At 39.3% G+C, this 56,696-nt stretch carries 50 protein-coding genes and 2 pseudogenes; 19 read left to right on the forward strand and 33 right to left on the reverse strand.

Annotation, left to right across the window (positions count from 1 at the left end; translation table 11 throughout):
• The first annotated feature begins 501 nt into the window (after positions 1 to 501).
• Positions 502 to 1,117, forward strand: a pseudogene (locus CSV73_RS06800) (recombinase family protein).
• Positions 1,118 to 1,243: 126 nt separating this feature from the next.
• Here CSV73_RS06800 and CSV73_RS06805 read toward each other — a convergent pair.
• The 3 genes from CSV73_RS06805 to CSV73_RS06815 all read right to left on the reverse strand — a co-directional run bounded on the left by CSV73_RS06805 (position 1,244) and on the right by CSV73_RS06815 (position 4,989).
• Positions 1,244 to 2,332 (reverse strand): UvrD-helicase domain-containing protein, encoded by a 1,089-nt coding sequence (locus CSV73_RS06805; protein ID WP_099626979.1) that lies wholly within the window; start codon positions 2,330 to 2,332, stop codon positions 1,244 to 1,246.
• The gene (locus tag CSV73_RS06810) at positions 2,319 to 3,923 is read right to left on the reverse strand and encodes an ATP-dependent nuclease (RefSeq protein WP_099626980.1); all 1,605 of its coding nucleotides are present in this window, start codon (positions 3,921 to 3,923) and stop codon (positions 2,319 to 2,321) included. Before CSV73_RS06810 ends, CSV73_RS06805 begins: the two co-directional genes overlap by 14 nt.
• 421 nt (positions 3,924 to 4,344) lie before the next feature.
• The gene (locus CSV73_RS06815; RefSeq protein ID WP_099626981.1) at positions 4,345 to 4,989 is read right to left on the reverse strand and encodes a PBECR4 domain-containing protein; all 645 of its coding nucleotides are present in this window, start codon (positions 4,987 to 4,989) and stop codon (positions 4,345 to 4,347) included.
• 837 nt (positions 4,990 to 5,826) lie between these two features.
• On the opposite strand from CSV73_RS06815, the gene CSV73_RS06820 reads away from it, so the two are divergent.
• Complete coding sequence (locus CSV73_RS06820; protein WP_199092981.1) at positions 5,827 to 6,105, forward strand: DUF3892 domain-containing protein; 279 nt, start codon at positions 5,827 to 5,829, stop codon at positions 6,103 to 6,105.
• 563 nt (positions 6,106 to 6,668) lie between these two features.
• Positions 6,669 to 7,295 (forward strand): annotated as a pseudogene (locus tag CSV73_RS06825) (isocitrate/isopropylmalate family dehydrogenase); the annotation flags it as partial.
• Positions 7,296 to 7,380: 85 nt separating this feature from the next.
• Here the strand turns inward: CSV73_RS06825 and CSV73_RS06830 are convergent.
• From CSV73_RS06830 to CSV73_RS06870, 9 genes are all read right to left on the reverse strand, one after another.
• On the reverse strand, positions 7,381 to 8,313 hold the full coding sequence (locus CSV73_RS06830) for a magnesium transporter CorA family protein (RefSeq protein WP_099626982.1): 933 nt from the start codon (positions 8,311 to 8,313) through the stop codon (positions 7,381 to 7,383).
• Between the two features lie 361 nt (positions 8,314 to 8,674).
• Positions 8,675 to 9,469 carry a DUF7225 domain-containing protein gene (locus CSV73_RS06835; protein WP_099626983.1) on the reverse strand — a complete coding sequence of 265 codons (795 nt, stop codon included), beginning with the start codon at positions 9,467 to 9,469 and terminating at the stop codon, positions 8,675 to 8,677.
• A 285-nt stretch (positions 9,470 to 9,754) separates the two neighbouring features.
• A complete protein-coding gene (locus CSV73_RS06840) occupies positions 9,755 to 9,985 on the reverse strand; it encodes a hypothetical protein (protein ID WP_099626984.1) in 231 nt (76 codons plus the stop codon).
• A gap of 429 nt (positions 9,986 to 10,414) precedes the next feature.
• Positions 10,415 to 10,531 carry a sporulation histidine kinase inhibitor Sda gene (gene sda, locus CSV73_RS06845; protein WP_099626985.1) on the reverse strand — a complete coding sequence of 39 codons (117 nt, stop codon included), beginning with the start codon at positions 10,529 to 10,531 and terminating at the stop codon, positions 10,415 to 10,417.
• A gap of 96 nt (positions 10,532 to 10,627) precedes the next feature.
• Entirely contained in the window at positions 10,628 to 11,491 is an 864-nt protein-coding gene (locus CSV73_RS06850; RefSeq protein ID WP_099626986.1) for a YitT family protein, read from the reverse strand.
• A 255-nt stretch (positions 11,492 to 11,746) separates the two neighbouring features.
• A complete protein-coding gene (locus tag CSV73_RS06855) occupies positions 11,747 to 12,916 on the reverse strand; it encodes a M20 family metallopeptidase (RefSeq protein ID WP_099626987.1) in 1,170 nt (389 codons plus the stop codon).
• The gene (locus tag CSV73_RS06860) at positions 12,917 to 14,422 is read right to left on the reverse strand and encodes a tripartite tricarboxylate transporter permease (RefSeq protein WP_099626988.1); all 1,506 of its coding nucleotides are present in this window, start codon (positions 14,420 to 14,422) and stop codon (positions 12,917 to 12,919) included. It abuts the gene before it with no gap.
• A gap of 22 nt (positions 14,423 to 14,444) precedes the next feature.
• Positions 14,445 to 14,888, reverse strand: a complete 444-nt coding sequence (locus tag CSV73_RS06865) for a tripartite tricarboxylate transporter TctB family protein (RefSeq protein ID WP_158232299.1) — start codon at positions 14,886 to 14,888, stop codon at positions 14,445 to 14,447.
• 29 nt (positions 14,889 to 14,917) lie between these two features.
• Positions 14,918 to 15,916, reverse strand: a complete 999-nt coding sequence (locus CSV73_RS06870; RefSeq protein WP_158232300.1) for a Bug family tripartite tricarboxylate transporter substrate binding protein — start codon at positions 15,914 to 15,916, stop codon at positions 14,918 to 14,920.
• Between the two features lie 184 nt (positions 15,917 to 16,100).
• Between CSV73_RS06870 and CSV73_RS06875 the strand changes: the two genes are divergently transcribed.
• On the forward strand, positions 16,101 to 17,003 hold the full coding sequence (locus CSV73_RS06875; protein WP_099626991.1) for a LysR family transcriptional regulator: 903 nt from the start codon (positions 16,101 to 16,103) through the stop codon (positions 17,001 to 17,003).
• 320 nt (positions 17,004 to 17,323) lie between these two features.
• Entirely contained in the window at positions 17,324 to 17,707 is a 384-nt protein-coding gene (locus tag CSV73_RS06880) for a VOC family protein (RefSeq protein ID WP_099626992.1), read from the forward strand.
• Positions 17,708 to 17,899: 192 nt separating this feature from the next.
• Here the strand turns inward: CSV73_RS06880 and sda (CSV73_RS06885) are convergent, their stop codons facing one another.
• The gene (sda, locus tag CSV73_RS06885; RefSeq protein ID WP_099626993.1) at positions 17,900 to 18,016 is read right to left on the reverse strand and encodes a sporulation histidine kinase inhibitor Sda; all 117 of its coding nucleotides are present in this window, start codon (positions 18,014 to 18,016) and stop codon (positions 17,900 to 17,902) included.
• 250 nt (positions 18,017 to 18,266) lie between these two features.
• On the opposite strand from sda (CSV73_RS06885), the gene CSV73_RS06890 reads away from it, so the two are divergent.
• On the forward strand, positions 18,267 to 19,601 hold the full coding sequence (locus CSV73_RS06890) for an ATP-binding protein (protein ID WP_099626994.1): 1,335 nt from the start codon (positions 18,267 to 18,269) through the stop codon (positions 19,599 to 19,601).
• 148 nt (positions 19,602 to 19,749) lie between these two features.
• Here the strand turns inward: CSV73_RS06890 and CSV73_RS06895 are convergent, their stop codons facing one another.
• The 14 genes from CSV73_RS06895 to CSV73_RS06960 all read right to left on the reverse strand — a co-directional run bounded on the left by CSV73_RS06895 (position 19,750) and on the right by CSV73_RS06960 (position 34,796).
• Positions 19,750 to 20,646, reverse strand: coding sequence for an AEC family transporter (locus CSV73_RS06895; protein WP_099626995.1), 897 nt, complete (start codon positions 20,644 to 20,646; stop codon positions 19,750 to 19,752).
• Between the two features lie 254 nt (positions 20,647 to 20,900).
• Positions 20,901 to 21,371 carry a hypothetical protein gene (locus tag CSV73_RS06900; RefSeq protein ID WP_099626996.1) on the reverse strand — a complete coding sequence of 157 codons (471 nt, stop codon included), beginning with the start codon at positions 21,369 to 21,371 and terminating at the stop codon, positions 20,901 to 20,903.
• Positions 21,368 to 22,648: a replicative DNA helicase gene (locus CSV73_RS06905; protein WP_158232301.1), complete on the reverse strand. Its 1,281-nt coding sequence runs from the start codon at positions 22,646 to 22,648 to the stop codon at positions 21,368 to 21,370. Before CSV73_RS06905 ends, CSV73_RS06900 begins: the two co-directional genes overlap by 4 nt.
• Entirely contained in the window at positions 22,629 to 23,435 is an 807-nt protein-coding gene (locus tag CSV73_RS06910) for a conserved phage C-terminal domain-containing protein (RefSeq protein ID WP_158232302.1), read from the reverse strand. The genes CSV73_RS06905 and CSV73_RS06910 overlap by 20 nt, the downstream gene beginning before the upstream one ends.
• Positions 23,436 to 23,644: 209 nt before the next feature.
• Complete coding sequence (locus tag CSV73_RS06915) at positions 23,645 to 24,556, reverse strand: aminopeptidase (RefSeq protein WP_233202847.1); 912 nt, start codon at positions 24,554 to 24,556, stop codon at positions 23,645 to 23,647.
• Positions 24,553 to 25,422 (reverse strand): DMT family transporter, encoded by an 870-nt coding sequence (locus tag CSV73_RS06920; protein ID WP_158232303.1) that lies wholly within the window; start codon positions 25,420 to 25,422, stop codon positions 24,553 to 24,555. The genes CSV73_RS06915 and CSV73_RS06920 overlap by 4 nt, the downstream gene beginning before the upstream one ends.
• 40 nt (positions 25,423 to 25,462) lie before the next feature.
• Positions 25,463 to 26,134: an AroM family protein gene (locus CSV73_RS06925; RefSeq protein WP_099627000.1), complete on the reverse strand. Its 672-nt coding sequence runs from the start codon at positions 26,132 to 26,134 to the stop codon at positions 25,463 to 25,465.
• Positions 26,131 to 27,072, reverse strand: a complete 942-nt coding sequence (locus tag CSV73_RS06930; protein WP_099627001.1) for a DUF1177 domain-containing protein — start codon at positions 27,070 to 27,072, stop codon at positions 26,131 to 26,133. Before CSV73_RS06930 ends, CSV73_RS06925 begins: the two co-directional genes overlap by 4 nt.
• 15 nt (positions 27,073 to 27,087) lie before the next feature.
• Positions 27,088 to 28,134, reverse strand: a complete 1,047-nt coding sequence (locus CSV73_RS06935; protein WP_099627002.1) for an S-methyl thiohydantoin desulfurase family protein — start codon at positions 28,132 to 28,134, stop codon at positions 27,088 to 27,090.
• Between the two features lie 13 nt (positions 28,135 to 28,147).
• Entirely contained in the window at positions 28,148 to 29,722 is a 1,575-nt protein-coding gene (locus CSV73_RS06940) for an OPT/YSL family transporter (RefSeq protein ID WP_099627003.1), read from the reverse strand.
• A gap of 3 nt (positions 29,723 to 29,725) precedes the next feature.
• The gene (locus tag CSV73_RS06945) at positions 29,726 to 30,367 is read right to left on the reverse strand and encodes an aspartate/glutamate racemase family protein (protein ID WP_099627004.1); all 642 of its coding nucleotides are present in this window, start codon (positions 30,365 to 30,367) and stop codon (positions 29,726 to 29,728) included.
• A 124-nt stretch (positions 30,368 to 30,491) separates the two neighbouring features.
• Positions 30,492 to 32,072 (reverse strand): PucR family transcriptional regulator, encoded by a 1,581-nt coding sequence (locus tag CSV73_RS06950; RefSeq protein ID WP_099627005.1) that lies wholly within the window; start codon positions 32,070 to 32,072, stop codon positions 30,492 to 30,494.
• 282 nt (positions 32,073 to 32,354) lie between these two features.
• Positions 32,355 to 33,689 (reverse strand): alkaline phosphatase, encoded by a 1,335-nt coding sequence (locus CSV73_RS06955; RefSeq protein WP_099627036.1) that lies wholly within the window; start codon positions 33,687 to 33,689, stop codon positions 32,355 to 32,357.
• 186 nt (positions 33,690 to 33,875) lie between these two features.
• Complete coding sequence (locus CSV73_RS06960; RefSeq protein ID WP_099627006.1) at positions 33,876 to 34,796, reverse strand: DMT family transporter; 921 nt, start codon at positions 34,794 to 34,796, stop codon at positions 33,876 to 33,878.
• A 167-nt stretch (positions 34,797 to 34,963) separates the two neighbouring features.
• Between CSV73_RS06960 and CSV73_RS06965 the strand changes: the two genes are divergently transcribed.
• Complete coding sequence (locus tag CSV73_RS06965) at positions 34,964 to 35,389, forward strand: DUF1284 domain-containing protein (protein ID WP_099627007.1); 426 nt, start codon at positions 34,964 to 34,966, stop codon at positions 35,387 to 35,389.
• A 112-nt stretch (positions 35,390 to 35,501) separates the two neighbouring features.
• Positions 35,502 to 36,782, forward strand: a complete 1,281-nt coding sequence (rpoN, locus tag CSV73_RS06970) for an RNA polymerase factor sigma-54 (RefSeq protein WP_099627008.1) — start codon at positions 35,502 to 35,504, stop codon at positions 36,780 to 36,782.
• Between the two features lie 172 nt (positions 36,783 to 36,954).
• Here rpoN and CSV73_RS06975 read toward each other — a convergent pair whose 3' ends face one another.
• A complete protein-coding gene (locus CSV73_RS06975; RefSeq protein ID WP_099627009.1) occupies positions 36,955 to 38,199 on the reverse strand; it encodes an S-layer homology domain-containing protein in 1,245 nt (414 codons plus the stop codon).
• A gap of 195 nt (positions 38,200 to 38,394) precedes the next feature.
• On the opposite strand from CSV73_RS06975, the gene CSV73_RS06980 reads away from it, so the two are divergent.
• From CSV73_RS06980 to CSV73_RS07005, 6 genes are all read left to right on the forward strand, one after another.
• Entirely contained in the window at positions 38,395 to 38,679 is a 285-nt protein-coding gene (locus CSV73_RS06980; protein ID WP_099627010.1) for an SEA domain-containing protein, read from the forward strand.
• Between the two features lie 45 nt (positions 38,680 to 38,724).
• Positions 38,725 to 38,949 (forward strand): twin-arginine translocase TatA/TatE family subunit, encoded by a 225-nt coding sequence (gene tatA, locus CSV73_RS06985; protein ID WP_158232304.1) that lies wholly within the window; start codon positions 38,725 to 38,727, stop codon positions 38,947 to 38,949.
• Between the two features lie 12 nt (positions 38,950 to 38,961).
• Positions 38,962 to 39,870, forward strand: a complete 909-nt coding sequence (gene tatC / locus CSV73_RS06990; protein ID WP_099627011.1) for a twin-arginine translocase subunit TatC — start codon at positions 38,962 to 38,964, stop codon at positions 39,868 to 39,870.
• A gap of 300 nt (positions 39,871 to 40,170) precedes the next feature.
• Positions 40,171 to 41,124: an agmatinase family protein gene (locus CSV73_RS06995; RefSeq protein ID WP_099627012.1), complete on the forward strand. Its 954-nt coding sequence runs from the start codon at positions 40,171 to 40,173 to the stop codon at positions 41,122 to 41,124.
• A gap of 107 nt (positions 41,125 to 41,231) precedes the next feature.
• Positions 41,232 to 41,867 carry a helix-turn-helix transcriptional regulator gene (locus tag CSV73_RS07000; protein WP_099627013.1) on the forward strand — a complete coding sequence of 212 codons (636 nt, stop codon included), beginning with the start codon at positions 41,232 to 41,234 and terminating at the stop codon, positions 41,865 to 41,867.
• 51 nt (positions 41,868 to 41,918) lie between these two features.
• Complete coding sequence (locus CSV73_RS07005) at positions 41,919 to 43,169, forward strand: Nramp family divalent metal transporter (protein ID WP_099627014.1); 1,251 nt, start codon at positions 41,919 to 41,921, stop codon at positions 43,167 to 43,169.
• A gap of 62 nt (positions 43,170 to 43,231) precedes the next feature.
• Here CSV73_RS07005 and CSV73_RS07010 read toward each other — a convergent pair whose 3' ends face one another.
• Positions 43,232 to 44,467, reverse strand: coding sequence for an S-layer homology domain-containing protein (locus tag CSV73_RS07010; RefSeq protein WP_099627015.1), 1,236 nt, complete (start codon positions 44,465 to 44,467; stop codon positions 43,232 to 43,234).
• Positions 44,468 to 44,783: 316 nt separating this feature from the next.
• Here CSV73_RS07010 and CSV73_RS07015 point away from each other — a divergent pair, with 316 nt between their 5' ends.
• Positions 44,784 to 45,563 carry a gluconate 2-dehydrogenase subunit 3 family protein gene (locus tag CSV73_RS07015; RefSeq protein ID WP_233202848.1) on the forward strand — a complete coding sequence of 260 codons (780 nt, stop codon included), beginning with the start codon at positions 44,784 to 44,786 and terminating at the stop codon, positions 45,561 to 45,563.
• 17 nt (positions 45,564 to 45,580) lie between these two features.
• Positions 45,581 to 47,341, forward strand: coding sequence for a GMC family oxidoreductase (locus tag CSV73_RS07020; protein WP_099627016.1), 1,761 nt, complete (start codon positions 45,581 to 45,583; stop codon positions 47,339 to 47,341).
• Positions 47,342 to 47,434: 93 nt separating this feature from the next.
• On the opposite strand, the gene CSV73_RS07025 is transcribed toward CSV73_RS07020, so the two are convergent.
• The 4 genes from CSV73_RS07025 to CSV73_RS07040 all read right to left on the reverse strand — a co-directional run bounded on the left by CSV73_RS07025 (position 47,435) and on the right by CSV73_RS07040 (position 52,883).
• On the reverse strand, positions 47,435 to 49,015 hold the full coding sequence (locus CSV73_RS07025; protein ID WP_099627017.1) for an ABC transporter permease: 1,581 nt from the start codon (positions 49,013 to 49,015) through the stop codon (positions 47,435 to 47,437).
• Complete coding sequence (locus CSV73_RS07030) at positions 49,015 to 49,914, reverse strand: ABC transporter ATP-binding protein (protein WP_099627018.1); 900 nt, start codon at positions 49,912 to 49,914, stop codon at positions 49,015 to 49,017. The genes CSV73_RS07025 and CSV73_RS07030 overlap by 1 nt, the downstream gene beginning before the upstream one ends.
• Before the next feature lie 139 nt (positions 49,915 to 50,053).
• Positions 50,054 to 51,535, reverse strand: a complete 1,482-nt coding sequence (locus CSV73_RS07035; protein WP_099627019.1) for an S-layer homology domain-containing protein — start codon at positions 51,533 to 51,535, stop codon at positions 50,054 to 50,056.
• 256 nt (positions 51,536 to 51,791) lie between these two features.
• Positions 51,792 to 52,883: an NAD/NADP octopine/nopaline dehydrogenase family protein gene (locus CSV73_RS07040; protein ID WP_099627020.1), complete on the reverse strand. Its 1,092-nt coding sequence runs from the start codon at positions 52,881 to 52,883 to the stop codon at positions 51,792 to 51,794.
• A gap of 582 nt (positions 52,884 to 53,465) precedes the next feature.
• On the opposite strand from CSV73_RS07040, the gene CSV73_RS07045 reads away from it, so the two are divergent.
• The 3 genes from CSV73_RS07045 to CSV73_RS07070 all read left to right on the forward strand — a co-directional run bounded on the left by CSV73_RS07045 (position 53,466) and on the right by CSV73_RS07070 (position 55,927).
• Positions 53,466 to 53,738, forward strand: a complete 273-nt coding sequence (locus CSV73_RS07045) for a hypothetical protein (protein WP_099627021.1) — start codon at positions 53,466 to 53,468, stop codon at positions 53,736 to 53,738.
• 747 nt (positions 53,739 to 54,485) lie between these two features.
• Entirely contained in the window at positions 54,486 to 54,917 is a 432-nt protein-coding gene (locus CSV73_RS07060) for a hypothetical protein (protein ID WP_099627024.1), read from the forward strand.
• A 431-nt stretch (positions 54,918 to 55,348) separates the two neighbouring features.
• Entirely contained in the window at positions 55,349 to 55,927 is a 579-nt protein-coding gene (locus CSV73_RS07070) for a Fic/DOC family protein (RefSeq protein WP_099627025.1), read from the forward strand.
• Positions 55,928 to 56,696: the final 769 nt, after the last annotated feature.

Raw genomic sequence — 56,696 nt, forward strand, 5'->3', positions numbered from 1 at the left:
TCCACCCTTTCACTAATGTCGGGGGATAAAAAGAGGGACTGACTTACCTCCATCTTTATATGGCAGTATGCGGAGAAGTAAATCACGGTCTTGATTCATTTGCATTTAAAACTCCCGAAGACGCTCGAGAATTCGTGGAGAACATACACGAAATGTTTGCGCTTGATTTTATGTTTATGTCATTAGGTGTTAGACCAGGATATTTTTAAATAGTGAAAAGTATCCTTACTCTATAAATGAACCGAACCCTAAATGATAGACACTTTAAAAAAGTGACCCCATTTCCTTGGATTTCAATTCATTTCTACTAGTTCAATAATTTTGTCATTATCATGTTCGTAAAACTACACTTTTACGAACATATTGAAATGGACTCAAAAGCAGCGTTAAGAATGTTCATAAACGTATCAAAAATATTTATGAACGTTCAATAATTTACACACACTTTTACGAACAACTTTTAGGTATAATGAAAGAAAAGAATCTTTTTCGAGGTGAATTATGGAACAACGCAAATTTGGTTACATACGCGTCAGCAGCAAAGATCAAAATGAAGGTCGGCAATTGGAAGCTATGAAAAAATTAGACATTAATGAACGCGATATCTATTTGGATAAGCAAAGCGGAAAAAACTTTGAACGTGTAAACTATCAATTGCTCAAACGGATTATCCGAAAAGGCGACATTTTGTATATACATTCGCTGGATCGGTTTGGTCGGAACAAAGAAGATATCCTACAGGAATGGAATGACCTCACGAAAAATATTGAAGCGGATATTGTAGTGTTAGATATGCCATTGCTCGATACGACACAATACAAAGATAGTATGGGGACATTTATTGCAGATCTGGTCCTGCAGATTCTTTCATGGATGGCTGAAGAGGAACGAGAACGCATCCGGAAACGGCAGCGTGAAGGAATCGATTTGGCCTTAAAAAAGGTGTTCGATTTGGCAGACCAACAGTTCTTGTTACAGAGGAATTCAAAGAAGTTTATAAAGGTGGAAATCCGGAGAACTAACAGCAGTGAAAGCCATGCAGGAAGCCCAAGTAAAAAAGACCAGCTTTTATAAATTGGTTAAAGTACTCGAAGAAGAGATAGCAAATACTTTATAATAGCAGAAACTCAATAAAAAGAAGGACTACCAAAGTCAGTGAGTAACTTTAATAGTCATTCTTTTTCATTTATACTCTTGTTATTTTTTTGATTATAGCTGAAAATCTTTAACTATTCTATACCAATTATTCAGGTGTGTAACTTTTAATATACTCATTCTTTATTTTCTTTTCATTGCTTACAAAACAAACACTGTGTCGCGCTCTTGTAAAAGCAACGTAATATGGGGCTCTCGATTTTAAATGTGTCTGAAAATCGCCTGATTTTAAAAATTTATTTAATGGACCATTACATAATATCAAAACTCGATCAAACGTAAGGCCTTTCGACTTTCTAAAATTCATTGGAAGACTTTCACCTTCAAATTTTGTTTTTCTATCATATCGTAATACTTGAGGCTTATATTTTGATATATAACTTTCAATTTCTTGGCTAGTAATAAGAAATACACCATCATGTCCTGTTGCTTCCTGATTTAAAGATTTTGTTTTAGGCATCTCTGGATAAAGTAAATCTGCTAAATCACAAATTTCTTGATTGCTTCTATAACAATCTGTTTTATAACTAATTATACAAAACCCTTTATCTTCCCACTCTTTAAACAGGTTAAAGATATGCTCACCTTTTTTGTTCTTATTTTTGGCTGAATGATTGGTGAAAAGTACCGCTTGTCGGTTATCGCCTACCACTACAATTTTAATTTCCGACTTAAATAGTTCAAATAGAAAATCTAAATCATACCCAGCTAAATCTTGCACTTCATCAATCATAATTACGTCATACAAACTCTCTAGCCTTTTAATAATCGCTCGATTAGAGAGTCTGTTAACTTCCATGATAAAGTCGCACATTTTATCCGTGTAAATATATTTTCCAGCTCTAAAATAATATCTTTCAGTATGACTCTTTCTTACATAATTCGTAGATCGACCAGTGACAAACTCGATGTTTTCAATTCTATTCTTATCATATAAAAAATTTTGATATGGCCTTACACCATCGCTTAATAGAAATGAAAACCAAGTCTGAATTTTCACGTTGGAAGGAGTACATCCTGAGTCCTCAAAAAACTTCCTTTTTATTTCCTCAGAATTTTCAATAGTAAATGTGGTAATTAAAATTCTTTTATTTAACATTTTATTTGCCTTACAAATTAGTTCACTTGTTTTTCCAGATCCGGCAGCAGCAATTATTACTTCGTTATTGTATTGCATTTTCTATATACTCCGGTATCTTCAGAATTTCATCACTATCAAATAATTGCATCGCACACTCGCTTTTCTTACTTGGACTTGTCATATATTTTATTAACGCTTCTTCAGTAGAGTAATCAACGTCTAAAATTTTGTTCAAAAAATCCACGCCATTTACTTTAACGAGCTGTGGCTCTAATGTTCTATAATTTTCATCAATACCGTAATTAATACTGATACTAGGGTGGTTTAAGTATCTTTCACCATATTTTTTAGTTATATTCTTTTCAATATCACCATCATTATCCGTAATGATAGAAACATTCTTTGATAATTTATCGGCAATCTCCAAATACCGCTTAAACGAAAGACCTCTTATCGTAATTACATCCACTCCATCTTCTATTGGAAGTCTTCCATATTTTTGTGAATATGCTTTTTGAACTATCAATTCATCGGATGGCCCTTCTACTAAAATAGCCTTTTCGCTTAAAATTAATCGAAGAGTATCATAACCAGGAAGCTTTTTGAAATAATTATAAGTATCTTCATCAAGGTCTTTTAAAGTCATTGTATTACCCTCGTTCAGAAAAATAACATGATCTAAACCGAGTTTATTCAAAACATAAGTGCTGTGAGTAGTAATTAATAATTGCTTTCCCACGCATTTCTCAGAAATCTGCTTAACCAATTTGCTCATGTTAGTATATGATAAATGAGTCTCAGGCTCTTCTATTAAAATAACATGCACATCTTCTAAGTTAGTTTCTAAGGATAGTTTTAATTTAATGGAATTTTGTTCTCCTTTTCCGATTAAATCAAAGGGTATATCATCTAAATAAGCTGTTAAATGGCTCTCCCAGCCACTCTTTTGAGAAACATCTAAGGATATACTTAAACCTTTATCTGATATCTCTCCCGTCTTACTGGATAAGCTAGTATTGATATCTTTTATAGCATCTATGCTAGAAAAGCTTTCTTTTAAATCTCTGTAGTTCACGTTCAATGCTACTCTTTGTTTTAAGTCCAATGTATTTCCAATAATACTGGAAATATATCTTTCTGTTCCATTCCAAGCTTTCCCTTCAGTGGCATCTATAAGCACACATTTTACGGGGTTACTTCGCGACGTCAATGGAGAAAAAGCAAACGAATACCATTTAACCGTATAATACTCGATAGGAATATTATTAATATCATTCGGATTTTTAATGTACTCTTTGTATTCTTCCGTAAACTCTTCATCCAACTCTATTGACAAACTAATCCCCCAGGTATCTTCTTTTAATGAGTTATTTGTCCCTTTCAAACTTGCTACGGTTTCATTTTCTTGAAAGTATACTTCTATTAGAATTTTTGGAGGTTCAACTGTCTTTTCATCTCGAAGAAAATTAAGATATGTGTTAACAGTTTTTCTATTAAAAATAAAAGGGGATATTTCATTATGTATACTTCTTTTGTTCAAATATGCAGTAAGTGCTAAGTTTATCGCTTCAAGTATTGTAGATTTTCCTTGCTCGTTATCCCCTACAATAATATTAATATCTTCATCAACATTTAGAGATAAAGATTCTATCGATTTAAAGTTTTTAATAATTACTTTTTCTATCATTTTGAATACTCCCCACTTCTTAAAGACTGTTATTATTCAATTTGAATATAGACTTGATTTAGAAATGTCCTGCAATTGAAATTTGCATACCATTTTGATTTTAACACAAATTCCCATTCCTCGAACAATTACTTCCCAAGCAATCTATCACTTCATACCAGAAGTGATTACATCCACGAGAATGTACCACTACCGCCTTAGTTTTTACCAGCGATTTTCACAGATTTTACTACTCGTTGCCGATGGGTTGCCAGTGGTATAACCTCAAGTATGTGAATTATAAAATGTTAAGGATTTGGGAAGATAAAAGCCTAATCCCATGTACCTTGAACGAGGGATTAGGCTTATGATCTTACACAACAGACGCCCCCTTTAACTGAACAACTTAAAGATGGCTTAATGGAAAAAGTTTAAAATGTATTTACTTAGTTCTTCTATGTCTTATTTTTTCACATTTTTCTATCTCGATAACAGTTTGTCCATCAATAAATATTGGACTTGATTCTATTAAAAAGGTTTTTGGGACGTACTTACCTCCTTCCTCGTCTAAACCTACATGTATATATTGGTTATTAATAATTTTATATAAGAGTATGTCACAATCTATATCACTGCTCTTTTTCTTTTCATTTTTATTTTTATTTTTATTGTAATAGACTGCTGAAGGAGATTCTAATACTTTATGTAGGTTGTAAAAAAAACGAATCTTCTTGGTCATATCTTTATAGTATTCTTTTTTCTTAGGATAAATATTCTTTATTGTCTGTTTAGTAATACTTCCATTTTTCACACCTTCATACCCGTTAAACCCCATAAATGGCTTCGCTTTCTTGTGACCTCTTCCATATTTAGCATTTGCAGCATAATGCAATCCTATTAAATGTGGGAAGTTCGTGTAACCGCATTTTAAGATTATGTTCTCTTCATTTTTTGTTTTGTATGTAAAGTTATAAGGTTCTATGTAAGAGTCATAATACTCCAGTATCAGTTTAAGAGTTAATTGATCAGCAGTAGGAGTACTGCTTAAATTCGCATAATCGTCTTTATTACTAACCAAGTCAGCCATATGTTTTTTCTCCTATAAAAAAATGACTCTGATAGTAACTACCAGAGTCATTTTGTAATATTAAATTTTTAAATAAGACGCATGCTACTATATGTGTATCCGTAGCAGGATGGGTAAAGCACTCTTATTATTTTTCAGCCCCTTGAGTAAAGGGGATACAACACTTAACGTCCATTGTGTTGTATAGCATTTTTAAAATGCCACTTGTATCTATTATATGCTACAAATTAATTATAATACGCTTAAATAGAAAAAACAAGCACTACGTTTTTGAATTTCTGCTAACATACTTATACTTTTTTAGAAATTTAAAAATTTGTTTTCGAATAGACCGTCGATAGAAAGCCTTTCGGCACTTTACCTTTTCATTTGACTTCTCAATAATGTCCTTCAATTTAAATCATAAATTGTCTAGCCTTAGCCGAGATTACTTTAACCACATCTCAGCGTATCATACCTACAATCCCGTCCAATTACTGAAAGTTAAATCAATTGCTGTAAGTTAAGACTTCATCTTTATTTCATTCTGGATTACCTTTGCAAAAGTTTTTTTGTAATCCGTTATATATTTACTTAAAAGATAGTGGCATTTTTTTATTTGAATTTAGGTGGCTAACTTGATTATACAATTGGCCAATAAAAAAGAGACTTTTTTTAAGATATTTCTATTGTGTTAGATTCCACAGACTTCACTTTTCGCTTTCTTGTTAGACCTTATTCCAATTCAATCAACCTCATTGTCTATACTATGTTTCTTGCAATTAACTGTCGGAAACTATCAAAATTACCATATTAATGGTACAATTTTAAGCTATCTAATACTAAGGAGATGTTTCTATGATTAAAGCTACTAAAATTAGAATGCATAACGGAAAAGAACAATCTAATGCAGTTACAGAAATTGAATCTATTTATTTAACTGGTATTAAGGATGATGGTTTCTATACTAAAGAGTCCATTCATGATTTTATTATTAAAAATCCGAATTCACATGTATATGTTGATATTTCCCCTAATCCTAAATTAATTGCTGCAAAAATGGGAAATCAAAAATACGTTCGTTCTGCGCCAAACGAAACTCCCGATGATAACTTATTAAAATTACCACGTGTATGATGAACCTTGTTTGGATAATAGATTGATTATAGATAAAACGTCTCCCTTTTGAAATAAAAAAGAGACGTTTTTTGCAGATCGAACATATTTACATGGTGTTGGAATTGATTCCTCTTTGATTTCCAATGACTGACTATAAGTTATAGCACCTCGCCATAAGGCAAATTCCTTATGCAACTTTCATCAAACCCTAACTTTTTTTCACCAAAATCCTTCTTGGATAGTCAGGGAGGGTCATTCGAATATATTCATAATTAGCACGTGAATCCATTTTTCCAAGTTATGAAAATCCTCTAATACCTATATCTATATCCTATATGATTGTTAACATTTTTCAAACATTGCATATAATACATTAAAATTCATCTTCTTCTGCCTCTTGTTCATTCATGTTAATAAGCTTCTCAATATGCATGTGGAGAGTTTATTCAAAAAACACGCATATTCAATTACTTCTTAAATAATGTGAAAACCACATACGAAAAAGAAGCTGCGGTATATGTTGAGTGGCAACTTCTTTTTATGAGATTATTCTTGCGGAGATTACACATTCACTTTTGAAGATGGGGCGCTATCCACAGACTACATCCATAAATAGAAAAGAGTTGTCAAATGAAACATTCAAAATAGCTGTAATAGCCGGAGATGGAATTGGACCAGAAGTAATTGACGAAGGCATCAAAGTAATGAAACGAGTCGCTGAACTAGATAGTCGGCTTTCCTTCGAATTCACCTACTTCCCATGGGGTTGTGAGTACTATCTCCAGCATGGAAAAATGATGGCAAGTGACGGAACGGATCATTCACTATGCGTTCGAAACGGATTCAAATCTCGGAAAGACATGGACTAGTATTAGTAAAGCCAATACGTTGAACTATTCAATGATCTTCTGGGTTCACGTATTCGAAGAAATAATTCAAGAGTATCCACATGCGGAAAACGCAAGCTATCTTGTCGATGCAGCTGCACTGTTGATAATCAAAGATCCCGCACGATTTGAAGTCGTTGATACGTCCAATCTATTTGGTGATATTTTGACGGATCTAGGCGCAGCACTTGGTGGTAGAATGGGACTAGCTGCTGGGGCGAATATTAATCCTGAAAAGACGTACCTTCCATGTTCGAACCGATTCACGGATCCGCCTCCGATATTGCCGGTCAGCATATGGCGAATCCGTTAGTTGCGGTTTAGTCAGCTAGCCAAATGGTTGATTTCTTTGGATTGGCAGACTATTGATTGGTCACCTAGAAGAGCTACCTGATACCCTTTCCTACTAAAACTTCTTATCCTTCGAGTTTTTCAATACGCTGCCGATCCAGTTTTTCTTTTTAAGGTAGTAATATAAACCCCACGTAGAAAGAACGATGACGATCAGCGCTCCCAAATAGCCATATTTCCACTTGAGTTCTGGCATGACGGCGAAGTTCATTCCCCATAAGGCACCCCAGGCCGCTACAGGTGTGAAGAGCATCGTGATGACGGTCAACGTCTTGACGATTTCATTGCCTCGGTGGGAGGATATGATGGATTCAAGGTCAATAAGATGCCCTATTTCTTCGTTGTATTCCCGGATCGTCTGGCGGCATCGGTTGATACGCCGACATGTCCGTTTGTAGAAACGACCTTCTAAAATGGTTTCACCGAACGCCTCCACTGTCGCTTCTTGGATTTCCATGAACGGAATGACGAGATTTTTCCAAACAAGTATTTCGTATCGATTATCCATAATCTGTTCGAAGACCGGTTCATCATTCTTTGCTTTGACGCTCCACAGTACATCATGCATTTGGTCTTCAAAGCATTCAATTTTTTGTAGGAACCCGCTAGTGATTTCTCCGATGAGAACCATGAATCCTTCGATGGCATCCTCTGCTTTGTCCATGTATTTCAGCACTTTCTGTTCAGAATCCGTAAAGAACGACGTATCCATGCCGTATGTCAGTAGGGTATCTTTCATGAGATAATAATGAAGAATCTTTTTTTCGCTGCGGATTTCAACGTTCTGGGAGTAGACGATGGAACCCCACATCGATTCCTGTCCTTCTTCACTCGCGTCCATTTCTAGATTGCTGTTTTGATGTTCAGATAACGACATTGCCCAGCGCTTGCTAGCAGATGGTAGATCCGGGAACGCGGAAATCTCCTGTTGAGTGGATCCGTCCATACGGATCCATGTCCAATTCTTATTTGCACGTACAGGTTCCACTATCTGATTACCCCCTTTTCCTGTTGCCTTTAACTTTCCTTGTCTAGAAACAAATTAAACATGTTGGAACAGGTAGCAGGTCTCCCACACCATTTATTTCATAGCAACTAAATAAAGCTTTTCAAAATAGCCGGCAATATCACCAATCCATTAACTTTGAGTTCTCTGAATTTGAAGACCATAGAAAGCTTTTGTTGGATTCAATTGAAGAGTTATTAGTGATGAAATCTGTTTTTGACTCCTGATTTTGCTGGTAGTGCTTCTATAAGTGAGGTTGTAAATGCGATAGTGACATTAATTGAATCCAAGTAGGCGTAAGGATCAATCTTTTACCTATTAAATCAGCACGCTATACTTGGTCTTAAATTGTACTTACCAACGAGCTGTAATCTTTTCCCGAATTCAATTTTTTCAATTGTCCTAAATCTACTTCATACGTATTTTTATAAGTCCGCGCAATTTCTTCAACAGGTGTTTTCGATCCATAGTACAGAATGTGGAAATCGTCATCGCGGTAGTGGACAACGAACACGTCATCGAACTTCTCAAATGTGTTCTTATTAAATACTATAAAACCATTACTCTGTTGCGCAGTCGTTTTAACGCTAATCATACGTCCTTGGCTCACCACGTCGAAACCATGCTGGTTCGTCTCGCGGGCGAGATGTCCGTTTGTCATCATGGCACAATACAATTCTCCAATCCTTCCAATCAGATGGCGTAACTCTGTTGGTTGGCATGACAAAACATGTAACTCAAAACGCAGCACTCGAATATATTCTTCGTACAGATGTTTAATCTGATCGGCACTAATAGTATCGTTGTCCTGCATTTCTGATGGATAGATGGTTTTCACTCCATCACGCCATTCCCCAATCACTACTTCTTCTTGTGTACTTTTCGACTTGTGATAAATTAGCCCTGTGTATGTAACATTTTCCCCAAGATACTTATATGTGCTCTTTGTAAGATACTCGAATAGATGTTTAGTAAATGTAATACCAGCATTAAAGCGGTTATAGCAAAAGTCTGATGGAATCACGCTTCCCGGTTTTGTGCCATGCAATAATTGAAGTTGATGTTTCAAATCACCTGCAGTAATGATATCTCCTTCTCTTCCTTCAAGCACTTGCTTGATCTGGTCATAAATCTTCAATATATTCGCTCCCTACTAGTTTTTTGTAAGCATCTTTTCGTTGAGTAGATAGTGACTGTGTTTTCTCCTCTATTCTATAATAGTTGGCCTGCCTACCGAACAGGTGCGGTAAGTAGTACGTCCATCTCCTCTTTATTCCGCTCAGCCAATTCCTCTAATAACCGGTTCCTTATCATCGTATTTCGATAATTCGCTGCTTCCAGACAGTAAGATTAAAAGAAGCAATACCAAAGAGAACTTCACAGATTTTAACATCCAATCACTCTTTCCTTACCGTTCACTTCATCAGACCACATTAGATTTTTTCTCTGAATAGACAAAGAATACACCTACATCCAACAGAATAACCGGTGTAAATCCTGTAAATTTCAAGAGGTTATTGATTCCTAAGAAATAATACGAGATAGGTAAGAACGTAATCGCACTGATTAGCATGAAGAACCAGGAACGTCGCGAAATTCCGTATACCATGGTGACCATCGAGACAATAAATGAAGCGTACCAAAGAATCAGCATATAATCCCCTCTCTTTTATTCTTTCCTCTTATGATCCACACTTTCCATCACTTTACTGTACTTTCTTTTCAACGTCATCATACCACCAGAATTTTCTGTCTCTAGCGATGCAAAACTATTTTAACATCTCTATTCCAGAATACACTTTTACTAATTAAGATGTTATATGGACACAATCAAGATAAGGCAGTGGATTTTTGGACAAAGAAAATCGGGGTTATGGTGATTTGATGAAGATAATGGTTATAGGAGCATCTTGCATGAACATACTATACGTTACATTCGCTACTATTCGTGTACTTGGTAACCGCTTGCGATTATAGGATGAGTTCAGAAAAAATAGCGTAGATTGAAGCGTCCGAGTGCAAACACCATTCATCTTCACTCAACAAACCAGACAAATTATTGAACAAAAAAACGCCACGGCATCTACATACCACGACGTTTCATTTCTTCTTCAAGTAGTTTAATAAATGCTGGCTCTACACGTATTTCCTTTGTACGCTCATAGGCCTCGAGCAACGCTGCGTTTGATAAATTCAACATAAGGCACCTACTTTCTTGTTTATTAACTTTGTTTGCTTACCAAACGCCTTACATTGGAACAGGTACCAGGTCCCCACACAATTACACTATCCATACTTACCTACTGCGTGAATAATGTTTTTTAGCTATTTCTTGCTTAAATCCTCTTTTGAATATTTCCTGCACGTTGTTGATTGTGACATACGCTTCTTCATCTATATGCTGTAAAATACGTCTGAGGTGAACGAGTTCTGATTGATTGATGATCAAATATAGAATATCTTTCTTTTCCAATGTGTAGCCGCCACGCCCCTCTAGGATGGTGACACCTCTTCCCATCGTAGTTAGTAGCTCCTGTCGAATGACTTCCTGGTGATCAGAGATAATCATTACAGCTTTTCGATCATCTGCTCCATCAACGATTTTATCAATCACAATGGCGCCAACATAGACAGCTACTAATGTATACATAGCCTTTTCTTTTCCTATAACGTAAACCGAGAGTAAGATGACTGCGATATCAATGACGAGTATGGATTTACCTACACTCCAGCCAAGTAATTGAGACATCAGTCTGGCTAAAATCGTTGTTCCTCCAGAGGTTCCACCGACTCTGAAAATAATTCCAAGCCCTCCGCCAACGAACACCCCCGCAAACAGCGCAGCTAGGAACGTATCATGGCTGAATGGTACTCCCCAATTGACGGTCAGTTGCAAAAATATCGACATGAAAACTGTCGTGATTAGTGTATAGATAAACGCCTTTTTATCCAAAAACTTATACCCTACTAAAATTAAGACTAAATTCAAAACAAGACTTGCTACTGCCGTTGACCAATTGAATACATAATGTGCGATAATGGAAAGCCCGATTACACCGCCTTCAGATAGCATGTTAGGAATAGCAAAGTAGTTAATTCCAATCGCAAAAATCAAAGAGCCGAAAACCAAGGCAACATAATCAATCCACCTTTGCTTCATTACTCCACCCTTTCTATTTCTTCATGTAATTAGTATGATCCATGCGGATGAACTGTTATAAACATAAAATAGTCCCCACCTATTGTTAGATGAGGACCATTAGATGAATTTCTCGCATCAAGACAAGAAGTGTTCTTTACCCTTTACTATTCTATAGAAGTTAATTAGTTGTTGCGGTTAAATAATGAAAAGACACAGTAGTGCACCTATTAAAGGGTATTCTCGCTACCCTATTCATCTCTACCCACTGATTTATCAATCAATACTTTTAGAAAACGATAACACGGATCGCATCAACAGTTCCATTCTAGGAAGGAATGTATTCAATTCCATATACTCATCGACCGCGTGCCAGTTGCCGCCCACAGGACCCATTGCACATATAGTAGGGATTCCAATTGATGAAGCAAACCCTGCATCCGCAGCTCCTTTAGTTTTCTGCTCAGTTATATTCAGTGACATTTCTTGCGCACTTTTTTTCACAATTTCATAAAGATGCGCTATGCCATCGTTATATTCCATCGGTAAAATACTCACTCCACCTGATAAGGTACTTTTCGTCCCTGGAATATAGGATGTATTTACAATTTCTTCAATTCCTTTATACAGTTCATCGAAATCTTCCGTTTTCCAAAATCCTGAATGGATCGTAGCTGTAGCATGTGGCGATACCATATTATTGCTGACACCACCCTTAATGATGCCAATATTAACGGTTACATCTTTATCATTCTTCATTAGTTCTTTGATTTTAATCATTTTCAACGCCAGTTCATCATTCGCGCTAATCCCGTTTTCAATGAATGCGCCAGAGTGGGAAGCTTTTCCTTCTATCTCAATCTTTAGATGCGCAGAACCTTTTCGCGCGGTTACAACTGAACCATCGGGGCGTCCTGCTTCAAGGTTGAAGACAGCTAATGCATCTTTAGCTCTCTCTTCAATAACTGCTCTTGAGATCGGAGAACCGATTTCCTCTTCCGGTGTAAATAAGATTTCAATATCGCATAAATCCTTAGCAGCAAACTCCTTAAGCGCTGTTGCTGCATAAATCATCGTAACTAGGCCAGCTTTCATGTCTGACACTCCAGGCCCGCGTAGAAGATTCCCCTCTACGGAGAAAGGTCTTTCTTTTGTCGTTCCATCCGGATGAACGGTATCCATATGACCCATCAATAAGATTTTTCCATCTTTCGAACCTTTAATCGTAGCGATTATATGGTTTCCGAATTCCTCATTTTCTCTTACTGCATAAGGAATTCCTTTGCTATCTAGCAATCCCATAATCTTCGAAGCTACATTATTGACTCCTACTTTATCGTAAGAAAAACTATCGGTGTTCACAATCGACTTTAGAAAATCCAAAGCCTCTTGTTCATTTTCTTCCAGATATTCGGTAAGCTTTGTCATTACTTGAGTGCTCATCATTCAATCACTTTCCTTTTCTAGTTTCCTTGCTAACGTATATTTTTTGAATTCATTAAATATAATTTTTCCAAAGACGAGGATTGTAATGATTAAAATGACCGCACTTACTGGTCTAGTGAAGAAAATACTCAAGCTTTCTTGGGACAATAACATAGACCTTCTGAAATTCGTTTCTGCAATAGGCGCTAGAATCATTGCTAACAGTAGAGGTGCTAATGGTAATTCGACTTTTAGCATCACATATCCCAACAAACCAAAAATCAGCATAATCATTACATCAAACATTGAATTTGCGATAGCATATGAACCTAATACACAAAGAACCACAATCACCGGCATTAAAATCCCTTCAGGTATGCGTAGTAACTTAGGGAAGATCTTAGTGGCACCAAGCCCTAATACTAGCATGAAGATATTGGCTACAATTAAAGCCATGAATATCCCATAAATCACATCTGCATTTGTTGTAAATAGCATCGGTCCTGGCGTTAGCCCTTGAATCATCAATGCACCAAGCATTACAGCTGTGATAACATCACCGGGAATACCTAATGTCAGTAGAGGTACTAATGCTCCACCTGTTACTGCACTATTGGCAGATTCAGTGGCAGCCAATCCATCTACGTTTCCTTTTCCAAACTTTGTTTTGTCTTTCGAAGCACGCTTCGCTTCATTGTACGCAACGAAAGAAGCCACACCTGAACCTGTTGCTGGAATAATCCCTATAAAAGTTCCAATCACTGAAGAACGAAGTAAGTTAAACCAGTTTCGTTTTAAATCTGATATTTTCAAGCCGATAGAAGTAGATCCAATTTTACTCCTGAGCTGTTCGCCCTTTCCTTCCACCCTTGTTAGAACTTCTGAAATCGCGAATAATCCAACCAACGCAGGTACAACATTAATCCCATTTAATAAATCCACACTGCCAAACGTAAATCTTTCTGTTCCTTTTACCGGATCTAACCCGATAGATGCAATGAATAAGCCTATTAAACCTGCAATCACACCTTTTAATAATGATTTACCTGAAACACCTGCCACTATCGATAATCCAAATAGAGCTAAAGCAAAGTATTCAGGCGGTCCGAATGTCAGGGCGAATTTTGCTAATTGCGGTGAAACTAGGATTAGCACCACGCAACTGAATATTCCACCGATAACAGATGCTACTGTTGTCATAGTCAAAGCTTTTTTTGCTTCGCCATTTTTAGTCATGGCTGGTCCTTCCAACAACGCTGCCGCTGCTGCCGCCGTTCCAGGCGTCCCTACTAGGATTGCAGTAATTGATCCAGCGTAAACAGCACCAACATATACCCCTAATAAAGCACTAAATGCGACTACAGGTGGTATGCCAAAGGTGAGCGGTATTAATAACGCAAGACCCATTGTCGCTGTAAGTCCAGGCAATGCTCCAAATACAATCCCCAGTGCGACTCCTGCTAAGTTAGCAAGGAGCGCGGCTGGTGCCAAAGCGAATAGTAATCCTGCAAGAATTTCTGGGGACACATAATCCCCTCCTTTTTAAAGTTTAAGGTAATGGAATTTTGAAAAGGAAAGTAAACACAAAATATAAAACAAAAGGTAATAGTATAGATGTTCCGATCAAAACGGGAATCTTCCGAATTCCAAATAACCATTGCCCAATAAAAAGGAAGATGATGGTAGATATAATGAACCCCGCAAGAAAGAACAACGCAATATAACCAATTAACAACAGAATGAAGAAAGCAACACCAAAAATCATCTTTCCGCTAATCGTTATTATTTCTGTACTGCGTTTGAACCTCAGAATTGCGGTCAAAAGTAAGAGCACAGCTGTAATCATCAATAGAAGAAATATTAATCTCGGAAAGAAATCGGGTCCATACTTAGTCGTAGAATCTACTGCTAACTTCGCTGAATAAAAATAACCGATCACAGAAAACAACAATAGAACAATACCTGTAGAAATATCACTAACTTCTTTTTTCATAGATTCCATACCACCTATGTCGTGTTATTTTAATTTAACGACTGAATTACTTTTGCATTTTTTTCGTTTTCCACTAGTACTTTTTCTTTAAACTCATCAGAGTTTAGGTATTTAATTGGAAGTCCTGCATTTTCGAATTGCTCTTTAACTTTGTCATCTTCCAATGCCATTTTGATAGCCTCATCCAACGTATCTACAATTTCTTTAGGTGTATCTTTAGGTGCCATAAAGCCAAACCATGCTCCTTGGCCGACCAATTCATATCCTAATTCTTTGAATGTAGGAACGTCAGGCAAGCTTTCCAATCTCTCATCTGTAGTCACTGCTAGAATTTTGAGTGCATTACTTTCCGCGTGTGGAATAATCTCAGAAATAGTATTAACAGCCGCGGTGATATGATTACCAAGTAGCGCACTAACTGCTTCTGCTCCTCCATCGAACGGGACATGCTCCATTTCCACATCCGGGAGTTGGTTCAAGAAATCTGACGTAACAACATGTTGGTGAAGTCCAGCTCCTGTTGTTCCATAAGTTGCTTTACCAGGGTTCTCTTTTGCAAATTTCAATAAATCTTCCAATGATTCAATACCGGAATTTGCATTAACAGCTATGCCATATGGAGCTTCCGAAATCTGTGCTATCGGATAAAAATCTTCCGATACGTTATATCCAACTTCATTTGCATTTGGTGTCAGTGTTGATGGTCCTACTGCTGTCAAAATAATAGTATAGCCATCTGGTTTAGAACCTTTCAGTGAGTTCATACCTGTCGCACCAGCTGCCCCCGGCTTAGATACGACATTGACCGTTTCACCAAGTTGTTTTTGAAGGGATTGACCGATCAAGCGTGCTTGTACATCCGCACTACCTCCCGGACCATATGGTATTACCAAACTAATTGGACGTTTCGGGAAATCCGAACCATCCTTTGAAGCGCTTTCATTTCCCGCCTCTTTAGTACAAGCAGTAAGAATAACAAGTGCCAATGTAAGGAATAGCACGGTGAACCTTTTACTATTTTTCATCATATATTTCCCCCTTATTTTCATTTTTAGTTTAATTTTCTACCTTTTCCGCCATGAATTCCTCATCAAGCTTTCAGAAGATTTAAACATAGTGTTATACTATATCTATATCTTATAAATGTAAAATATATATAAAGTGTATTCTATATACCTTTTCCCTATATATAAATAGAGGAGATTATTGACTATGAATATTCAAAAACTAAAATATTTTATAGCAGTCGTTGAGTATGGAACTATTTCAAAGGCTGCCATAGCACTCAATATCACTCAGCCCCCGTTAAGTGCATCCATTAAAAGCTTCGAGGAAGAACTCGGCGTTGATTTATTCAATAGAGTTGGCAAAAGAATGCATCTTAATACTACTGGAGAGTTGTTGTATGAACGCGGGAAAGAGTTATTAGCCTCTACAGAAGTAATTACTCAAGAAATTAACGAACACCACCAAGGCCAACGAGGCCATGTCACAATAGGTTGTTCAACCATTGCTAATCTCACTATTATTCCTGAGGTAGTCCATTATTTTAATGAACATGACATTCCTATAACCGTTCATGTCAAAGAAGGGAATGCCGCTTATATTTTAGACCAATTACGTCACCATAAAATGGATATAGGGATATTACGTAATGTGTTCAATAAAGAAGATCTACATGCAACAGCTTTACTATCGGAGCGATTGTTAGTCGCCCTCCCTCCATCTCATCCTTTGGCCAAAAACAAATCGGTTACATTGGAAGAATTAAAAGATGAAAAGTTCTTTTTGCAACATACAACTTTTGGTCATGGAATCTCAGACGATATCTTGGAAGAATGTCATCTTCGTGGATTTAGTCCTAACGTCATTTATTGGGGAACCGAAACACTACCTATGCTTAGTATGGTAAAAAGAGGCATGGGCATAGCTTTTTGCCCGGAAGCCTTCTCGAAATTAGAGGGATTCAATCCGCCTCCACTTTTAGAGTTATCCGATCCCATTATTCACTCAAAATTAAATTTGGTCATATCAAAAAACAGCGTAAAGAAAGCGGCAACAGAACATTTCATTAAAGTTACAAAAGAAATTTTAAAAGGTTTGGATATTCATTAAATATCCTTTATGTTAAACGTATGTAAAAGGTATCGAGAAAACATGAATATACACTCCCCTTTTAACGTTGTATTTTTAAAGATTGTGCTATTACACAGTGAATAATGAAGGAGAATATGCGGGTGCGGAATTAATTGAATCAAAATACGTGTAACGTTGAAATTCTCCTCGAAAAACCTATTTTCAGTTATATGCTACAAAAGTGGATATACTACGTATTGAAATATGTAGTGGCTAATTGATATTCAACAAATAGGCACTTAGATTTTATACATGTCCAGTTGTATCCACTAAATACAAGAGTAAAAGGAGAGAGAATAATGATTAATAAAATCGGTCAAATTATGTTATATGTACACAATCAAGATGAGGCAGTGGATTTTTGGACAAAAAAAGTTGGATTTATTGTAATTTCAGATGAAGATAACGGTCAAGGAATGAGATGGATTGAAATAGCTCCAACAAAAGAAGCTGAAACCAGTATGATCCTTCACAACAAGAAAATGATTGCTGAAATGCAGCCAGAAATGAATCTTGGCACTCCTTCTTTAATGTTTTTCTCAGATGATCTCGAAAAGTTACATAGCACCTTGTCTAATGAACATATCACAGTCGGGGAAATGGTAACTATGCCTTCGGGAAGGGTATTTAACTTTGCCGATAACGAACAAAATTATTTTGCGGTTATGGAAAAGAGTCAATAACCAATAGAAGTGCGTTGGGTTAACATACTATATGTTACATTCGCTTCAATTCGTTTACATGGGAAACGCTTGCGATTGTCGGATCAGTTCAGAAGCTAAAATATAGTTGGTTGGAACATGTCCGAATGCAGTTAGGATTCATTCTGATTCAACAAACTGGATATTTCATTGAACAAAAAAACGCCACGGCATCTACATACCACGGCGTTTCATTTCTTCTTCAAGCAGTTCAATAAATGCTGGCTCTACACATATTTCCTCTGTGCGCTCATAGGCTTCGAGCAACGCTGCGTTTGATAATTTTAACATAAGGCACCTACTTTCTTAAATTAAAGTTTTTTGCTTACCATACCCCATAGTAAAGCACTTAAAACATTACGTGCATTAATAGTATAATTTTTTTTGCACTCACTTAGTTGATTAGAGCACTTCCAGCTATAGAGCAAATCAATGGGTTCCAAACACCATCACTTTACCAAGCACTAGTGTAAAATACAATGAATATACTAAAAGATGGTATAATATAACTCATTATTCATTGTATTGAGGGGGTTTTAAAATGACACATGCAATCGATATAGATAGCAAAACGAAACTTACTGAAGGCATAGAATCATTACTAGTAGGACATGTGGTGTACACATACACAGACAACAACAAGTATATAGAACATGCTACTTCATATGTAGCGGAAGGATTGGCTAAAAATCACATCATTCTGTATGTAGATCAACCAACAAATTTTGCTTCCGTTAAAGAAAACCTTAGAAATTCCGGTTATTCGGAAGAGCAAATGGATAATATTTATTTTGTTGATACCGAAATAGCATATGAAACGCACGAAAGTTTCAATGCCGAGGCTGTTTTAAAGAATTTAAATATTTTTTTTGATTCTCATGTGATAGAAGGAAGCGTACTTCGCGTGTGGGGATTGGCGACATGGCGGCTTCAGAATAAAAAAACGTTAATTCCTTCTATAGCATTACACGAATATAACTTTGACGATTTTTTCTCTAGAGTAGCGAACATCGCAAAGAATTACATCATTGTGTGTGCATATGATGGTTTATCTTTATCTGCTTCACTCTTAATTGAACTTTTGCAAACCCATGAATACCATATGACGGATACAGATTTCTCACCTTCGCATTTATATAAAAAAGGGCCTGTTCATTATACAGGGATAGCAAAACAACTGCAGTTTGAAAATGAACTACGAAACCATGATACGCGTCGAGATAAATTAGACATCACCGGAAAATTAGCTTCTATCATAGCCCACGAACTTCGCAACTCTCTTACTGTCGTTCAAGGTCGTTTACAATTGTTGGATCTAACTGCTGGTGATCGTAGTGAAGCAAGTCAAACTCAACTTGACGGTATCAATAAAGGTTTACAAGAAATAGAACAAACCGCATCTAAATTCTTATCCTTAGCTGAAACACATGTAGTCAATCAAAAGGTGATCAATATTACGGAATTAATCGAAGTGGTGAAGGTTCAGATGGAATCGGATATGGATATGAAAGCCATTGATATGCATGTGAAATCGGATAATACTAAGATGACTATTTTTGGAGATGAATTAAAAACAAAACAAGTATTTATTAATTTAATCAAAAATGCGATGGAGGCTATGGAAACCGGAACCATCATGCTTCATGTGAAAGACGATCATGATCACATTACTATTGATGTTTCCGATAATGGTCCAGGTATCCCTGATGAAATCCTAAGTCAAATAGGGGATCCATTCATGTCATCAAAAGTAGATGGAACAGGGTTAGGATTGTTAATCTGTGAAAAAATCATTAGAGACCATAATGGAAACTTATTATTAAATACTGAGGTTGGAAAAGGGACGACCTTTACAGTTAGTTTGCCGAAATCATAACTAGGCATAAAACGTTGAATGCCCCCTTTTATAAAAATATTTTCACACATTCACTTAAATGATCGAAACGAAAAAGAAGCTGAAGCCATTTCATGCTCCAACTTCTTTTTATCTTTGGATTTTCTAAATCTGTATACAGCTAGTACGTTCAAATAATGACATTCAACAAAATACTTAACGTAATAATACTAAGCAGCGTAGAAATCAACGTAATCATCGAAACCAGTTCTGGCTCGGTATCAAATTCAATTGCATACATAGTCGTCGTGGCCGCTGTAGGCATTGCTGAAATGATAATGAGGACTGTCCCTACTAGAGGATCCATACCTACGAACAGTACGAAAACAAAAGCAAGTATAGGCGCTATGACCATTTTCAATACTACGCCTGAAATGACCACTTGCCAATTTGGCTTCTTGCTAATAACAGATCCTAGTTGCATCCCTAGCATGATCATCATCACAGGAATCGCGGCATCTCCGACCATGGACGTCGTAGACATGATCGATTCCGGTACGGATATCTTGAAGTACTGGAAAATGAAAGCGAAAATCGCAGCATACGTTGTCGGCATTTTAAAGACCATTTTTATGGATCGACCTATGCCACTCGTACTGCGTGACGCGTAATATACTCCGAAGAAATTATTTTGCAGTGATTGAATCACCATGATGAATATTGCATAAGGTAGCGCTTTTTCCCCTAAACTGAATAACACGACTGGCAAACCATAGTTCCCCGAATTCATAAAACCCGTGGCCAGTATAGAGGCACTTTCTACTTTTTTATCCCATTTAAAGATTTTCGCAATCACCTTGTTCAGTAAAACCATCGCATAAAAAAGTGCAAACATATAAATCAGGATCGTCATATAACTCGAATTAAAATCAGCCTTATATAATGACGAAAAGACAAGAGCAGGCGATAGTATGTAAATCGAAAGTGAAGAAATTGATTTAATGTGTAAGCCTTTGACTCTTTGTAATATGAATCCTACTATGAATACTGAAATAATCGGTAAAATAACTGTGAAAAATAATCCCATTTCTACACCTCTAACGATCCTATCATTTCTATGTATGTCGCTTTGATGAATTACAAAGCCACCCTACAGATACAATACTAATAGTAATCTTGTGAATTGTCTCTTTATATGGAATTTAAATTTGTATTGAACGAGAAAACTACATGCAAAAGAAGTTACAGCTCTTGTTTTTGAGATGTAACTTCTTATTTGTAATCTCATATGATGCTATTAGTTTTATTTAGTAAGTGTTAAAACACCTTGTTCCCCTTCAGTCATGCCCCCACCGCCACCCGATACAGCACACGCTCTCCTGCTTTTGCATGGCCCACATATGCGGGGTAATTAATGATCTCTTTCTTATGCTCATACAGGCATTCTTCGGCACCCGTTTCCATAAAGGTCATGCGGTTGATCATCAATCGGTCCGCTCGTGTAATGTTGCATTGTTGTTCGCGAAATAATTGTTCATGTAGTTGGTAGACATCCAATGAATGCTCTGCCAGATAAAAAGCGTACCAATCATCGGGGCCGTCCATAACAAATAATTTCACTTTGCCGATATTCAAGTCGTTTTTCTCCATCATTCGCTTAATTTCCACTTCGTCGAATTCGATTGCTTGTAGTTTTTTACTGTCATCCTGGAATGTCACTTGGTCTTTCAGTAACGCCCAGTAGATGCTGTGGGCTAAGTGTGATAAGTCCATTTCTAGTGCGTAGTCGAACATGTCTTGAACGGTGATCATCTGTTTTCTCCCCTTTTGTAGTACTCTTTATCGTAATCATATAGCTTGCCAGTTTCTTTGCTGTATATGGCCGTGATCGTGCCGGTCGGTCCATTGCGGTGTTTGGCAATATCGATTTCCAGTAGATTCGTTGGCGCTTTGTCTTTTTCGTAATAATCTTCACGATGGAGAAGCGCGATAACGTCGGCGTCTTGTTCAATATTTCCTGAATCGCGCAAGTCACTCATGACGGGATGTTTGTCGTGCCGCATTTCAGACGCTCTTGATAGCTGCGATAAGACGACGACGGGACAGTCGAACTCTTTTGCCATCGCTTTTAATTCATTGCTGATTTGTCCGATTGCTACCGTTTGATTGTTTACATTGCCTTCAGGACGGATGATTTGTAAGTAATCGATGAATAGGATCGGTCGTTTCGTCGGGTTGGTTTTGATGATATACCGAGCTTTTGCTTTGATTTCTCTGACTGTCATACTGCTTTTGTCGTTGATGTGAATCCCCGCCCCGTTCAAGTGATTCAGCGTTGGTGTCCATCGATCTTTTTGTGGTTCGGTGAAATATTCATACGGGTCGCGCATTCGTAATCGATTGTATTCACCTGTCGAAGCGATCATTCGATCAATCATTGTGTTACGATTCATTTCAAGCGAGAAGACGATCGGCATATGTCCATCTTTGCTGGCTTGCAGTGCGAAGTGATTGAGCACGTCCGTCTTTCCCATAGATGGCCGACCCGCGACGACGATGTACTCACAGTCTTGGAAGCCGTTCAGGATTTTATCCAAATCAATTAGTCCTGTCGATATGCCAGGCTCTGTTTGATCGGGCAAGAACGGTCTTTCAAATTGAGTGATTAGATAGTCCGATAATATAGTCACCTCTCTACCGCTATTCAGTTCATCCAGTTCTTCTAGGGCATGCACTATGTCATCCGTGCTCCAATCATGCTCAATCGCTTGCTGTAATATCCGTGCCGTTTCTTGCTTTTTCCATTGGTCGATGATCATCTCTTCGTATTCATCAAAACGTACGACATTCGCAAATCGTTTGAGCCCATATACGTAATTGATTCCTCCTAGTTCGCTCGGCTCTCTCCTTGTCAGAACGGTAATATAGTCTACCGGTTTCCCTTCTTGCGCCAATTCCCGCATGACCGTGTAGATCGTTTGATGGACATGCCCCTGGAAAAATCTTGCTTGCATGTGGCTATCGAGAATTAAATAATTTTCTTCAAACATCGCACCTAGTAAGCTTTTTTCAGCAAATTCGTAACTCATATGCATTCTCTCCTTTTTCAAAATCTAATATGGGTGACGCATAGGCTTCCAATCCGATCGATCGAGCCATTTCAGATGGAGCTTCATTCAAGTAATTCTCAAATTTCTCTGCTTTGAATAATGTGGACGGTTGCAAGTAATTGCGAAATTGCGGATGATGTAGCCATTGCGCCGCCTTGGTATCGATCACTAGTTTGAAATCGTCCAGTGTGTAGCCTTCTTCGATACGCTCATGGAGAAGGTCCATCGTCGTATTCGTATTATGCTTGAATCGCTTGAACGCTTTTTCGTTTAAATACTCAATGACAGAAGAAATAGTGGCGAGATCTTTCTCACTATATATTTTTTTCTTTGTAGTCTGTTTAAGTTCTTTGGTTATTGCTGGGAGTGAAATGTTCTCCTCAGACAGAGGTTTTTGTTCGACTCGATCGACCGTTTCTGTCTGCTCGAAGGGTACAAATTCGCCGCACGTCTGTGACAGCTTTTCGTAATCAATGCGATACCATTTCGTTCGATCCATAGGCATTTTATTGTATGCAGAAGTAATGATCAGTTGGTCTGTTTCCAATTTTTTCACTAGCCTCTTTACCACATGCATCTTCCAACACGGGAACTCACACGTCCACTCTTCATACGTGTTATACACCCATCTATGGCCTTCGTTATAGTTTTTAGATATTTGCAATCGGTAATGCAGTTGCTGGAGAAACAGTGCTTCATTCGTCCCCACTATAGCTGCAAACTGTGGTGAAAATGGTATTTTAATATCTTGGGTTTTTCGTTTCATTGCTTTGCGCCTCCTGTTTAGATGCTTGATGATTTGCCCTTTCATTAGTCATATAGAAGAATTATTCAAAAAGGATACTGATTTTTTATTTTTATTTTTATTTTTATAAAGTTGAAAATTGCACACAAAAAAGAAGTTACAGCTCGTGTTTTGAGCTGTAACTTCTTTTTTTGTATGATCTTTTGACCATATATAGTATTTACTGAACTTTATTTCCAATTGACTGTTGGATTTTTCGTTACGCAATCTATATGCACATTCGTTTTAATCTTTCCGCCAAATGTATGATTGGAACCAAATGCGACGTGAATCGTTTCATAGGCTTTTTCATCTTCAAGAATATTGCCGGTTAAACGAGCTGCATGGTTTGTCCCAATACCTAGTTCGCATAAGTATCGTCCGTCTCCATCGCCTAACAATTCCAGTAATTCCCTTCCACTCTGTCCACTAGCGTCGATTAAGCGGCCTTTTTCTATCGTTAACACAATAGGCTTCGCCACTAGCCCAATACCTGAAATCGATCCATTTATTTCGATTGTTCCTACTGCCTCACCTTCAAGCGGTGCAATATATGCTTCACCAGACGGGAGATTGCCAGACGCGGCTTTTCCACGGAATACCCCTGTACTTGGCACTCCATTACGACCGTTTACTGGAATGACTAGCTCATGTGCAGCTCCCGTTTCAATAATGACCATATGGGCATCTGTTAATTTGTCTGTCATACTAAGCGTTTCTTTTTCTACACGACTGTAATCTGCAGACATTGCACCATTTAAGAACATATCTTCTGTAATACCTGGCATCGTGATCACGCTGATTCCATGAGTATTAGCATTCTTTCTAGCGACTGTATGAGTCAATGAATGTTTCGTTAAACAGAACACTAAATCATACTTCAACATTTCATCTGCAGCTTCTTGCGGTGGTTCCTCTCCAGACCTAGTACGATCTTCCATAAGATACGTGCGTACTTTCCAGCCATCTTTTTGCAACGCATCTGAAAACTTCTTACCCAACTCCTCAGTACTCATATCCATCAGCACCAAAGCATTAATGTCTTTTGTCACTTCAAAGTTATTTACCATTAACGTAGAAACTGTTTCTTGAAAGCTTTTCAATCTGCTACACCCTTTCTTTTTGATAAATATACACTATATAACACAAATACTAACGCAATAAACGTTCCCGCTCCTACTGGCTCATGCAATAGGAAATAGCCTAATAAGATCGTCGTAATAGGCATTAAATACGTAATCGATAGTGCAAAAATTGCTCCACCTGATTTTACTATATAATAAAACAATAAATTCCCTACACCAGAGTTGACCCCGCCTAGTAACAGAAACCAATAGACGTTTTGGCTGTCTGTAAATCCTTGTAGACTGTTAGCATCCACCGCCAACATAATAGGACCTGAAAAGAGAATACCCGCTGTCATGGAACAAAGAGAAATCGTCACGACTGAGTACATCGTTAAAAACTTCCCTGTTAAAACAGACGATAATGCATAAAAACTTACCGCTAAGAGTAGTACAATCGCACTCCCTATTTGGAAGCTCTTCGTCTCCGCTGAACCAATTGCAAAAGCGATAAAAATCCCTGTAAATCCAACTATGACACTAATAACAGCTGGCTTTTTCACTCGTTCTCTTAGTAAAAATATAGTGATTAGCACACCAAAGATTGGGCCAGTGGCATTTAATACAGCACTGATTGTCGTGTCTAAGTTCTGTAGACTGATGCTCATAAGTATCCACGGAATTCCTGCACTTAGTAAAGGTATGCCCAATAGGAAAGGGACCTTATCCCATGTAAACTTTCCTTTTCCTTTTTTCGTTAGATAGAAAGGTAATAACGTCATCGCACCGAATAAGCAGCGGTAAAACACAATAGACACGGGATGGAAGTCTGGCAGCAATAGCTTGGTAAAATAAAATGTTGAGCCCCACAGTATACTGAGCAAAAATAAAGCGATAATTGGCATGTTACTACCCCCCATGTAAAAAAGACCCGGAAAACCGGGTCTATTCAGACACAAACTCTGAAAGGACTTGGGCAACCAATGTACGCGGCAAGATCACCGGTAGCCCACTGCTCTTTACAGCCTCCAATTTATGTTCTTCACCATAGCCCATGCAATCAAGTACAATCAAACTTGCCCCTTGCTCTTGCAGTGCAAGTGCAGCTCCTGCGATATCACTTTTTTCATAGGGTGATGCCACTTCTGTAAACAATTTCAGTCCTTGCTGATTCCACTTCGCCAGTAATTTCTCTCTTTGCTCTTCCAATGGAATGATCAGACCAAGCGAGCATGATGATGATATAGCGCTAACCATTTCATTTAGCACTTGATCCGGATAGATAATAGGTTGTGTCGTGCGCAATGTTGGGAAATCACCTGTACATAACATTAATGTAATATCCGTTTTACTCTCCAGTTCGGTTAATTCTTTTTGCAATAAAGGAAGGAGTTTGCTTTTCCCGATTTTTACGGACTGACCATTTCGCATTCTGGAAATATAAGTTGTATCAGTGTCATCAGGTAGGACAGAATGAATAGTTTCGTCCGTCAAGCTGTCCAATCCTCCGCTTTCTATAATGGTGACGTCTGCGCCCATAATGGATTGAATGAATGGGGTCACGTCTGTTCGCGGCGATTGTCCGATTGTCAAAACACCTACGATTTTCTTTGTCATTCTTCTTCATTTCCCAATGTTTGGAGATGCTTCATGGAACCATATAACATTTCCAAACGTCCGAATTCTTTTTCATCGTAGAATTCTATTTGACCTCTTGTAAATTCTTTAGCAATTTCGATTGTAAATCGGACTGCTTGCGCTACGTCCACTTCATGACTTGCACCCGTTCCGCTACCTGGCACAGCCGTTTTAGCAGTGATTGCCACACCTACCACGGGTGCATCGGTTGCGACTGCAGGCTGTAGAATACTGTTGATGTGATAAACATCATTCCCGTAAGGTGTAATATCCTGTGTAGTCACTGCAAATGTTACAGGTAAATCCCCTGTTGTCATTTCCATGATTCGAAGTAACGCATCACTGAATTTCAGTACATATCCTGATTTCACAGTTGGCGATAGTGCAATACCCCGATGGTTAAATACGCGATTTCCTTTTGTAGTATCGATCGAAACTACCGCTTCCATCTCGGGCACTACTTCATATTGATTCATCGTCAAGATATCTACTGGCGATCCCATGAAATCAACTGGTTCGTGTGGTTGTGTAGGGGCAGTTGGACAAATATGCGTAGTAATAATGATGTCACCAGATAAACGATCGCCTTTAACTGACATATTAGCGAGTTTCAAGCCAATTGTGACCGCAGCTGCCGCTCCATCTCCGTCTGATACAAATCCTATTCTGTGAGGACGGGCACCTATTCCACCTAAACGACCAACGATTCCTAGTGTTCGCGCTTTTCCACCGCTAAGTTTACCTTCCGTTCCTCTCACAACGATTTTCACGAAGTCTGTAGAACCTTTAGCTCCTGTAACTGTCTCATAAGTGGCTTCACAATGTTCAAATCCCTCGAATAAATCTACTACTTGTTTCCCACTAGCATGGATATCATCTAAGATTTCCATAACGTCCATTGTATACTTTAATGACATATGTAATCATCCTTTTCAAATAATAGTTTTGTTAATAATCGGTTCAATCATACGTAATAGTTTTTCATTGAACATCGTCGAGCTTAATTTTAAATGTTCTTTCGGGACAGAAATGACTGCGATCTTCATTCCTTCTTCTAGCTCTGCACTGACAACAGGCATGCCCGTTTCTGCGTTAAATGTCATAATGAGGTCAGGAAACGTACCTTTTCTTTCCCCATTCATTTCCACTGTCATGTATTCATTCCAAAATGTCATTTCGAGATCATCCACTTGTACATAACCGACGTCAAATCCCTTTACTGCCTTTAAGTCAAACTTGCTGATGGTACCTGAATAAATGACCCGTCCTTTTAAATGGGTAGCTACCGCCTCAATACGGTCAGGACCTTCTACCGAAAAGAAGACTTCACCAAGTTCTATAGCTTGTGAAATGCCACCGACCGCGGCATGTTCTTTAATATGACCAATAGATACAGGGTTTCTGCAAACCCCTACCATGCCACCTGCTTCTACCGAGACTGAGCGCACAATGTTGGATGAAATGTCTAGTGTACTGGAGATGACACCTTCTACTCGGCGATCACCTTCTCCGCCCGCAAATGCTTGAATGGACACGTAGCCTTCCTCTTCCGATAAATTTAAAGATCCCATGGAACCCGTTGGATGGGCTCTACCGTTACATGGTGCATCCAAGAATGGAAGTCCCGTTGCAGCTGCTTGGAGCCAGCCGTTGATAGTGGTAGCCGCTCCGTTTTCATTTGTCATGAGTGCTTTAATTGGTTCTGGAAACTCCTGCTGGATTCGTTCTACTGTTGAGACAAGCTGTTCACTGTTGATATATACGTCTCTAGCGGATGGTGCACCAACTAGTGATACACACGCTACATAATCTCCATCCTCTAATTCATCTATCGTGATAAGTTGTGGTGAACCAAGAGTAAAGGCTTGCTCTGTTTTTTCTAAGCCATCTGAAATCCAGCCACCGCCACCCCCGCCTAAAATACAGCCTCCATAAACTCCATTAATTGCATCATCTTTTGTAAGTGTTCGTATTGTCATAATTATTCCTCCATTACTTTACTTTCCATAGTGACGTGAAGAAGCTGTAGATCGCATCTCCAGCGATAAATCCTGCTGCCATGGTGTACATTGTAGATTCTGCTTCGGGACCTTTTACTTTCAGTACAATAAATCGAATGGTAATACCTGCAAGTACCGCCCAGCCGGCGATTGGATTAATAATCAATAGACCTGTCGCAAACAAGATACCCATTTGTCGTCTAGGACCGCCGATTAATTGGATGAGCGCGCCTGGAATTGCCCATAGAAGAAGTAACATGCCAACGTTTCCGCCCAAGCCACTTTCAATCGTAGTAGCATAGACAAGATCTACTGGTGGTACAAGATCTTGTGCGAAGAAGGAATCGTGGAAAAGAGCTACCATGACAATCGCTACACCAAAACCGATTAATGAACTCTTTAATTGTTGTCTACGACCAAATATCTCAATTGCTTTCTTTTCGTGACTACGCAAGATCGCTCCTGATTTAAAGTCATAGCCTAAATCAGCAAATGCTGGACCTGTTGCAGCTGTAAAACCAGTAAGTAGTGCAAGTGCAATCGGTGGGAAGCCTAACATCATACCGATAAGCAAGGAAATCAATGTCACCGCGAATGCCGGGAACCAACCGGAGTGCATGGCTGCAATTCCGACGATAATCTCACTGGCCAATGCGGCAAATGCTGCGAACAGTACAAACATAATCGTTTGTGTTACTGACATGTCGCCGATGATTCCGCCAATAACCGCTAAAATAAGAGCCGCCACTACATACAGTAGAAAACCGATACCAAATCCTTTTTTTACATCATTGTCTGAACGCGTGTAGCTATAGTCGCCCTCTTCTTTACGTTGTGCATTCTTTTGTTTCTTCGCCTGCCAAAGCGTGATGACAAATTGTAGTAAAGCAACTGAGCCTGCACCAATCATCATGCCATGAGGAATATAAAATTCATTTATATCTACACCAAACATCGGAATGGAATAGCCGCGAAGCAATAGGCCAATACCAAACATGAGTAACGCCCAAATGTTGCCGATGAATGCCACACCAAAGGCCGACATCGCGATACCAAAGTACGATCCGATTAAGCCAACTCCAATACCTATACCAAGGAATTTGGCTTTTGAACCACCTTGGTCCCCAGCTTTTAACGCCTCTGCTGTCGCAATACCAGGTGGCCATGCTTCATTGGCTCCAAATAATTTCGAATCAAATACTTTGTAGAGAATGAATACATCAATGAACAAAGCAAGACCTGCACCGATCAGCATCGGTGTAATTAGTTCAGGCATCCCCATTACAAATGGGAGTCCAATCGGAATAAGCAAGCTATTCGCCGCTCCGAATGTTGCCGCTGATATCGAAGTCTGAATAAGATTTTGATTCTCTACTGAACGATACTTATAAAACATCTGCATCGGTATTCTAGCGATTAGCATTGCAACCAGTGCACCGATAATCGATGTATTCGGCGTGATTCCTAATGATGTAATCAACTGCATCCCGATTATTGCACCAAATATTGAAATGATGATCGAAAAGATAACAAATGGTAAATCAAATGTTTTTGTCTTTGTATTCATCCCTTACCCCCCCTTTGTAAATTGTTTATACCCCAATGCCTGCGCTTCTACCAAATCAATGATCGGTATATGGATTTCTTTTAATAAATACGCTTTCAGTCGAATCGTAGAGAACCCTGTACAAGCAAACAATATGACATTTGCCCCCCACTTCACTGTTTCATGCGCAAGTGCTAGTAATTCTACCTTTGCTTGTTCTGTAAATAGGTCCGTAGTTTTTTGTAAGTTTGGCGAATAGGAATAGGTGTAAAAGTGGCCACCTAATTCATCAATAATATTTTTCGGAATCGTATTCGTAATTCCTATCACAGCAACTTTTCGTCCAGCTTGCATAGCCGCCTTTGCTCCACATTCACCTGCACCCATTACATAAAAATCCCCCAATTCCTTTAACTCTTGTAGCGCTGGATCGGCTGCACAACTAATCGTTATTGCGTCCACACCAGGTTCTCTGATAAGTTCTTGAGCAAGAGAAATAATCTTTGGGACAGCTTCTGCCACTGTCTTAGGATCGTAAATGCCATTTGGCTGATCTTGAATACATCGTGTAATTGTTTGAATTTGATCTGTTTCCCACATGCGTTCTCCATGCTCGAGCAAGATCTTTTCATCATCTGTTGTGAGCACTCGAATAATTCCCAACATTCTCACCACTCCTTTGACCAACTATAAATAATTTAACTATTCAATGTAATGTTAGTAGTGTGCAATTTTCAGTCGGTTGTATTGCACATAATTTACACAATAAAAAATAGACGTTCTAAGACGTCTATCTATTTAAAGATTTTATTCGCAAACAAAAGTTCAAAATAAAACGATTTTCTGCTTCATCAATATTCATCTGCAATAGTTTTTGTATTTTCTGCAGTCGGAATGTCAATGTTCGTCGGTGTATGAACAATTTTTCCGATGCCTTTGTAACATTACCATTTTCATTCAAATATACTTCTAACGTATGTAGTAATTCTTTATTTTGATCGACAAATAATGGTTCTAAAATACTTTTAGTATAGTTTTTCACTACATTTTGAGATGTTAAATTAATAAGAATTTCATATATGCCTAATTGATCGTAGGTGTAGAACGTCTCTTTTTTTCTAATAAGTCGTCCGATTTCCATGGTTTTATCGACCAACCGAATACTATCCGCCACCACGCGACTGTCTTTTTCTATCGGAGCCACTGCAATTGTCAATGAGTGGATACTCTCTACAACCACTTTTTCAAGTGATTTCATAACAGATACACCCTCATCTTTTTTGCAATCTACTAGTGCATAGTAGCGACCATGCTTTTCGAACAATGTAAAAGAGCATTCTGGAATGTCTTCCATAATAAATAGTAGCTCTTTCAATACTATATTTGAATAATCAATGACATAATGCGTTAGCGTACCATGTTTTTCAAACCAGCTTGCATGGAAGCGAATAATGAAGTGCTCTTTCATTTGAAATTCTTGCTCATCTGCTTGGTTGAATTGCTCCAGCCGTTTAAGATGTTCAATTCGTTTTTTTTGTAAGTAGAGCTGTTCATTCATAAATAATTCTTCTATCTTTTCCACGGTCTCTTTCAGATTTTCGATTGGACTATTGCCGGCTTCTAGTTTTTCCGTATAAGGTATATGAAGCATCCCAAAGATATATTTGTTAGATAGTAACGGCATAATCAAGATATTTCGAAAACCATCTATTTTTAGCAATGTTCCACCAGGTTGTATAAGTGATGTCTTCCATTCTTCATAAAGCTCTTCATAATTCGTATGGATTGGTCTAGAAAACAGAGCTTTAGAATCACGCCAACCATTTGGAAGAAATTTTTTCGTGCAATAGAGCAGAGAACACTGTACATCTTCTATATATAATGGACCTCCGATAATTTCACTCAATTCTTCCATTGCTTTTGAAAGTGAGACAAAGGATTTGGATTCAAAGTCTATGAATGGTTGGTAGGAGTTTTCCTTTAGCTGCTTCTCTTTGTATAATCGCTCATATAAGGGGGCCAGTACATTGATATATGAAACATTTTTAGGTATGACAATAATAGGGAAATTTTCTTTATTCGCAATAGCCAACATTTTTTCGGGCAACTCATCAACGAATCTACCGAGTTTGATGACTATACCTGCTGCATTTTTATCAATCAATGTCTGAACGATTTCAATTTGCTTTTCTTTGTCATTTTTAATTGAATAAAACGTTGTCATAACTAATATCCCCGATGTAACCCAGCTGACTACTTCAGGAACTTCCATTACTTCAATGGAAGTGATTTCACGTGTTATACCTTCGGATCCAGCAATAGTTATACTTTTCGTCAAGTCACCAATCGTTAGCGCTTCGTGAATATTCATCTATATCCCTCCTAACTTAATAGTATACAATATACTGTAGATTATAAGGAGTAGGTAGAGAATTAGTATTTTTAATATTTTTATTCTTTATCTAACAGGAATTTTCATAACATACCTATATCATTTTTCTGCTACTTCCGTTCTTTCATATACGTTTCAATTTTATTGCACGATGTATCATAGCAATTAACGAATTGAATTTTCAATTAATCACAAGTAAACGCCTCCCCATCTTTACGATAGGGAGGCGTTTTTCTTTCATGTATCTTGTAGGATATAGCCTTACTTCTCACCCGCAATAATATCAAATATAATATCCGCATGATCCGTATTATCTAACAGTCCTGTAAAACGCTCTTTGGATGGTCCATAGGCATAAACCGGTACGTCTTCACCTGTATGTCCACTAGTTGTCCAACCCGTATACGAACGTTTATCGATGATTTGTTTGATAGCTGTTTCGATAGCACTTGCCTCTGTACCTGCTGCTTGAATTGCTTCTATTTCCTTCTTTTCCAATGGCAAACTTTCTTGATCGATGTAGCGTTCCAATGTCTGTTCTACATCGTTTCCATTCGCAATTTCTTGTGCAATGAAAGCAGGTGTACGCTTCACGGCTTTGATGACATCGGCAGACCAGTTATAGACGCCATCCGCTCCTATGGAAAATCCGCCAGTTGAGTGATCCGCCGTCGCAACGACCAATGTGTGGGGATCGTTTTTCGCAAACTCGATAGCTGCCTTGAATGCTTTCTCGAAGTCTTCCATTTCACTCATCGCGCCGACCACATCATTGTCATGTCCTGCCCAATCGACTTGGCTTCCTTCCACCATGAGGAAAAATCCGTCTTCATTTTTCTTCAATCGTTCAATCGCCGCTTCTGTCATTTCTTCCAGTGAAGGGGTTTCTGCCGAACGGTCAATCATTTTTGACATGCCGCCATCTGCGAACAATCCTAGTATTTTATCATGCTTATTGTTCAATAACTCTTCTTTTGTCGTGGCATATCCATATCCATCCAGTTCGAATGAATGTGCATGGCTCAAATCTTCTCTGACGAAGTGTTTTTTCCCACCGCCTAGAAGGACATCGATGGTATGCTCGCCATTGATGCGTTCATTGTAATAATCATCGGCGATTTCGTCCATATTCTTTCGACTTTCATTATGGGCACCGTAAGCGGCGGGAGTGGCATGTGTAATTTCAGAAGTGGCGACAAGGCCTGTCGACTTCCCTGCTTCTTTTGCCGCTTCAAGGACAGTTTGCACACGCTCTTTCTTTTTATCCACCGCAATGGCGTTATTGTATGTTTTGACACCTGACGACATAGCCGTTGCCGCAGATGCTGAATCGGTGATCGACTCCTCGTCGTCATCAGGATATGTCATTTGTTGACCGACCAAATATTTATCGAACGCTGTTAACTCGATCTCAGGAGTTTTCGGATCATCTTTGAAGTAACGATAAGCGGATGTATAGGAACTTCCCATGCCATCCCCAATCAAAAATATGACGTTCTTGATTTCTGTAGCGTCTTCCTTTTTCACTTCGTTAGCTGAACTCGTTGAATTATTCCCTGTCCAGATGGCTCCACCAATTAACGCAGCGGATAGCATGACTACGGGCACGACTGTCTTCTTCAACAATAAACAACCTCCTGTATTTGTAATCAACTATTACTCTACTGGAAGATTATTAATATACGGAGAAGGCTGTGTAAATGTTTTGTAAGGAAAGTGCTTTTAAAATAGTATTTCGTTGTTAAACTAGCGGATTATATTTATCACGCCACCATCTACTAACTATCCAACAGGCGGTACAGATTTTTTCCGATTCCCCATAAACATCTCCAAAGAACCCGAACCGAAGAAGACCCCTGCCACAATAAATACCAAACCGATAAAGTGAGCGGGATAAATGGATTCCCCTAAAAATATACTCGCGCCAATCAGTGCGAAAAATGTATTGAAATTCAAAAAGATCGAAGCCCGTGCTGCACCGATGGTTTGAATGGCTGAATTATACGCCATGTGACCAACTGCGGTTGCGATCAGGGCAGAGAACAGGAATACACCCCAGACAGTTGGGGTTCCTTTACTTAAGTCAGCAAAGCCACCTGGTTCTTTTATCAGTGCGATGATGACTAAAATGATGGAACCGACTAACATCATGTATCCTGTCAGTAGTCTTGCATCCATTGTTCTGGAAGCTTTTTTTATTAGCATAAAACTAATGGCTTGGGACAATATCGATAAGAAGATTTCGACATCTCCGAATGAAGTTTTGCCTACTGTTCCACTACCTCCAAGCACCACGATACTTACGCCTATACCACCGAATAGAAAGCCCATAGCACGTACACCTGTAATTTTCTCTTTCAAAATAAAAACAGCTAACGTCGCTGTCAATAGCGGTCCAAGTCCTAAAATTAATCCTCCGTTAGCAGCACTCGTTCTGGAGAGTCCTTCCGCTAGAAAATAATGATGCATTACGACATTGGTCGCTGCACCCCCAACAATATATAGCCATTCCCTATTTCTAGGTAAGCGAATTTTCTTAAGAAAAAATAAGATGACAAACACTAAAATGGCCGCTGACATAATACGCATGGACGTCATAGTAATCGGATCAAAATAGGTCACGAGATATTTGAGAGCGGATACGTTCATTCCCCATGTGAACATGACGAGTACTAATGTGATAATTACTTTTAAATCTTTCATAGTTCACTAGCCCTCTCTGCAGATTATTTTCGTATTGGGCTAATTATAAAAGGTACATTCACAAAGTCAATGTTACCAAACTCGCACTTCCCTCCTACACACGATTATGTGTATACTAAATAACAAAACAAGTTAACTAGTATACAGTTCAGAAAAGGTGAGTTTCTATGATCAAATTACGCGGGCACCATATCTTTTGTTTGCTTGGATATCGGGGAATGGGCTATTCAGCAGAGTACACGGAAAACATGACGAAAATTCATGATGTGTTACGGGAACGGCCCGATACGTTGATTCAAATCACGAAAGGACCCGATTATTTATGCGCGAAATTTCCTGAAGGACAACCGTATCATTGTGAAGATAAAGGCATTTATGTACGCGACGCGGAAATTTTGCGCAAGCTCGCATTGAAAGTCAGTGATGTGTTACCTTGGCGTGAAGTCGAGAGAAGAATTCGGCTACATGTGGTACCGGATGATATTGTCGTAGTGTGCGAAACCTGCTCGTGGCGTTCGTACGGGTTTTGCCAGGAAGGTGTCGAGGATATAGTGGAATCAAGAGCATTGCGGGAGGTTCTTCAGGACAAATAAATTCCTCAGAACAATAGTCCAAGTGGAAAGAGCATGATATGATAAGTACATAGAAATGAAAGCGCATTCATACACTTTCATTATATGGACTTATAATGAGGAGGAGATTTCGATGAATATGTCTCTCCAGCAAAAACAAGAACTCGGTTTGCGGATGACTACTGAACTCCGGCAAGCGATCGAGCTTTTGCAGTTATCAACTTATGATCTGGAACTATATATACGAGAAAAAGAGTTAGAGAATCCTGTAATTGAGATACAGGAAGCTGAAAGAACGGATTCATTCCAAGAACGGCAATCCACTAATTACTCTAGTCAGGAAACCAATTCCACAGAATGGGTGAAGCAGCAAGAAGTCAGTACGCGTGACCAAATGCTGCGCCAAGTCGAAATTGATTTCAAAGACGTCGAGACGAAGCAATTACTGAAGACGTTGATTCATGGTTTGGATGATAATGGCTATTTATGTGCAGAGATGCAGTCTATAGAACATGTAGAGACAGGTATTGAATTACTGCAACAAATCGGTCCACCTGGCATAGGTTCTCGGACACTGCAGGAATGTTTGTTGCTACAAGTTAAAAGTTGCGAAGAGTACCCCGCTTTAATCGAAACGTTCATATCGAAGTATTTGCCCTATGTGGCCGAACGTAAATGGGCAGATATCGCAAAAGGTATGAACATTACGATGGCTCACGTAAACGAATTGCATGAATTTCTGCTGACGTTGCATCCAAGACCTTGTCCAGAGCTCGGTCACAGTGAAACAGAATTTATGATGCCTGACGTGATCATAGAAGAAAAAGACGGGAAATTATCGTTTCATTTGAACGATCGGGATCTTCCCAAAATCGGACTGCGCAAGGAGTATGTATCTTCTCTTACAGGTACATCCGAACTGTCTTCCTATTTGCGCGGTTATCATAAACAAGCGCAATGGTTGCTGACGAGTATCGAACAGCGACGCAATACGATCATTCGCATTGTGACGGATCTTCTCGAAAAACAGGACGCGTTTTTTCGACACGGAAGGAAAGCCTTGCAGCCCATGACGATGAAAGATGTAGCGGATAGTATCGAGATGCACGAGTCGACCATTAGCCGTACGGTTTCCAATAAAGTGATCCAAACACCTGCTGGCACATTCGAAATGCGTTCATTATTCACTTCCAAACTAGCCGCACAGGATGGTGACAGTGTGTCGCCATCCGCTGTCAAAACATCTATCCAGTCACTGGTTACAAATGAGGATAAACGTAAGCCGTTATCCGATCAAAAGATTGTCGACTTACTCTTGAAAGAACAAGGAATTACTATTTCGCGCAGGACGGTCAGCAAGTACCGGGAAGAACTTCACATCCTGTCGTCTAGTAAACGGAAGTCGATTTTATAGACTTTAAGTTCTATACGTGCGTCATTTCTCCGGTGCCCTTTCCCCTGTCCGTAGAAATATGATGCGCTTTGACGTATTGTTTGTATTTATGTGAATTCCTCCTTACTCGCTTGAAAAATATCGGTATAAGAAAAAGCCGCTCGACCCATTCAGGTCATGGCGGCTTTGTGATTTATTGAATGGTATACCCATCCGACGAATTAAATTTCACTTTCATGCGGCCGTATTCCGTTTCCACATTGAATGTGTACTGATCGAATGTGTACTGCACATCTGTCACGGGATCCAGCTCGACTTGTTGAGTGGTTGTGACATGTTTGACAATCGTGTTTTTATGGCCATATGCTAGATATTCTTCTTTAATGACCTTTTCTGCTTCTTTGATCGTTAGCTTGAAATTTTTCGTACCGACTGGCGTGAAGTCGAGTGCGTTCATTTTCCATTTGCCGTCTTGCATTTTGAATTGATAAGCTACATAGCCACCAACGGAAAATCCGTTTTGGAATTCAACTGTGTTGACATTGAGTGTATTGGCATCCGGCTGATTGAAATCAAACCGCACGACCGGCTCAAACCGAATGAATGGGAAGACGGGTGCGTAACACTCTATACACGCTTTGCCGTAGTAAGACGACAGGCCTTTTTCGGTAAATGATTTCGTTGCGTACGCGCGCAACGAAGGCTGAATATCTGCATAGGATTGACCGTACAGTTGACCTTCCCTCATTACTTTCTCCAATTGGAAAGGCAAGCGGTTGACGAGATCCCATGCTTTTCCTTTCGTCACTTGTTTGTTAGCAGGACGCGCGTTTTTCACGAGAATCGCACCGTACAGGAACTGTGCATAGTGTGCGCGAGTTACGGCTGCATCCGGGAAGAATTCGCCTTGATACCCTTTCGCAATTCCACTCGCGAACAATGCATTGGCATGTGTATAGCCCCAGTGGTCATTGTAGACATCATAAAAGGCATTATGCTTCGTCATATGCAGATCGAAAGCAATATCGAGAACTTTCGCCATTTGAATCCGTGTAATCGGTGCATCCGGATTGAAGTAGCCATCTGTTCCGCCACTGAAAATGCCAGCTGCAGTCAATTTCATAATCGAGGCATAGTACGGGTGACTTTTCGGTACATCGCGGTACGTGACGGTGCTGTTTACTTGCGGTAGCTTCAGCGCCTGATCTAGTAACTTCGCCACGTGTTTACGTGAAATCATCTCTTGCGGTCGGAATGTGCCGTCTGTATAGCCGCCTATGAAGCCTTTATCCTGTAAATAGTGGATCGCTTCATAGTTCGGGTGATTCTTCGACACATCCTTGAATTCTTTTGTTGCCGCTTGCGTGGAACCGAATGAAACAAATGAAAGCATAACGAGCAATACAGTCCAAACGAAAATCCGACCAGTCTTGTTCATAATCTTTCCTCCTCAGTGAATTATTTTGTCGGCTGTAGGTTACTTGTTATTATTATTCTACCAAGTTTCAAATGATTCGTATATATTTATTTTCGCAATATTGCAAATACTCCAGTGTTATTTTTAATCCCGTCCTATTTCAAGTTTTCGCCATGGTGAAAATGACATTTGACCTATCGTAAGAAGTCTGTTAGCATGAAAAGATTGTTATCCTTTCGCCAAACTTCGATTATGTTTAATGAAACGTCATGGGATGTATCATACTACAATGAATACGTTCATAGTTTCGAGTCTTCCAGTACAACAATTTATAATTTCACTGGGGGTAATTTCGACTATAGCGGTCTAGACTTCATTAATGTACAAAACTTATTTGTTGTGAGTGTGGAGAATTTCGCTCATAATAGTGGATACAACCCTACTGCAACAGTCGGTGCACTTGCCTATCGTACTGCGGAAGGCATTCAGAAATACCAGTAACAAGTGGATTTCTCGTATAAATTAAGTGGGAAGGATGGATGGATTATGAATATAGCAGCAATCGGTGTACCAGGGCTCATTATTATCCTTGTGATTATTTTGATTCTTTTTGGACCTCGCAAATTGCCTGAAGTCGGCTCAGCAGTCGGTAAAACTTTAGCAGAGTTCAAAAAAGCTACTAAAGATATTATGGGCGATGATGAAGAAAAAGAAAAAACAACTGTTACTCCTGCCAAAACGATTGAAACTGATAAAAAAGATATTAAATAAGTAGGTGAAAAGATGGATCCGTATAGTGATCAAAACCGGAAAAACGAAAGCCCATTAGACAAAAAAGCAAATGATGAAGAAACCGCTCTGCCCGATCACTCTGCGGAGACTTCTTCCACTGAACGGGCTATACCAGAAGAATTAAAACCAGAACCACAACCGGAAGAATCCAGAATGCCTCCTCCTGAACAACCTGACGATGAAAAGAAAGATGCAGATCCTGCGCTAATCGAGCATCTCACGGATCTTCGGAAGCAGCTCATCAAAAGTGTCGTCGTATTCCTGGTTTTCTTCATTGCCGTATTCAGCACCATCAATCTATGGTTCCCATACGTCACACGGGGCTATAAGCTGATCGTTTTGAGTCCGCTTGAAGTCATTTCATTCTATACGACGATTTCCGCTGCGATGGCATTTGGTTTGTCCGTCCCGTTCGTCTGTCATTTCCTCTGGCAGTTCGTCAAACCGGGTCTGACGCAGAAAGAAGGACGTTTCCTAAGTCTCTACTCCCCTGCTATTCTGCTCCTATTCGTCGGTGGTCTGGCATTCGGGTACTACGTAGTCAATCCACTAAGCTATAACTTCTTAGTGAAGCTCGGTAAAATGAATTTTGATGTCATGATCACGGCAAAAGAATATGCACGTTTTTTATTAATGACCACCATGCCGATTGGTTTGCTCTTTGAGCTTCCAATCGTCGCGCTATTCCTGTCCGCTATCGGTATTCTGACATCCGAAACTATGAAAAAAGTAAGAAAGTGGTCCTACGTGATTCTCGCTGTAGTGTCCGCATTGATCACGCCTCCTGACTTCTTGAGTCAGTTGATCATTCTCATTCCGATGATCGCTTTGTATGAAGCAAGTATTTTCATTGTCATGAAAACTGAAAAACGATTGGTACCAGAAGCAGAGGCATCGTAAAGACTATGAAAAAGCGTTCCACTTTTAAAGTGGGACGCTTTTTTCATGCGAAAATATACGTGAAGGACGCAGCCGTGCCCATAAATCCAGGCAAGCGCTCTATATTGCCCGATATTCGCTCTATACACCTCGCCAGCCGCTCTATACACCACCCCAACCGTTCATACTTCACTTCTACGCCTTTTCAAACCATGTGTATTCGCACAACAATTTTAATTTATTTAAAACTATTTGACAATTAGTCCACTTGGCTTTATTATTAGTAAAAGTTCTTTAAAAAAATTAAAGGTGGTTATTAATATGACAGAGATGATTTATGGCAATACTCCATGTATGTTGGGGGCTAAAAATATATCAGCAACAAAAGATTTTTCGGATGTAGATGTGATTGTATACGGAGTTCCTTGGGAAGGTGCGGTTACTTGGGGAGATTACACGGGCTGCGAACTCGGTCCAAAAGTCATGCGCTTATGTTCTTCACGCTACTCAGGTTACCTTCCTGAAATCAACGACATGGATGTTTTCGAAAATATCACACTAGGTGATATGGGAGATATCGACATCGTGCCTGCTGATGTAGACGAAACGATGAAGCGAATCACTGATTTCACTTCGGAATTATGGAAAACAGGCAAGTTCGTCATCGGTCTTGGCGGCGATCATGGTATTACGTACCCTATCGTGAAAGCGATTGCAGAGCAGGATAAAAAGGTTGGAATCATTCATATGGACGCTCACTATGACAACCTTCCTTCTCACAACGGTGATCAGTTCGCTCGTTGTAGCCCATTTGCTCGTTTGTATGAACAAGAAGGTGTGCGTAACGAAAGTATTATCCATACAGGTATCCACGGCCCTCGCAATAAACCCGAAAGCGGACGCAATGCGAAAGCAGCTGGTGCAGTGACCATTACGATCAATGAAATCCGTGGCCATAAAGATTTAAAAGAGATGGCTAAAGAAATCTATGCACAAGCTTCAAAAGATGTAGATTGCGTGTACTTGACGATTTGTAGTGATGTGTTGGACTTCGCATTCAATCCGGGCGGTCCAGTAGATGGAAATGGCTTAACTTCTTATGAATTACTGACTTTGGTACATGAAATTTGTAAATTAGGCGTAATCGGGATGGACTTCGTGGAAATTTATCCGCAACAAGATCCTAATCAATTTTCTGCCCATTTTGCTTCTACTTTGATCCTGTATGCACTAGCAGGAAATATCCTTCACCATCAGCAAAAAGAAGGAAAATGAGCTACTACTTCTCAAACTACTAAACCTTTCGATTGATAATAGTCGATTTTTCTTTCTTGGTATAGGAAAATAAGGAATAGTATTTAATCTGAGGAGTGTTAGAAGATATGAAACAAAACCAATTGATTTTCGATTCTTATATACGAATGGCTGATGCCATATATAGTGTGTTCAATGTGAACTGTGAAGTTGTAATCCATGATGTGACGAAAGTAGAATCCTCTTTAATTTATTTAAAAGGGGATGTTACGGGCAGAGCGGTTGGAGCCCCTACTACGGAAGTCATTTTGAAGGAATTGAAGAAGAAGCACGAGGACATTAAAGATTTGAATGGCATCATCACGAATACGACGCGTGGAAAGATTATCAAGACTTCCATTGTATTCATTAGAGATATGGATGGCAAAGTGATTGGTTTCCTTGGTATCAATTTGGATATCACAGAAATCAATCGTTTGCAGCAAGTGCTCGAAGAAATGATTCGTCCGGACACAAGCTATGATGGGCAGCATTTCGATGAAACGTATGCGACTCATATCGATGAAGTGTTCGATAATATTACGAAAAGCACTATCGTGGAGCTTGGAATCGATGTTGAAAACTTGAAACGTAAAGATCGTATTACGTTTGTGCGCCAGTTGGAAAGTAAAGGAATATTTTTGATTCAAGGATCTGCTGATCGAATTGCGGATTTATTAGGTGTATCCAAACAAACCATTTATAACTCACTCGAGGAAAAGTGACCTTTCTTTTCCTCGCCTATTCAGTGAGGACAATTAGGGGAGGAAAAGAAGATGGTCGCTAACGTACCCGTTACACAGCAAGTTAAGAAAAAAGGGTTACTTTCAAAGATAAAATCGATGGGACCGGGAGCTATTATTACTGCTTCATTCATAGGTCCGGGTACTGTCACTACCGCCACTCGCGCAGGTGCTGGATTTGGTTACGCCATTCTATGGGCAGTAGTCTTCTCTATTATCGCAACCATTGTTCTTCAGGAAATGTCTGCACGACTGGGTGTAGTTTCAAAAAAGGGATTGGGTGAAGCGATACACGACCAATTCAAACAACCTTTACTGAAATTCGCTTCTATCTGGCTCGTCATTATATCGATCGGCGTTGGCTGTGCTGCGTATATTTCAGGTGATTTGATGGGAACGTCCCTTGGCGTCTCTACATTGACGAATATTCCAGCACATATTGTAAGCCCTTTCATTGGTATAGCGATCCTATTCTTGGGATTGACGGGCAGTTATAAATTAATTGAAAAGTTAATGATTTTCCTCGTCATCGTCATGAGTGTGACGTTCATTACGACAATGATTGTTGTAAAACCTGATATTGGCGCGGTATTTGCCGGGGCATTCATCCCAAGCATACCGACCGGATCGATCATTATTATTATCGCATTGGTCGGAACAACAGTCGTCCCGTATAACTTCTTCATCCACTCTTCCATGGTGCAGGAACGCTGGACGCAGGTAAGTGACTTGAAGGAAGCAAGATGGGATACGATCATTTCAATTTGTATAGGAGGGTTAATAACTGCTGCCGTTTTGATCACAGCAGCGTCTACGATGATGGGCATGGAAGTGACGAGTGTAGCTGACCTTTCTGTCCAATTAGAGCCGTTATTCGGTTCATGGGCGAAAGTATTTATCGCAATAGGCATTTTTGCAGCTGGTTTCTCATCCGCTATCGCAAGTCCCCTTGGCGCTGCAGTCGCAATCAGTAGTGTATTAAAGTGGGAAGGCGGAATGAAGAATAAAAAGTTCAAGATGGTATTTTCCGGTGTGATCGTCATTGGTATTATCACCTCCGCAATTGGTTTCAGTCCACTCAATGTATTGCTTGCGGCACAGGCATTAAACGGAATTCTGCTTCCAATTGTAGCGATTTACCTATTTGTTATTATGAATAATAAACAATTACTCGGAGATCAGCGCAACTCCACTTTACTCAATATCATTGGAGCTATCGTCATCTTGATCGCGATTTTCCTTGGTGGTTATAGTCTAGTTGATGCAGTTCAAGTATACTTGTAAGAAGGGTTGCACAAGGAAAAGCGTTCCACTATAAAAGTGGGACGCTTTTTTGATTTGTTTTATTAGTAAGCCAAGCCATCGTCTGAATTCACAAGCACTGTATCACGGCCATCTTTCGTGTCTACAGTAAATTTATACTCTGTAAATGGATATTTTTCTTTCGTGACAGGATCTTCACCTGTCTTTTTCGCTTGTGAAACGTACGTTATTTTAACATTTGAAGAATAAGCATAATTCAATTTCACAACACGCTCTGCTTCAGCTTTAGTCAGTTCAAAATTCTTTTTCCCTACTTCTGTCCAATCAAAGTCATCCATCTTCCAACTACCCGATTCTTTCTTAAACGCGTAGTCAACAAAGCCGCCACTTGATAGAACATTACTAAATGAAACGGTATGGACTTGCAGCGTATTCGCATCCGGTTGTTTATAATTGAAACGCATGGAAGGTTCGATTGTTAAACCAGGGAATAAAAACGAATCACACTCTGTACAGACGCTCGGATAATCTTCTTTCAGCAAGCCATCCACAAATGCTTTTGTAGCATAAGGTAGCTGTTTTGAACGAAGCTGATTATACGTTTGATTATCCACTTTCCCTTGGATACGAATCCCTTCAATCACAATAGGTAAGCGCATAGTCAAATCTACCGCTTTTTCTTTAGTTACACTAGAACCTGAGGGTGATTTCCCTACTTTCATCGCACGATATAAAAATTCTGCATAGTGCGCACGTGTAACGGACTGATTCGGAAGAAACTTCCCTTTATCTCCCTTCGTTACCCCATTAGAATACAATGCACTCGCATGTACGTATCCCCAGTGTAAGAAGTGTAGATCTTCAAACTGTGCCGGTTCCTTCATATTGAGCTCAAATGCCAAATCCAGCATCTTGGCCATCTGGATTCTTGTGATGGAAGCATTCGGATTGAACTTCCCATCCATTCCACCACTGATGATCCCCTTGTTGTATAACTTCATAATGGGCTTGTAATACATATGGTTTTTCGGCACGTCCGTAAAGACCAGTTTATCGGTAGGCGGTTGCGGAAATTTCAACACTTGATCGAGCAACGAGGCTACGTGCTTACGACTAACCGGTTCACCTGGACGGAACGTACCGTCAGGATAACCAGTGATATACCCCGCTTTCTGCATTTCTTGAATCGCCGTGTAGTTCGGGTGCTTCTTCGATACATCCTTAAATTCTTTCGCAGAAGCTTCGTTGGGATCTGCAAAAACAAGCGATAGAGCCAGCACTAATGCTGTCCACACTAAAACTCGTAAAGTATTCTTCATACACTTTCACTCCTTTGTTCGGTAGTAGACTATCCAAAACAATCTACTCTCATATTATCAATAACTCTGCTGAAAGTATATACACATTTGTATAATTAAGGAAGTGCTCTACGTCTAGTCTATACATTCCGAGAATTTTTAACACCATTGTATACTTAAACCAACTGATCACCGGTTATGGATGACCGTTTACACTTTTCACTCTTTACAGCTATTAAACTCCCAGATGAATTGACATATAACACTTTATTAGATAGAATTGCCAAATTATCTATTTAACATTAAAATTGTTTTCAACAACCTAGGAGGATGGAAAATGGCCGATAAAAAAGATATGAAACCTGGCGATTCTAATGCTAAACAAGCACCAGATGCAAGCCGTCGTCAATTTATGAAAAATTCCGGTTTGGTTGTCGGAGGAGTCGCAGGTGGTTCATTACTTGGCGGATTACTGACTAACCAATTTAAATCCGATAAAAGTGCTCCCGTAAAAACAGAAGATCAAAAGGTGGAGTTGACAGAAGCACGTATGTTCTTTGAAAGATACGAAGACTTTGTCGTTCTTGAACAAGCAACTGAACGTATTTTACCGAAAGACGATAATGGTCCTGGTGCGATCGAATTAGGCGTTCCCTACTTTATCGATAAACAAATGGCTGGATCATGGGGCATCAATGGTACGGATTACAGACAAGGTCCATTTTTAAAAAATGATCCACCAGTCGATCAAACTAGTCTGAACAGAGGCCAAGTGATCGTTACGGGCATTAGAAAAATGAATGAAGAAAGTAAAAAACGTTTTGATGTAACATTTGATAAAGCAGAAGAAGAACAACAAATTGAAATTTTACAAGACTTTGAGAGCTCTAAAGTAAAACTTCGCGGCGTAAATGCGGGTAGTATGTTCCAGTTACTTCGTGAATTAACAATGGAAGGTGCGTATTCCGATCCATTATATGGTGGTAATCGCAATATGGCTGGTTGGAAAATGCAGGAGTTCCCTGGTGCTGTGCCTTCCTACGCTGATATCATCGAAAAAGATGAATTCGTTAAAAGAGATCCAATGAGTCTAACAAGTTATCAACAAAAATCGTAATTTAAGGGGTTACTTACATGGCTGAAAAATTAGATAAAGTCGACGTTGTCGTCGTTGGAAGTGGTTGGGCTGGAGGTATAGCTTCTGCTGAACTAAGTAAAGCGGGTTATAAAGTAGTCTGTTTGGAGCGAGGTAAAGAAAGAACGACAAAAGATTTCATCGGATCAAAAGATGAACTTCGTTATACAAAGCGTCATGAATTGGCTCAGGACTTAACGAAACAAACGATGACTTTCAGAAATAATGTGGATGATGACGCGGTTCCCATGCGTAAACATAATGGTTATCCTATCTACGATGAAGGTACAGGCGGCACGTCCGTACACTGGTCAGGCTGGTCTTACCGTTGGCTTCCATTTGATTTTGAAATTCGCAGTAAAATTATTGAAAAGTACGGTGAAGAGCGTATCCCTAAAGATATGATTGTTCAAGACTGGGGCGTTACATATGATGATATGGAACCCTACTATGATAAGTGGGAGAAAACAGCTGGGATTTCTGGTGAAGTGAATCCTCTAGGACCCCCACGTTCTGACGAGTATCCGAATCCACCAATGAAAGAATCTCCTGCTATTCGGTTGTTTGCAGATGCTACGAAGAAACTAGGATATCATCCATTCCGCATGCCTGCTGCAACCGTCTCGCAACAATATGTAAATCCAGATGGCGAAACTATCAATGCGTGTGTATTTTGTGCATTTTGTTCCATGTACGGTTGTGACTTTGCCGCTAAAGCAGACCCGATCGTGACGGTTCTTAAAACGGCACAAAAGACAGGAAACTTTGAAATTCGTAACAATGCACATGTAAAACGGATTCTGCATGACGGCAAAAAAGCAACAGGCGTATTGTATGTGGATCCTCTTACACTGGAAGAATTCGAACAACCTGCAGATCTTGTTGTGTCGGCTGCATTTTTCTCAGGAAACAATCGCTTAATGATGTTATCCGGAATCGGAGAGCAATACAATCCCGAAACTGGTAAAGGAGTAATCGGTAAAAACTTCACTTCCCACTACACAGGAATCGGTGGAAATGCAGCCACTGCCTATTTTGAAGAAAAGAAATTCAACACATTTGCGGGAGCTGGCGCACTAGGTTGTGTAATTGACGACTTTAATGGAGACCATATCGATAATACCGATACAGATTTCCTTCATGGATTTAACATCAGTATTTTCCAAGATGGAGCTGCGGCCATTGCGAACAACCGGGTTCCACAAGGCACGCCTTATTGGGGTAAAGAGTTTAAAGAAAAATCCATTCATTATGCGCACCGTTATTTAAATATTGGTGGTATGCAAGGCACTATGCCGTATACACACAATTATTTGGACTTGGATCCAACGTATAAAGATGTCTACGGAGATCCACTTCTTAGAATAACAGCTAAATTTACGGATCAAGAACGTAACATGGCAAAAATGATTGCTGAAAAATGTGCAGAAATTGCTGAAGAAATGGGTGCGGATATTGTCGATACTCCACCTGTAGCAGACGATGTGGAAATGACTTCATCGAGCGTCAATACACATGCAGCAGGCGGCGTGATTATGGGTGAAGATCCAGAAACGTCAGCTGTTAACACCTATTCACAAGTTTGGGGAATGGAAAACGTATTTGTTGTCGGTGGATCTTCATTCCCGCACTTTGGTAACTCCAATCCAACTGAAACCATTGGTGCATTTGCTTACCGTGCTGCAGAAGGTATGATTAAATATCTTAAGGGCGATGGCGGTTTACTAGTTGAAAGTAAGACAAGTAAAGAAACGGTTTAATAATAGGAAAAGCGTTCTACTTAGTTATTAAGTAGAACGCTTTTTTCAGTTAGCTATAGATCATGGGAGGATGCATAAGTAATGTACAAACCCTTATCCTTCTATATCTCGATTGGTATACCGATTTATACCGAAAACAATCCATACAATAGCCACTGCTATCAATCCGCCAGCGCGCAGCCAATTCATGTCCTCAATTGGCAACTTGGAAACAAAGCCAAACGGCGAAAGCTTTTCCATCCATTCAGGAAACTGGAACAAGCCACCTAAATATAACGTAAGGAATCCGTAAAATAAATAGAGCCAAACGAAGCCCGTTGCTTTTTCTGCGATGCCAATCAAACATGTGCTGATGGCAATCATGACGACGACCGCAGGAAAATGAACGATACTAGCTTGCCATACGGTGATGAACGGGAACGGATCTTCCATCGATGTAGTGCCGGCTAACCATAAACCGAGTGCTGAAGAGCTCAGCATCACAAATCCAGTGAACAACGCCAGCACCAAATAGGAAACGAGTAATTTCTTTCTTGAAACGGCCCGCCCCAGCAAATGATCTACACGCGATTTCCGCTCCTCGCCCACTACTCTATGGATGGCGAGCAACGCGGGAATCGTACTAATGAATGCCAGGACCGCCATCAGCATCGGCAGGAACTGCGCAGTCAATGAACTGTTTTCATCCGCTACAATCATCGAAGCGAGCAGGTCATTATCTTGAAAAAACGAATCTAAATCTCCGAGGACCGAACCGTAAGATAACCCGAGCACTAGCATACCAATCGCCCAAGAAATGAACGCGGTTCTTTGCAGTCGCCAAGCGAGCCCAATCGGATGACGCAACCCAATCGAAGCATGTGCTCGACCGCTTCGTGACGGAAGAAAACCCGAGCCCATATCGCGTTTGCCTTGCAGAACTACAGCCAACACACACAATACTAGACTTGCGACTAGTAATCCCCCTATCGGCACCCAGTTATCATCGCTGTACGGCTGAACTTGCGTAAGCCAACCAAACGGCGGAATCCACTCAGTAACCGACCGCAATACATAACAGCCGATCATCACCGTAAACGACAGACCGACTGCACCCCGTGAACTTTCCGAGAGTTGCGAGCAAACCGCTGTAACACTTACAAAAAACAAGCCGACCGCACCAAGCGATGCACCGTAAATAAGTGATCCAGACAGCCCCATACTATCCAATGAAAGACTATACAAGCCCACACCGATCAGCAATGCGATAAGCAAATTGACAACGAACAGCGTAAGCATTGAAGCCATTAATTGCGAATGCCGTGCAATCGGCAACGAACGTAGTAATTCCGCCTGCCCATCTTCTTCCTCTGCCCGCGTATGTCGCACCATCAATAAAATATTCATGATGGCGACTGCGATGGCGGTCATCAATAGCATCTGATGCGAGACCATGGCGCCAAGCGTGTAATTCGCTAAATCTCCAGGACCTACCATTGCCTCCATCGCCGGATTTTTCATCGTTTCTGCCATGATGTTACGATCCTGCTCGGTCGGGTATAATTCATTGAAAGCCGGCGGTACGACCAGCGTCATGGCGATGATGCCAACGAGCCACCACAAATAACGCATGCGATCTTGCCTGATAATGAATCGAGATAGACGGAGAACACCTGCAAATGGAGCCCCCTTCATCACACTTCCCTACTTTCCGCAGTTTCTTCATAATGCCGCATGAATAAATCTTCTAGCGTAGGCGGCGCACTTTCGATTTTCCGTATACCGTGCGCGCTTAGCTTCTGCATAATCGCTTCCATTTCACCTGCATCCGCATGAAATGTCCAGCCAGTTTCTGTCTGCGCTGCATCATGGACACCTTGCCACGAAACGAGTGACTCAATCGGCTTTCTGGTCTCCACCGTCAATTGCATCCGCGTCAAATGCCGTAGTTCATTCAACGTCCCGCACTCGATTAGACGTCCTTGTCGGATGATGCCAACGCGATCGCACAGCTTCTCAACTTCCGACAAAATATGGCTAGACAACAATACCGTCTTCCCTTCCGCCTTCACTTCCGCCACACATTGCTGAAACACTTTTTCCATTAACGGATCGAGTCCAGACGTCGGTTCATCTAGCAAAAATAATTCTGCATCGGAGGCAAACGCCGCCACCAAAGCGACTTTCTGACGATTTCCTTTCGAATACGTTCGGCACTTCTTCGTCGGATCTAGCTGAAAACGCACAAGTAATTGTTCACGCTTTTGTTCATTAATTTCCCCTTGTAAGCTCGCGAATAAATCAATGACTTCTCCGCCCGTCAATTGTGGCCACAAATTTACGTCCCCTGGCACATACGCAACACGTCGATGAATGTCCACGGCATCTCGCCACACGTCCTTGCCAAAAATCGTCGCGGTTCCGTTCGTCGCACGAAGCATACCAAGCAGAACCCGAATTGCCGTCGACTTTCCTGCCCCATTCGGTCCGATAAAACCGAACACCTCGCCGTTATTCACTGTTACATCCAGTCCATCTAACGCCTGATGCGTATCGAAAACTTTCGTCACTTGGTTCATCTCAATCACATTCATCTACATGCCCTCCTTAGTTTGTGTCAGATTATTTTATTAATTCCAGTGTAGCATAGGACTAGACGGCTCAAGATACTTTTTTACAAACACCAAAAAAGCAGACATGCGATCCATGCCTGCTTTGCTCATTTATATTCTATTAATGAAAAATCATATCATCTTCGTCACTAACTGTTGCGTCTACATGTAGGTAAGGGCCTAGTTGACTGACTCTCACTCGGATACCATCGTAAATCCTGTGATTTCCCTGTGACACTCCTTTAGCTTCCGGGAAGTCGACAAAGAAATCTCCTGGCTTCTTCGGTGTGATACGGAACACATTCGTTCCCGGGTCTCTGGTCACCGTGGCAATCTGTTCACTTCCTTTAGGCAACACATGCTTGCCTAGTTTAGCGCCTTCCCAGATGCTCAGCACTTCATTCGGTTTGATTGGCGTGACATGGACGGAATAATAAAATTGTTCTTTTACTTCAGTCGATGAGATATAATAACGTATTTTCTCGCCGTCAGCATACGTAACCGTCGCAATAAATTCGCCCGGCTGATCCATTTGGATAGTATTACAATATTGCAATAACTGACTTGCGCATCGCTTAAACCCTACGCGATCATTCACCAGTTCTCCTTCCGCTGTCGAAAGAGTAATCGACGTAGCATCTATAAACGGTTCATTATTTTCTCTTCTTTCATAATGATTCCACAGCTCTACAGGTGTGGAATAGATATCTGCCGTCTCTTCCAATGAAATATCCCATGCACCATTCACTTTTTTGACATGTACATAGTACTTTCTATAATTTTTATCGGATGTATCGGATGAAGCTGCCCCTGAAAAAGTCAGTGTAGCCGTTCCTTCTTTTTTTGGAACAATATGAATCTTTGTTTTCAAATTGGGCTGGCTTGGGATTTCACTGTCTGCCACGACATCAAATACATTCGAATTCGTTTTGCTGACATCGTTAAATCTCTTCCATTTAAAATCTTTCGCATGCATCGTAAGAATTCCAGGCTTCACATCTTCCGCCGCTTTTAGTAATTTCGCTGCTTGACCTCTTGTAATGGAAGCGTTTGGACTAAATGTCGTTGGAGACGTCCCTGTTGTAAGCCCGAGTTGATACAGACTATATATTCCCTCACGGTGGCCATTTTTATGTGCAACATCCAAAAATCCGTAATCCGGATCATGATACAGTGGCAATTCAAACGCTTTGATGATGATCGAAGCCATTTGCGCACGCGTAATCGAATCATTTGGTCCGAATCGTCCGTCACCATAGCCGTTGATGACTCCTTTTTCCGCTAGTACCGCAATCGCTTTATAATAGCCATTTGCAGTCGAAACGTCTTTAAATTTTGGATCTTTTATATTCGTAGTAGGAAGTTTCGTCATCTTCACGATAATGGCAGCCGCCTGCCCTCTCGTAATAGAGTCATTTGGCCGGAATGTACCGTCTGGATAGCCTCCAATTATATTACGTGACGCCAAGTCATTCACCGCTTCCGCGAAATGCTTCGAATCTGGAACATCGGGAAACCCCGAATTGCCTGCAGCAGCGCTTGATAAAGGTACACTACATACTAGCAAAATCGCACCGAGTACCGCTATGATTTTATTCTTCATTCGACTTCATCCTCTCCATAATCTAGTAATATACCGTACAGACGTAGAATTACAGAAATAGTTTCAAAGTTTTTCGAATTAATTTCTCTCTAGATTAATGCACTACATAATAGAAACTGACGGATTTTTGGATTATCAAATAACACGCTGAGAAAGATCTGATAGCGGTATAAATCAAATTAAAGACCCCTCTCGCAGAATGCTTTCTATCTGTAAGGGGTCTTTTAAAATAGGAATCTGTGGATTTGGTCGTTTCTTACGCTGGTATCATAAAGTCATGATTCGTGAAACCAATTATTTTCTCGAGATTTTCCTTGCCAAGTACTTCTACTGTTCTGGCATTCTCTCTGAAGTCTACGTTTAACGCTGCAGAAGCTATATCGATCAAGCTACTACAAGTAGGTGTTTTAATACCCAACATGTGACCAAGTGATTCTAATAACACTAAGCCTTCCGGTACATCTTCTGTAATGAATCTGGAATCCGCCACAAACGGACCTTCTGGCGAACTGTTCTTTGCGTACGTAAGAAACGCTTCTTTAGCGTCAATCGTTAGATCTTCAGAATTACGGTACCTACATGCTTCTACATAGGGTAATCTTTCTGCCCCAATGGCTTCAAGAATATTCATTTTTTCATCGTCTAGACTGTTGACGATGTTCCAAACATGCGGTGTAAATACTTCTTTATACATCCAATAATCTCCGTCTGTATGTTCAATGCGGGGAATACTCATAATCCCACCGATTGTATGAACAATTAAATTAGGATTGTGAAGAGCCGCTTCGATGACCGAATCGAGATAAACGAAGTGATATTGAAGTGTATCCAACATCTCCTGTATCACTTTTTCATTGCGATTCGTAAATATCGCTACAGGGTTTCGCACATTCTTGAATAAAACTTTCACTTTTCCAGGTTCTACAATTCGGCAATCAATTGGAGAACTTTGTGCTTCCACTATAGTGAAGCTTTTCTCTTTTTCGTGTTTTAAGAAATAGGCAGTAGATAAGTACCCTGGTTCCAGCAACACAATTTGATCTTCATTCATGAATGGAATCATACGTTTAATTACGTCCTCATGATAATTTGTTTGCACATATATAATAATGATTTCCGCATCTTTAATAGCCAATTGGACATCAGTCGTAACTAAGTCGAGATGCACAGTAGTTTCTACAGTATGATCTAGCAACGTAATTTCACCTTTATTTCTCACCAGATGATCGAAATGTTCAGTATGCAGCCCCTTGGATGTTTTTAATAAGGTGACCAAGTGACCTTTCATTTTTAAATCCGCTGCAATTGTCGTACCTCCGTGCCCTGCTCCTACTACTGTAATCTTCATAAAGTTCCCTCCAATGATTTGATATAAAGATTCATCAATTTCATAGTTACGGGCCCATTTTATATAAACCTTTAAAAGTGTTTGCAAAGAGTCTACTATAAGGTTTTTTTAGAATACATTTTCCCTCATTAAAATGAAGACAAGTTTCTACGAAAAAAGACTGCTTTCTTTTTTCTATTGATTAACTTTTCTGTATTACTTCCTTAGCATACAACATATTAGAAAATTTAGATAATTATAGGAATAGTTACTAAATTATTAACTAGACAATGGTAGCTGAATTAAAGAGTGTAGTGACATTATGTGAAAAAGACTTCTTCTACTTGCACAAAGGGGATTTTCAGAACGATGCTGGACTATTATGTAGTAAAGGACTTTGAAAATTTATTGAAATAGTAGGAAATGTTGAGTAGTATTGTAAAATATAGACAGAAACATAAAGCTCGGATTTACACTTCAGATCCATGGTGACGGCAATAATTTTAGTAAGAATTGTTTATTTGTTTTCAATGAGGTTGAAGTCATGATGATCTTCGGTAAACGGGTCAGATTAATGAATAGCTATCAGAAAGGTGATTGACTATGAAAATTTATCTGAAAGAAAGATATAAATCCTATATAAGTATTACTTTTGGTTTATTAATTGGATTTATAGTTATTACATTTTCATTTGATAAACCTGATTATAAATCTGCTGTTGTCGCTATTTTATTTGGATTAATAATCGGTGAGTTATTTTTTTACTCAAGATGGTCAATACGGCAAAAAGAGAACGAAATATTTAAACATTCGGGGCAACAAATGAACAAGATTCTTGCTGCAATCGAGACTTATATCGTTAAAATGCTGTTTTAGTGGATTACTTATGGCGAATTTAGGAGGTCACACTCTTGCAAAGTAAACGTAGTTTAGGAATACTTTCTTTTATTAGTCTGATTGTAGGAATTATTTTGATTTGCATTTTTATTTTTGCAGATGATTTTTTTATTATAATACCATTTGGAATTATCCTTGTAGCACTCTCATTCGGTTTATCCTTTTTCAGTAGAAAAGACAAATTCGGAAGAGTATCATATTACGCAATCCCAATATTTGCAACCATTTATTTATTGTACATCGTAGTCCTGTATATATTTCAAAATATACTCTAATACCATGTCGTAATCGGGTGCGTTAACTGAACAACCGTTATGCACCAAACGAGGCAAATCATTAAAAAGGATGGGGATAGAATGTCATTAAGCTTTATATATATATTGGTGTTATCGATTTTTGTAAGTTCAGTTGGTGGCTTCATTTTTTATAAACTAAGTTATAAATTTTTATTACCGAAAACGATAAGTTCTATATTGGGTGGGATATTAACTTTTCTTCTAAGCTATCTATTTGTAATGATTTTTATCGAAGTCAAATTATTATATGGAGCTATAATTGCATTGTCTATATATATTTGGTTCCTCAAAATTCCAGAGAGACATTTGGAATAAAAACTACTATTAACGGGTGTATTAACGGAACAAGGTTATGCAAGAATAGGGCCAGATTGTTGTACAAATAACAAGTTAAATAAATATGTGATTTTGGAAAAGAGGTGTGATGTTGATGAGTGGTTCTTCAATAGCAAAAGAGTTAGTGCTTGATGAAAATATATCTAAAGCAGATTTTATTGGAATAATTTCTTCTTTTTATAATCAAGAATGTTTTATATATGCCATTATCCCTGACTGGGAAAAAGAGTTAATTAATGAGCTTTCAAACCATTTTATCAAAGTTAGAGAAGTTAAATTGCCGCACGTATTCCCAAAAACTACAGGTTATATTGGTTTTGTAAAAGACAGAGAAAAACATTTTATTTATGAATTTTATTTAAGATCAGCCGTGATCGATATAGTTTTTTCAAATATCGATATATCTGATATTTTATTTAAGGAAAACAAGAAGAGCAATAATCTTTTTAAGATATTTGAATCGAATAAGATTCCTCATGTAACTATCGGTCCCGATGGTCAATGGTTAAATATTATTGAATATTAATGGTAGTATTTTGTTAATCAATCGGGCGCGATTGTCGCACTAGGAATTGACTTTGATCTGTGGAAAGGTCATTTTGTGGAGTTAATATTCCCGCGTAAGAATTGACCATAAACCCTTAATGGGAATTAAGCTGGGTTTAATGAGAATACTGAATTTAGCGTTGAATTTTTCTAACTGTGCATGCTCACTTACTAGTTTTTCATAATAGCAATTACGGATTTTGAACTGTATAATGAAAGATAAAGCAGTATTGAGAAAGGGGTTGTATAGCATGAAGGAACTAACTCTAGAGTCGAAGGAATTCAAGAAAGTGATGCATAATCTTCACTTGGAAAGTCTGAGTCTTTCTCTTGATTTGCAAAAAAAAGTACTTGAACTTATAAATACACAGACTTCAATTACCCCTACTTTGATAAAGGATATATTGCGTCATGGGAAAGTATAATGAAAAAGACAATGACGATTATCTTCTAACACATAATTTATTGGAGATCGATTCTCACAATGAACTTGAAAGAGCTGAAGCATTGGCCTTCACTCTTCGAGCGACGTCCATGGAACAAGACGATTTCAATATGGATTCATTTACTTTGCAAGATTTTCAAAACTTGCATTATTATTTGTTTCAGGATATCTACCCATTTGCAGGAGAGTTTCGAGACGTTCAATTGATGAAAGGAAATACTCGTTTCTGCCAAGTACAGTTTTTAAAAGATTATGCGAACGATTTATTTTTACAGCTAAATGAAGAGCCCATCTGGAATTCATTAGATGAAGCTGCGAATCGTTTAGCTTATTTTAAATCAGAACTTAACATGTTGCATCCCTTTCGTGAAGGAAATGGAAGAACAATTCGGATCTTTTTACACGCTTACGCAATGAAGCGAGGAATAGAATGGGCGTATGAAGCCATTGAAAGTGAAGAGTATATACAAGCAATGATTCAATCGGTCATTGATTTGGGAGCATTAAGAAAAATCTTCTTGGAAACTATAGAATATATCGAGTAAGGAAACTGGGGCTAATCTTTTACACGGATTGGTCCCATTATTTCATTTGAAATTGGAGTACTACTGTGCCTTAAACGGGCTAGATTGAAGAAGGAAGCATATAAAACAAAAAATCTAAGCTATATGACTGATTAGCAATCGGTAGTGTTAATATTGGTTATTGAAATTGACGGATATTTTCATCGAGTTTTAATTACTGGAAAAAAGATTAGTCGGCAAGAATTAAAGAGAATCTATTTACAGGCAAAAGAATGGTCTTATGATATTAAGAATCTCCCGAGCGTGTTTTGCAGAATCTCAAATTATGAAGAAATTCCCTTTTACAGTGATATGCATGTCGATTTTGTGATTGATACCGATACAGATCGAATATATTCACCTGTTTATTAGGTTATCGAGCGCAGATTGTGGAAGAAGCTTATTCGTAGTCACTTAGTTGCTCTTCGCTACAGCCGGCGACTCGGGGAGCATCAGCGAGAGCCGTAACGAAGAACGGCTTTTGCGAGTGAAGCGTAGCGAGAAGGAGCACATCTTTGCTTTGACAGGTGAAACACCTAGCGAGCGAAGCGAGGAGTGTGGTTCACCGCCCGCCCATAGGACACGCGTCCGGCTGCAGCGCAGATCAACGGGTCCCAACCACTCCCCCATCATCGGTTGATTCAGTTTACACATACATCCTCAGTATCAGAATTTCAAATCACTTCTATAACCCAAAAAAGTCCTCCCAACACATTAAAATGTACCCTTTGTAAAGGACAATTATAAAAAA

The sequence above is a fragment of the Sporosarcina sp. P1 genome, from assembly GCF_002743155.1.
Taxonomy (GTDB): Bacteria; Bacillota; Bacilli; order Bacillales_A; family Planococcaceae; genus Sporosarcina; species Sporosarcina ureae_B.

Coding starts and splice junctions, on each gene's coding strand:
- CSV73_RS06810 (WP_099626980.1), bottom strand. CDS start 3,923: ATGATAGAAAAAGTAATTATTAAAAACTTTAAATCGATAGAATCTTTA.
- CSV73_RS06920 (WP_158232303.1), bottom strand. CDS start 25,422: ATGCCAATTATCGCTTTATTTTTGCTCAGTATACTGTGGGGCTCAACA.
- CSV73_RS06840 (WP_099626984.1), bottom strand. CDS start 9,985: ATGCTGATTCTTTGGTACGCTTCATTTATTGTCTCGATGGTCACCATG.
- CSV73_RS06945 (WP_099627004.1), bottom strand. CDS start 30,367: ATGTTGGGAATTATTCGAGTGCTCACAACAGATGATGAAAAGATCTTG.
- CSV73_RS07040 (WP_099627020.1), bottom strand. CDS start 52,883: ATGAAGATTACAGTAGTAGGAGCAGGGCACGGAGGTACGACAATTGCA.
- CSV73_RS06805 (WP_099626979.1), bottom strand. CDS start 2,332: ATGCAATACAATAACGAAGTAATAATTGCTGCTGCCGGATCTGGAAAA.
- CSV73_RS06995 (WP_099627012.1), top strand. CDS start 40,171: ATGACAGAGATGATTTATGGCAATACTCCATGTATGTTGGGGGCTAAA.
- CSV73_RS06900 (WP_099626996.1), bottom strand. CDS start 21,371: ATGATCACCGTTCAAGACATGTTCGACTACGCACTAGAAATGGACTTA.
- CSV73_RS07025 (WP_099627017.1), bottom strand. CDS start 49,015: ATGAAGGGGGCTCCATTTGCAGGTGTTCTCCGTCTATCTCGATTCATT.
- CSV73_RS07000 (WP_099627013.1), top strand. CDS start 41,232: ATGAAACAAAACCAATTGATTTTCGATTCTTATATACGAATGGCTGAT.
- CSV73_RS06910 (WP_158232302.1), bottom strand. CDS start 23,435: ATGAAACGAAAAACCCAAGATATTAAAATACCATTTTCACCACAGTTT.
- CSV73_RS06850 (WP_099626986.1), bottom strand. CDS start 11,491: ATGAAGCAAAGGTGGATTGATTATGTTGCCTTGGTTTTCGGCTCTTTG.
- tatA (WP_158232304.1), top strand. CDS start 38,725: ATGAATATAGCAGCAATCGGTGTACCAGGGCTCATTATTATCCTTGTG.
- CSV73_RS06895 (WP_099626995.1), bottom strand. CDS start 20,646: ATGGGATTATTTTTCACAGTTATTTTACCGATTATTTCAGTATTCATA.
- CSV73_RS06980 (WP_099627010.1), top strand. CDS start 38,395: ATGAAAAGATTGTTATCCTTTCGCCAAACTTCGATTATGTTTAATGAA.
- CSV73_RS06965 (WP_099627007.1), top strand. CDS start 34,964: ATGATCAAATTACGCGGGCACCATATCTTTTGTTTGCTTGGATATCGG.
- rpoN (WP_099627008.1), top strand. CDS start 35,502: ATGAATATGTCTCTCCAGCAAAAACAAGAACTCGGTTTGCGGATGACT.
- CSV73_RS07060 (WP_099627024.1), top strand. CDS start 54,486: ATGAGTGGTTCTTCAATAGCAAAAGAGTTAGTGCTTGATGAAAATATA.
- CSV73_RS06940 (WP_099627003.1), bottom strand. CDS start 29,722: ATGAATACAAAGACAAAAACATTTGATTTACCATTTGTTATCTTTTCG.
- CSV73_RS07045 (WP_099627021.1), top strand. CDS start 53,466: ATGAAAATTTATCTGAAAGAAAGATATAAATCCTATATAAGTATTACT.
- CSV73_RS06875 (WP_099626991.1), top strand. CDS start 16,101: ATGAATATTCAAAAACTAAAATATTTTATAGCAGTCGTTGAGTATGGA.
- tatC (WP_099627011.1), top strand. CDS start 38,962: ATGGATCCGTATAGTGATCAAAACCGGAAAAACGAAAGCCCATTAGAC.
- CSV73_RS06950 (WP_099627005.1), bottom strand. CDS start 32,072: ATGAATATTCACGAAGCGCTAACGATTGGTGACTTGACGAAAAGTATA.
- CSV73_RS06890 (WP_099626994.1), top strand. CDS start 18,267: ATGACACATGCAATCGATATAGATAGCAAAACGAAACTTACTGAAGGC.
- CSV73_RS06955 (WP_099627036.1), bottom strand. CDS start 33,689: ATGCTATCCGCTGCGTTAATTGGTGGAGCCATCTGGACAGGGAATAAT.
- CSV73_RS07070 (WP_099627025.1), top strand. CDS start 55,349: ATGGGAAAGTATAATGAAAAAGACAATGACGATTATCTTCTAACACAT.
- CSV73_RS07010 (WP_099627015.1), bottom strand. CDS start 44,467: ATGAAGAATACTTTACGAGTTTTAGTGTGGACAGCATTAGTGCTGGCT.
- CSV73_RS06870 (WP_158232300.1), bottom strand. CDS start 15,916: ATGATGAAAAATAGTAAAAGGTTCACCGTGCTATTCCTTACATTGGCA.
- CSV73_RS06930 (WP_099627001.1), bottom strand. CDS start 27,072: ATGTCATTAAAGTATACAATGGACGTTATGGAAATCTTAGATGATATC.
- CSV73_RS07005 (WP_099627014.1), top strand. CDS start 41,919: ATGGTCGCTAACGTACCCGTTACACAGCAAGTTAAGAAAAAAGGGTTA.
- CSV73_RS06925 (WP_099627000.1), bottom strand. CDS start 26,134: ATGACAAAGAAAATCGTAGGTGTTTTGACAATCGGACAATCGCCGCGA.
- CSV73_RS06815 (WP_099626981.1), bottom strand. CDS start 4,989: ATGGCTGACTTGGTTAGTAATAAAGACGATTATGCGAATTTAAGCAGT.
- CSV73_RS06975 (WP_099627009.1), bottom strand. CDS start 38,199: ATGAACAAGACTGGTCGGATTTTCGTTTGGACTGTATTGCTCGTTATG.
- CSV73_RS07020 (WP_099627016.1), top strand. CDS start 45,581: ATGGCTGAAAAATTAGATAAAGTCGACGTTGTCGTCGTTGGAAGTGGT.
- CSV73_RS07015 (WP_233202848.1), top strand. CDS start 44,784: ATGGCCGATAAAAAAGATATGAAACCTGGCGATTCTAATGCTAAACAA.
- CSV73_RS06855 (WP_099626987.1), bottom strand. CDS start 12,916: ATGATGAGCACTCAAGTAATGACAAAGCTTACCGAATATCTGGAAGAA.
- sda (WP_099626985.1), bottom strand. CDS start 10,531: ATGTTGAATTTATCAAACGCAGCGTTGCTCGAGGCCTATGAGCGTACA.
- sda (WP_099626993.1), bottom strand. CDS start 18,016: ATGTTAAAATTATCAAACGCAGCGTTGCTCGAAGCCTATGAGCGCACA.
- CSV73_RS06880 (WP_099626992.1), top strand. CDS start 17,324: ATGATTAATAAAATCGGTCAAATTATGTTATATGTACACAATCAAGAT.
- CSV73_RS07035 (WP_099627019.1), bottom strand. CDS start 51,535: ATGAAGAATAAAATCATAGCGGTACTCGGTGCGATTTTGCTAGTATGT.
- CSV73_RS06935 (WP_099627002.1), bottom strand. CDS start 28,134: ATGACAATACGAACACTTACAAAAGATGATGCAATTAATGGAGTTTAT.
- CSV73_RS06820 (WP_199092981.1), top strand. CDS start 5,827: ATGATTAAAGCTACTAAAATTAGAATGCATAACGGAAAAGAACAATCT.
- CSV73_RS06960 (WP_099627006.1), bottom strand. CDS start 34,796: ATGAAAGATTTAAAAGTAATTATCACATTAGTACTCGTCATGTTCACA.
- CSV73_RS07030 (WP_099627018.1), bottom strand. CDS start 49,914: ATGAATGTGATTGAGATGAACCAAGTGACGAAAGTTTTCGATACGCAT.
- CSV73_RS06905 (WP_158232301.1), bottom strand. CDS start 22,648: ATGAGTTACGAATTTGCTGAAAAAAGCTTACTAGGTGCGATGTTTGAA.
- CSV73_RS06865 (WP_158232299.1), bottom strand. CDS start 14,888: ATGAAAAAAGAAGTTAGTGATATTTCTACAGGTATTGTTCTATTGTTG.